Consider the following 57,671-nt stretch of genomic DNA (forward strand, 5'->3'; position numbering starts at 1 on the left):
AGCACAACTTGCACGAGACTGTTCATTTGTATCGGGTCTGCCCAAGGGCAGACTCTTTTTTTGTACAAGAAAAAGTCCATCTTATAATCGTCAGCTTGGTTTTTTTTGTGAAAATATGGTCCAAAGGTCCTTTGTTCTGAACCAATTAATAAAAATATATAAAAAAGATAGAGAATTCCTTATCAAAGATATTGGATTTTGGTACTCAATTTTATTGTTTATCGCACAAATTTTAGTTGACTCGCTAGTACACAACTTTATTGTATATATAGAACCACATAATAAGCTAAAAACGTTGATACGCCAAGGGGTACTGGTACACAACTTTATCGTCCGAAGAGAGGTGTCATATTTAATGAAAAAATTTTCAGATTAAACGAGAAAAATCATCATAATTGACAAAGAAGAAGTTATACAAATTATTGATTGTATAAATACTCATTTTTAGAGTTGTGGATATTCTCATGAAATATGAAAATTAGGGCAGATCTAATAACTTCGAGTCAATGAGTTCTCATTAATTATGAAAATGATCCTCAAATAATGCATGTATTCTGCTGTTGTTTTCTCATTAATTATGACACCACACATGTGAGTAACTATTAGAAGAGGAATTACTGAATAAAAATTATCTGCAATTATAATTAAGATTAATTGTAGTATGCACCGAGTCTAAACGGGAGAAATAGTTTGTTTAATAATTACTAGTTTGTAAGATGTCATACTTGTTGGAAACATGTGATGATATTTTCCTTGAATTTATTGGATCGCTAAAGCAGCCTCCTTTTGTTTCCAAATATTTCATAGCTCTCTATGCTGTAATCAAAACCATGCGCAGTCATTTGCGCGTGGTTTTTTACGTAAAAACATTTACAATATACATTTGATTGTTTTCCCCTGAATGATTAATATAATGGACAATGTCATAAACCTGCCGTATTAAAAATAGAGATGAGGATTGCTATGAATAAAGCAAAGATTCTTATTATTGAAGATGATGCCCCGATTGCCGACTTGCTTTCGTACGGGCTTTCTATGGAGGGGTTCCAGACACGCACAGCGGCCAGCGGAGCAGCGGGAATGCATGAGTTGCAGTCGTTTCAGCCCGATTTGCTGCTGCTGGATTGGATGCTGCCTGACCAGAGCGGTCTAGATATTTGCAAAAAGGTGACTATGGACTATAACATACCGATTTGCATGATTACGGCCAAATCGGATATTACCGATAAGATTCTCGGCCTTGAATTCGGTGCCGATGATTATATTACCAAGCCTTTTGATCTGCGCGAAGTTGTTGCACGCATTCGAACCATTTTGCGCAGAGTGGAGCAGGCGAGCAGCCTGGACAGGGAAGAAGCCGCGAAAGCCGTCATTAGGTTTGAAAATATTGAAGTGATCGAAGAAGAACGGCTTGTCCAAAAAGAGGGCCGTCCCGTTGAATTGACCCCCAAGGAATTTGACCTGCTTATGATGCTGGTTAAACATCCGGGCAGAAACTTTACACGTTCCGAACTGCTTGATCTAGTATGGGGTTATCATTTTGCCGGAGATACCCGTACGGTTGATACGCATATCCAAAGACTCCGCAAAAAGCTGGATGCCACTGGATGCATTACTACCGTCTTCGGAATCGGGTACAAATTTAAAAAAATGGGTGGATAAGCATGATACGTAAAATCAGCATCAAATTTCTGATCGGTTTTTTTCTGATTTTTTCGTTTTCTTTTGTCGTGCTTAATCAGACAGTCAAGGAATTTATCCGGACAAGCAATCAGAATTTGGTTACCTCCGAACTGATCGGACTGAAAAACAATAGCAATGTGTATGTGCGCCAGGCTTTCCTGATTAACCATTTCAGCAGCAATGAGCTGTATTTTGGAGAGATTGCCAGGGAGATAGCAACTGATCTGAACCATACCACGGACAGCAGTGTTGGCGTATATACGGTGAAAGGCAAATTGCTTTATGCCCCGGACAGCTCCTTATTTCAGCAGCAAATGCAAAGCGATCTACAGCAGGCGATTGATGGCAATACAGCGTACAGCATTACTTATGATCGTAATAAGACGACTGTCCTTTTCTCCTATCCGGTTGTTATAGACGGTTCAAAGGTGGGCATACTGCGTTTTTACAAAGATTTCAGCTCACTCTACGAACAAACCGGACAGATTCGGCAGATTACTCTCTATATTGCCTTGGCGATTTTTGCGGCAGCCTTTCTGTTTTCCTATATTCTTTCCAGGCATATTACCATCCCGCTGACCAGACTGACGCAAGCATCCACCGAGGTGAAAAACGGGAATCTGGATATCCGCCTTCATTTTAAACGCAGGGATGAAATTGGCCGATTGGCCGAAAATTTTAATGATATGATTGATCAAATTAGTAGACAGATTCATATTATTGAGAAGGACCGGGACCATTTGAAGCAACTTCACCAGCAGGAAAAGCGCTTTTTTGACAATATCACTCATGAACTGAAAACGCCGTTAACCTCCATTCTGGGATATGCAGAGCTGATCAGGCTGAACGGTGAGAAAGATCGTGCTTTTTTTGATAAAGGAATGAATCATATTATCGAGGAGAGCAGGCGCCTGCATGCGATGGTGCTAAAACTGCTGGAAGTTTCACGCAAAAATATCATGATCAATGAGCTTGATCGGGTGGATATCGGGCTGATCCTGCGGGATGTGTGTGAATCGATGACGATCCGGGCACAGCGCTATAAAAAGACCATCGAATATGAGATTAGTGAGGAATTGATCATGTTGGCCGATGGGGACAGAATCAGACAGCTGTTCATCAATTTGATAGATAATGCGATAAAATACAGTTTGCCGTTTTCGGCAGTATCGGTAAAAGCGGTGCGGTCAGAAGAAAAGATCCGCTTGATCTTCAGCAATCCAAGCGATCCGATTGAGGCAGAACATCTGTCACGCTTGTTACAACCATTTTATCCGGCTTATTCCGACAGCGCGGAAGAAGGCAGTGTAGGCTTGGGTCTCAGTATTGTGAAATCCATCGTTGAAGAATTTGCAGGTTCCATCATGATTACAAACGAGCATAATGAAACAATCGTAACGGTGGAATTTAAAGCTCTGGAAACCGCGGGGAACGGAGAATGAATAATGGGCAATAAATATAAATATTTTGTAATGCTGCTGGTCGTATCTCTTGTGGTATTGCTGCTGTCAGGATGCAGTTCAGAACCAAAAACAGAGACCGTCGTCATCACCGACAGCAATGAAGTTTCCAGTGCTGATCAAAGCTCTCGGCCGTTTCAGGTCCAAAAAATATATCGGCTTCCGGATCGTTTTGCGAATACGGGTCAGCTGCTGGGCTGGTCGTCTGCAGATGCTGTCATCGCTTCGTTCGGAGCCATGACCATACTGAAGCGAGGCACGCTGGAACGTTTAACTTATCCGTATGAGCAGAGTAAGGCCATACCCGGAATCGGCAATGTAACTTCCAATACTATACTTTCTCCCGATGGTAAATATATTTGCGAATTTTCTCGTTCTTCCTCGGAGACAACCTTAAAGCTTATTTCCTTGCAGGATGGCAAAGAAAAGGAAATAGACAGGATCAGTACCAGAAACGATTCTTATGTACAATATGTTTCCTGGTCTGCCAACAGTTCGTATATCGGCTACCTGGTAGAAAACCCGGTTGATAATGGAGCTGATAGCCTGTATATCTACGATATGGGGGCTCAAACTTCCAGCAAATATCAGTTAAAAGGTATCCTAAAGGGAGACACGCTTTTGAGTGTTAACCTTGCAAATGATGGTCGCAGCGTACTGCTGCAGTTATTTCGTGCAAAACAAGGTCAGAAAAAGGTGTTAACCATGGGGAAGGTTTCCGGGAAGAATATTGAGTTTCAATACGAGCGTCAGTTTGGTGGAGATTCAGTAGCCTGGATGAATAACGACCAGTTTGTGTTTCTCGGAACGGATAGTTCATTGTACGAATATGATCAGCGAAACGGAGAGCTCTCCGTCATTCTGGAAAAAGTGCTTGATTTTGAATTCTCGCCTGACAGGAAAAATATCGCATACACCGTGTATGATCAAAATGTCACTTACGTAGGCAAGGTGCAAGGAAGAAATATAATGTACAACGAACCGGTGTATCGCGGAATTTTGCCGACGCATATGTACTGGAATCCGAACAATAAAAGTGTACTGCTTCAAGGACAAAAGCAATTGGATTCCTCGCAGACTGCGCCAACAGATTCTCCTAGCAAGGAGTCATTGATCATTGAATTGAAATAGTGATTAGGATCGCCATATTTGTATATGTCAAAAACCTTATTTCGGTTGTTCAGCCGGAATAAGGTTTTTCTTTTTGCAACCGTTGTGACAATTTGTTTACATGTTGATCAAACTTTAGCGACATCTTTTTTCTATAGTAAATGAAGCAAGATCATTAGCCTATAAGGACAAGGAATGGACCATAGTGAATGGAAACCGGAATTTGCACCTGAATCAACCCATAAAACGTTATATGACCGGTCTGGATGGGCTAAGGGCCATCTCCGTGCTTGCTGTTATTGCTTATCATCTTCATTTCAGATGGGCAGAGGGTGGGCTGCTGGGAGTGGAGATTTTCTTCGTCCTGTCAGGATATCTAATTACGGATCAGATCCTTTTTGAATGGAGGACGCGCAGCGGTTTTTCTATTGTGCAATTCTGGATAAGACGAATGCGCAGACTACTGCCAGCAATGATCTTTATGATGACTGCAGTGGCATTGTGGTTTTTAATTACCGATTTCTCCAGACTGCAGGAATTAAGAGGGAATTTTGTATCCTCGCTTTTTTACGTAAACAACTGGTATCTCATTTTTCATCATGTTTCCTATTTTGAGAGCTTTGGCCCGCCTTCTCCAATCGGGCACCTCTGGTCGCTTTCCATTGAGGAACAGTTTTACGTAATCTGGCCGCTTGTTCTACTGATCGGTCTGTGCCTTGCACCGCGACGAGGCAGACTGATGTTATACATTCTGGGTTGCGCCGCCGTATCCGCCATAGCAATGGCCGTTATATACGAACCCGGAACAGATCCAAGCAGGGTGTATTACGGGACGGACACGCGGGCGTTTGCCATTTTAATCGGAGCGGCTCTGGCGGTAATCTGGCCCAGCTGGAGACTGAGCGACAATGTATCTTCTTCGTCCCGGACCACGCTGGATATGACTGGCGTACTGGGCATTGTAATGCTGTTTATCCTGATCGGTCAGACCAACCAGTTTGATGATTCGCTGTATCGCGGCGGTTTTCTTTATTTATCACTCATTACTGCAGTTGTTATTGCTGTACTTGTTCATCCGGCCAATCGACTGGAACGATTGCTCGGCTGCCGGCCTCTAAGCTGGATCGGTAAGCGATCTTACAGTCTGTATATATGGCATTATCCGGTCATTATTTTATCAAGTCCCGCGGTAAGTACCGAAGATGCCAGCTATATGCGCATTGCTCTGCAGGTAATGGTCAGTTTCATAATGGCGGGTCTTTCCTACAGATACATCGAAGAGCCCATCCGCCGCGGGACCTTTGGGACCAGCCTAAAATCACTCCGCAGATCAGGCGCTAGCAGCCGACTAGGTCTTGTCGTAATTGTTATCGCCATCATTCTGGTCCTGACATCATGGAAGACGGATTCACCAGATCCTGTACCCGATGTGCCAGCAACCGTAAGCCGGGAATCCGTCCAGACAGAAAAGCTGCAATCCGGCTGTTCCGCTGAAAATCATTCCGCTGAAAATACAGGCCATTCCGCAGAAGGAGAGGGGGTCACGGCGATTGGAGATTCTGTCATTCTGGATGCCGCCCCGTTTCTGGAAAAACAGCTTCCCGGTATCATCATAGATGGCAAGGTGGGACGGCAAATGTCACAGGCCGAGGATGTGCTTGATGGCCTGCGGGCACAGGGCAAACTTGGCCATAAAATTATTATTGAACTCGGCACCAACGGCGTTTTTAACCAGAGTCAACTGAAGTCCTTGCTGGCTTCACTGCAGGATTCCCGGCACATTTATCTGATAACGACCAGAGTACCGAGAGGGTGGCAGAATACCGTAAATGACAATCTACGTGAAATTGCTGGTGAATTTCAAAATGTCCGGCTTATCGACTGGTATTCGGCCAGCGAAAACCGCAACGATCTGTTTTATGACGATGGTGTTCATCTGAAACCAGAAGGCGCTCAGTATTATGCCTCGTTTTTGATTGATGCTATCAAACAAGATAAAACCTACTAGCATGTTAAAGGGAAGGATGAACTAGGTATGAACAAAAAAAATGGATGGATGGTAAAAACATTAGGGGGTTTTATGGTTATCCTTATCGCTTTAGGAGCCATCGGCCTCCATATGCACGCAAAGCAAAATTCGGATGATAACGAATCACGCAGCAAGGATTCTTCTCTATACAATCTTGATGCGATGCAGCCCGCTGCACAAAAGCGTGCGGCTTCCAGCACCAGCGGAGAACAAGCTCAACCATCCGCTTCCTTAAACGGCGAGGGCGTCACGATGATTGGAGATTCGGTTACGGTCGGAATTGAGCCTTATTTAAAAGAGCAGCTTCCGAATATGACGGTTGACGGCAAGGTTGGCCGGCAGATGTCTCAAGCTATAAAAGTCATTAATGAATTGTCCGCCCAAGGCAAACTGGGAGACCAGGTCATTATCGAACTCGGCACCAACGGTCCGTTTAGCAAAGACCAACTGCGCGACGTACTGCAATCCCTTTCTGGAGCCAGACAGGTAATCTTGGTTACCACCCGGGTGCCGAAAGGCTGGCAAGACACGGCGAATGACACGATTGCACAGGTCGCTGGTGAATACAGTAACGTCAGCGTGGTGGACTGGTATTCGGCTAGTGTAGGCAAAGATGAATATTTTTATAGAGATGGCGTCCATTTAAAACCAGATGGTAGCCGATACTACACTTCACTTCTCGTAGCAGCCTTGCAAAAATCTTAAATACAGAAAGGGGCAGGGGCGTTCATCATCCAGAAAGGAAGAATGACATGACACAGAGGAAAAAGAGGATATTGACTGTAACATTGTTACTTGTGGTCGCTGCTGTAATCTTTGTCTTTTACTATTTCTTGTCCATTTACAAAGGATTAGAAGGACTTAACAAAACACCGGCAAACTCCTCGTTCATTAAAGTAAGCACCGATAATGCCGAAGCTCTGGAAGCTCCGGAGTGGGAGGGAACCGAGCCTGTCAACATTCTGCTGATGGGTGTGGATGCCCGTGGAAGTGACAAGGGCGAGGTACCCAGATCCGACAGCATGTTGGTCGTTTCATTGAATCCTGCCAATAAGCATATTCATGTATTTTCGATTCTTCGAGACACTTATACGGATATTCCCGGGTACGGCAAAAATCGAATTAATACCGCTGTTACGCATGGGCCAGATACGGCGATGAAAGCAGTCAGCGAATTGCTGGGGGTGCCTGTTCATTTTTATGTATATACGGATTTCCAGGGGTTTATTAAACTCGTGGATGCTGTAGGCGGACTCGATTTTTATGTCGAAAAGGATATGTACTATGAGAGCAAAGCCGATCAGCATGAGTATGATATTAATTTAAAGCAGGGACAGCAGCATTTCGACGGCAAAACGGCGCTTCAATATGTCCGTTTTCGTCATGATGCCATGTCCGATTATTCCAGAACAAAAAGACAGCGGCAATTGATTACGGCATTAGCCGAGAAGGTAAAAACAACGACTTCCATTATGAAGTTTCCTTCCATTCTAGAGGAAATCAGTCCGTATATCGATACCAATTTGTCAGTCTCTGATATGTGGAATTTGGCTTCGGTAGGGTATCAAAGTACATTACAGGGAAATGAACAAATACCGCCAATGAAGCTGTTAAAAGAAACCTATGTTGGCAGAGCGGCTGTTCTGGACGTAAAAAGTCGAACGGATTTGAAGCAATTTGTGCAAAGTATCATAAACTCCGACGCTTCTAACTCGATTACAGACAATCCTTCCGAACAAAAGTAGAAAACAGATTTTGAATAGGATTGGACAATATATAAAATCATCATTTGCCGGACAATAGTCTGTTAAATGCTCTTTGTGAATAAAGAAGAGTACAACATGGTCTTTCGGTTATAAATAGGGGGAAAAAGAATGGGTACAAAACCGATAGTAAAGTTCTGCTTGGCGTTAACCATATCCGCCGCCATGCTTCTGGAGATCACTGCTCCGCACATGGCTATGGCTGATGCTGCACAGCGTGCAAAAAGCACGTTATTGAACGATAAACAGAGTCAACCAACAAAAACAATTTCAACGCAAGGTGAAAATACCCGGACACTGAAATTGGATAACAATGTAGCATCCATGACGAAGAAAAGAACAATTAAAGCTAGATTTAAACTTCCGAAGGGGACCAATATAAAGAAAATACGCTGGACATATGGTGGAAAGCCATTATCGGAATGGAAATCGTACAAGAATGGCGATTATAATGGCGCCCCCTTTATCACAGTTACTCAGATAAAAGCAGAAAACGGAGAAGTCACTGCAAATATCAATTTCGGTCTTACTTACGGTACGGAGAATCTTGCCGAACCGAGTCTGCAGCGTCCGCTATACGCTTCCCTGATGGGGACCTATGAACTGGCTGCAGTAGTCAACGGAAAAACTGTTGCCCGTGCTCCCATGAAACTGGTCCCGTACGACAGCTTCCGCACGTATGACGAACTGAAGCCGGAGATTGATGCGATTACGGCACAGGCAGCTCAAAAAAACAACAGATACATTAAAACGATGTCGATCGGCAAATCCGTGGAAGGCCGCGATATTTATATGACTGTGCTTGCCAAAGATAAAGCAACGATTGACAAATATCAGAATGTAACTCATCCTGACATGCTGAATCATCCTGCAAAGCTGGAGAACGATATTAAATCCGGTGCATTCGGAGATTATCAAGTGCCCATCTGGATCAACAATATTCATCCAAATGAAGCGCCGGGCTTTGATGCGATTATCAATTATTTTAAGACCATGGCCCTCGATAAAAATGTTACGTACAAGACCACCCCGTCCAATGGAAAATCGAGTACGGTAACTCTGAATTTGGATGATGCGCTTGATCATGTATTTTTCCTGTTCCTGTATACGGAGAATCCGGATGGAAGGGTTCATACCGAACGTTCTAATGCTGAATATTTTGACTTGAATCGGGATAATTCATATCAAACTCAGCCTGAAACACGCAGTATAACAGAGCAAATCGCCAGATGGTCGCCGATTTCTTTCCTAGATCTGCATGGGTTTGATAAGAATTTTCTGATTGAGCCTACCACACCGCCTCACAATCCGAATATTGAATACGATTTGCTTATGGATAACATGGTAGAACAGGCAAAAGTGATGGGTGAAGCAGGTATTGCAAACACGAAGTATGATTACTACCATATTCCTTATGAAGAACATCGTAAAACGGCCGAAAATCCTAAATATGTTTCCAAAGGAACTGCTTCGGGATGGGACGATGCGTCTCCAGCCTATACAGCTGTCTTCGCCATGCACCATGGTGCAATGGGACATACGCTGGAAACACCTGAATCGAATGAGGAGTCGACCAAAGCATTGTACTATAGTGTCGCTGCAGCAACCGATTATGTTATGGAAAAGAAAGAAAAGTTATTTTTGAACCAGCTGAAAATATATGAACGTGGAATTAATAATATGGATGATCATGCCGTAGATCGGTATCTAGTCAATGCAAAAAATCAAGTCATTGGCCGCCCGCGTCACGGTAATAAGAATTTTTTCCCTGAATATTACGTTTTGCCGACTGATAAAAGTCTTCAAAAAAATCCGCTGGAAGCCTACCGGATGATTGAATATTTTATCCGCAATGGAGTAAAGGTTGAACGCTCGACAAAAGCTGTAAGTGCTGCTGGCAAGACCTACCCTGCAGGTTCATTTATCATAAATATGCATCAGGCCACACACGGCATTGCAAACATGGTTTTATATGATGGTATTGACGTCTCAGATTATGCTTCCGTAGCTGGCGAGATTGTACAGGACTTTCCAGTCCTACGAGGATTTGAATGTGATGCGATTAGAGAAGCCGGAGTGTTTGCGGGCAAAACTTCTCCGGTGACTTCCGTATCGATTCCGGCAACACAAATGCCGAATCATTCTGCCTATGTTTTAATTCGAAACACCAATAACGATGCCATCAAAACCGTTAATGAATTGCTTAAATCCGGCAAAGCGGTTACGATGCTATCCAAAAGCGGAACAGGATATGAAGCGGGTGACTTTGCAGTGGCCTATGATGATCTGCACCCGCTGGCCTCGAAATACGATCTTGATGTAACGGCATTCGGCAATAACAGACCTGTTGGCAAAGTTCTTAAACCTTCTACGGTAGCCGCTCTCGGCGAACCAGCTTATGTGCTCAAAAATCTCGGTTTTAAAGTGACCGATGATCAGCAGCATGCCGATGTGCTGGTGAATACATTCGATTCCGACAAACTTGTCGAGAAAGGGAAGCCTTACATTGCTTATGGAAATATGGGGATGGTTAATGTGAAAAACTGGATTCCCCAATTTGCGTTTGCTGGACCGACATGGGAAAGATACGAAGGGGTCTTCCTGGCGAATATCAAACAGGATCATGTGATTACAGCTCCTTACGATAGTGAAGAATACTTCTACACCGTTACAGGTTCTTACATTACGAAACTACCTAAAGCAGCAAAAGTTCTTGCAACCATAAGTAATAAAGAAAACTTCTTCAAAGCGGGCTGGTGGCCAGGTCACGATGCCGCAAGAGGAAAGATCATGGCCTTCACCTATAAGGAAAACAAAAAGAATCTTACTGTTTTCTCCAATGATCTAACCAATGGCGCTCATTCACAGCAGCAATTCCGACTACTGGCCAATTCAATTTTTAATGCCGTCGCCGAAAAATACTGAGTGACTTTTAATAATATTGCAAACAACCTTATTCCAGTGATCAACTGCGAATAAGGTTGTTTTTGCGATAAAACGGTTTCGCCTACTGTGACATTTTGTTTACAACTTGATCAAACTTTAGCGACATCTGCAGGATATATTGGACTATAGCGTGACATCAATCCTCTGCATAACCAGGTTGATAAAAATGTGAATTCAGTATTTTCAGGGAGGAATGCAAGTTGCTAAGCAGTATAAAGCTGATGAGCAGATTCGTCAGAGAGTATGTGGAGGAGACAAGAATTAAGGATACTGTTTATTCCAAAAGCGTTCGACCCGCACAATGGTTACAACAGCAGCAGTTTTGCTCGTGACGGCCCCGCCGCTAATGGTTCTTGGATCAAGCATTTTCTCGAGCGCCTATCTTCTTAGTGATATCGCGGGAGGTTCGATGTCTGCTCTCGCCTGGGCTCCTGCATTTGTTACTGGTATGGCCATTGGTCGCTTTGCTCTCACCAGGATGCGAACTGCTCTCTTACTCACAGGCAGCGGTATCGTTATGCTTGTTATTCGTACAACACTGGCTGCTTATGTACTTCCGAATTGGAGTCTGCACCTTGAATAATGGCTGGTAAGTGTGCACGGAGCTGCTCCTGCACAGCCGGATGAATACGCAATTTGGCCTCTTATAACGTTAAAAATATTTAGTATCATTCCATCTTATACTTTTAATATTGAGGAAAATATAAGATTCGTATAACAACGTATTTATATAAAGATATAAAAATTGGAAAGAAGGCGGTTCTATGAAAAAACACATGTTGATTTTATTGCTATTGGCCTTATCGGCCAGTTCTTTATCAGCGTCCTTTGTTCAAGCAGAAGAGGCGCAGCAGCAGTCTTCCAATACAAGTGTGAAATTAACACTGAGTCAAGCCCAGCAATGGGCGCGATCAAATAGCTTTAGCTTGAAGGAAGCCCAGCAAACGATAGATCGTAACCGGATTAACCTAAAAAATGCAGGTAAGAATTTGGATTTTATTCCGGCAGGTACAGGCAACGGTGAGGAAGATGCGGCTAGTAGCTCAGCTTGGAAGGGGTATGCCTCATCGACGGTTTCTTATTTGGAATCTAAGAAGCAAATTGAACTTGCCCAAGATCAGACAGACTACGCTACAATGAAAAACTATTACGATGTACTTCTGGCTGATAACAAAGTGAAGAGCAGTGAGGATGCACTTACGCTTGCGTTATTGGAGGAAAAAGCTGCTGAGGCGAAAGCCAACCGTGGGAAAATTTCTCCAGGTGATCAAAGCACCATTACTCAGAATCGACTAGAAGCACAAAAGAATGTAGAGATTGCAAAAGCTGCGCTTCGAAAAGCGATGGATTCACTAAATACGCAAATGGGGCAACCTCAAGGTACGGTGTATGAACTGGTTGATCGACCTGTTTACCGGAAGATGGATAACACGAATTTAGATACGCTGGTGACGCGTGCAATCTCGGCGAGTCCTTCGGTATGGAGGCAGGAGGAGGCTGTCAAGCTGGCAAAGATGGAAGTTAAATATTACACGTGGAACTCAGGAAATGATGATTATGAAATTAAACAGATTGAAGTAGATTCAGCAGAAGGCGGATTGGAAAATACCAAGGACCAATTAGCAGAAACACTGAAGAGTATGTACTTTAACTTACAGCAGAGTTATGAACAATACGAACAAATGCAAAGTAATCTGCAGAACACTAATAAAGTATTAGATATATCTCGTAAAAAAAAGGAACGAGGATTTGCTACAGGTACAGAGGTCGCCACGAATCAGTTAAAAGTGAAGCAAATTGAACGGAATAAGGATGAACTAATTGTTCAAATGACAATGCTACAACATGCTTTAAACAAGCCGTGGAGCGTATAGGTTTTAGAAAAAATACATTTTAAGGGGATATAACATTGTCGGAAACAGAAAAGAAAGATGCTTTGCAAGTGTTAAGAAGGAAAAAAAGATTGAAAGGGATCATAGGTATTCTTGTCTTGGTTATTATAGCGGGAATTGGAAGTTTTGTTTATATGAAAAAGGGGCAGGAAAAGCCCGTGGAGAGTCCTGTGAACCAGATCGTACAGGTACAGAAAACAAACATGACCGAGTCGCTTAAAGTGACTGGGACCGTTCAGGCATCTAAGGAAGTGAATATTAATTTTACAAATGTAGAGGGTGCCAAGCTCATTGCTGTCAATGTCAAAGCAGGAGATAGTGTCAAGGCTGGTCAGGTGCTGGCTCGTTTGGATGATTCCGATTCCAGGTTACAAATTAAAAATGCTGAGTCCAATGTAGCGATAGCCCGAGCCAAGCTGGAGGAAACCAAGCGTGGACCGAAGTCCAGTGATATTGAGCTCCAGAAGGCAAATGTCTTAAAGGCACAGATGGCGATTAAAACAGCCAAGGACGGGATGGATTTAGAGGAAGCCACTGCACAAAAAGAGGCGGCCAAGGTGACTTTGGATAAAGCACAAAAGGATTATGATGACCAGGTTTATCTAGTTCAGAATGATGCAGCTGCAGAAAGTGACCTGGCGACGGCCAAGCAAAACCTGGATAAGGAAAAATTGGATATGAATAATGTTGAACTTCAATATAAAAAGGCAAAGAACCGCCAAGCTCAGGCGATTGAGGAGGCGGAAATGGGCTATAAAACAGCTTTAATACAATTAAGAGCTGCACAGTCCCCGCCTGATGCTTCCAACATTCAATCCGCACAGGCTTCTTTACAACAGGCGGAAACGGAATTGGAACAGAAGAAAAGTGTCCTGAACAAATTACAGGCTACAGCGCCATGGGATGGAATAATCATGAAGGTCAACGGCGATGTGGGTACCAGTCCTACAGCACCTTTTATTGTTATGAACAACTCTAATACAGGCATTATGAAGGTTAGTGCCAAGGTTAACGAAAGTGACATTGCTAAAATGAGGACTGGGCTTCAGGCTACGATGCACACAAGTTCATTCCCGGACAAACAATTTAAAGGCAAAGTCCTCTTTGTATCTCCAGAGCCGGTTACTGAATCCAATGTGACTACATACAAAATTGAATTATCTTTAGATAGCCAAAAAATAAAGCTACAGTCAGGGATGAATATAGATGTATCGCTCCAGTTGGCTGAGCACAAAGATACGCTTACAGTGCCACTGTTCGCATTGAGATCCGAAGGTGGAGTGGATGGAGTATATGTAGCGAAGAACCCGGCTAACCCTGCAGATTATGAATTCAGGCCAGTGAAGCTGGGTGTCTATACAGCGGATCAGGCCGAAATCAAGTCCGGTGTCAAGGAAGGCGAGACCATTGTTATTCCACCTCAGAGTGGTAGTGCTGGTTCCAATGGCAGTCAAGAGGGTCAAGACCCTGATGGGGGTCAGGCACAATGAGAGAAAATCAATCCCATAAAGTTGTTATCGAAATTAAAGAACTGAAAAAAATGTATGAGGTAGGCGGTCAGAAGATTCAGGCTCTGCGCAGTGTTAATTTATCTATTAGCGAAGGTGAATTTGTTGCCATTATGGGACCTTCTGGTTCGGGCAAGTCTACCATGATGAATGTCATTGGTTGTCTTGATCATCCCGATACCGGAGAGTACTACCTGGATGGGTACTCCATATTGGATGCTCGTGAGAACGAGCTTTCGGAGATTCGAAATCAGAAACTGGGTTTTGTGTTTCAGAAATTCTATCTACTTCCCCGAACTACAGCATTAGCAAATGTAGAGCTACCTATGATGTATGCAGGTATACCTGCCAAGGAACGCCGGGAACGAGCCGTGGAGGCACTACGTAGCGTTGGTCTTGCAGAACGAATGTATAACAAGCCTAATGAGCTTTCTGGTGGTCAGCAGCAACGTGTCTCCATTGCCCGAGCATTGGTGAATAATCCTGTTATTCTGCTGGCGGATGAGCCTACGGGAGCACTGGATACGAAGACGAGCGTCGAGATTATGGAGCTGTTCCAAGGCTTGAATGAGCTGGGAAAAACTATCGTCTTGGTCACGCATGAGCTGGAAATTGCTGAATATGCCAAACGATTGATTAGTTTTCGGGATGGTAATATTGAACGAGATGAGCGTATTACGAATAGACGAATTTCATCAAGGATGGTAAGCCTATGAATTTGATGGAAACAATCCGTGTATCTATGAATAGCTTAACCACCAACAAGATGCGCTCATTTTTAACGATACTCGGTATTATTATTGGGGTAGCGGCGGTTATTGCCATTATGGCAATCGGAAATGGCTCTAAGGCCAGTATTAAGGAGGAAATCGACAAATTAGGAAATAACGTGCTTATGGTTGCTCCAGCCATGCCAATGACTGAAGAAGAAGTCATTGTGAGCAACTTGGCCTCATTTACGTGGGCTGATATCGAGGCGTTGGAACAAAAGAAGTCTATAGATGCATTAATGCCAAATATAACGAGCAATTCAAAAGCTACGTGGGGGCGATATAACTATAACGCCACTATTGTAGGGACTTCCGCTTCATTCTATAAGGTCAAAAAGGTTTCCTTTGCCGAGGGTAGAACATTTACCAACGATGAGATGGATAAACGCATGAATGTCGCCGTCCTTGAAAGCCAAGCGGTTCAACGTCTTTTTGGTGGAGATACCCAAAATGTATTAGGACGAACGTTTCAAGTTAAACAGATCCCTTTCAAAGTGATCGGAGTATTGGATACTCAGCCAGTTACGAACTTAAGCTACGGTAGTGATGATCAAATTTATATCCCTGCTACCACTATGATGAACCGTTTGGGTGAGAAGAATATTGTCACTCTGGATGTGTCCGCCAAGTCACCAGCTTTGATGGATCAGGCTCATTCAGACATATTGGAAAGCTTGCGTGTGACGCACCAGCTAAAACCTTCAGAACCGGATCAATTTCAAGTTACGAGTCTGTCCGAAGCAGTAGGTGCAGCTTTAGGTGTAGATAAAATCATGAGCAACTTGCTGGGAGGTGTAGCCGCGATATCGCTCGTGGTAGGGGGAATCGGAATTATGAATATTATGATGGTTTCAGTTATAGAGCGTACGAGAGAAATCGGGATTCGAAAAGCTATCGGTGCCAAGCCAAGAGATATTATGATTCAATTTCTGTCAGAAGCAGTTATCTTCGGTCTAATGGGTGGTATCCTCGGGGTTGTTACTGGTATAGCAGCATCCAAAATAATTGAAGCAACTTCTCATATGGCCATTCAATTTACGGTCTCGCCTATCATATATTCGTTTCTCAGCTCCGCAGGTACAGGCATTCTATTCGGGGTATATCCAGCTTATAAAGCAGCAAGCTTGAAGCCTATAGATGCATTGAGATACGAATAATTTTATTGGCACATGGTCGCAAAATAAAACGTAAACTGCTTCTAGATTTTGGAGAAACATATACTATGGAAAAAAGCTATACGCATAATAGAACCAGAGCTCATCGGATTAAGAGAAGAAGACTACTGTTTATTATTATCATTTGTATTGTTCTAAATATTTTAAAACTCTCTGACATCTTCAGTAGTAAACCACAGCCAGTAAAAACGATTGAATTTGCAGAAAAAATAAAAACAGTATCAACCGACAAATTAAATAACGAATCCAAAGGGAGCGAATCCTCTCTAAAAAATGTTACTGATATTGAAGATGCAGCCATTTGTTGAAAAGTACTTGAATCAGCAAATGCTCGTCCAAAAGCCTGAGGAGACAGATGATAAAAATTTCTATGCTATTTATGTCAAGAGAACACTGTAACCAAACAGAACGGAAGGAATAAGCAAAATATGGACATTAAAGGTTTAGAGGATCTATATTTATCTTATAAATCAGAACTCTTTGGAAATCCTTGAGAATAGTGCATAACAAACAGGATGCCGAAGATTTGTTGCACGAATGCTTTAATTCGGTTTATAAGTGCTTCCCTTGACTGGCCCAAAGATCGTATCCGTTTTATCTTTTGAGAATTGCCAAAAATCTTGCTATAGATTTATTAAGAAATGAAAAAAGATGGGAGGATACTCTTCACATAGAGAACTAATTGATTATCACTGGGATACCCTGGATTTGAAAATTCGAGAGGAAGTCGATCGGATTTTTTTGATGGTAAGTAATGACTAGCAAAGGACTGTACTTAATTGCGCCTAGTCCAAGGATACTCCATAAAAGAAATGGCTAATAATTTTAAACAAGAGTGAAGCTTCTGTGAAGTCGTTGCTGCACAGAGCTTCTTTTCAAGCACTAATCCTTAAATTTCTTTTTATTGTTGGGACTTTTTGGATCTGTCTGATTTCAATGCGCAGGTCAGGTGTCGGGCACCCAGGTAGGCCTTTCCGTAATCGTTATTGCCTTTGTTTTGATTCTGGCTTCATGGAAGACGGATACGTCAAAGCCCGACCTTTGCCTGATGCGCCGGCCGCTGTAAGCCAGGAACCGGTCCAGACGGAAAAGCTATGCTTCCGTAGTAGGTGAGATTGTGCAGGATTTCCTGGATCTGCACGGTTTTGAACGTGATGCGGTTAAAGAAGCTGGCGTATTTGCGGACAAAACCTCTCCGGTAACAGAGATGCTGTATCATTCCATCTATGTGTTAATCCGAAATACAAATAACGAAGCCATCTAAGTGGTCAATGAACTGCTAAAAAAAAGAATAAACGTCACCATGCTTATGAAGAGCGGAGCCGGTTATGAAGCCGGTGACTTCGCAGTGGCTTATGACGATCTGCATCCGCTGGCAGCCAAATACTATCTTGATATAACGGCATTCGGCAATAACAGACCCGTTGGCAAAGTTCTTAAACCTTCTAATGTGAAAAACCGGGTTCCTCAATTTGCGTTTGCTGAACCGACGTGGGAAAGATGCTAAGGGGTCTTCCTGGCAAATGTCAAACAGGATCATGTGATTACAGCCCCTTACGATAATGAAGAATACTTCTACACCATTACAGGTTCTTACATTACGAAACTACCTAAAGCCGCAAAAGTTCTTGCAACCATTAGTAATAAAGAAAACTTCTTCAAAGCGGGCTGGTGGCCAGGTCACGATGCTGCAAGAGGAAAGATCATGGCCTTCACCTATAAGGAAAACAAAAAGAATCTTACTGTTTTCTCCAATGATCTAACCAATGGCGCTCATTCACAGCAGCAATTCCGACTACTGGCCAATTCAATTTTTAATGCCGTCGCCGAAAAATACTGAGTGACTTTTAATAATATTGCAAACAACCTTATTCCAGTGATCAACTGCGAATAAGGTTGTTTTTGCGATAAAACGGTTTCGCCTACTGTGACATTTTGTTTACAACTTGATCAAACTTTAGCGACATCTGCAGGATATATTGGACTATAGCGTGACATCAATCCTCTGCATAACCAGGTTGATAAAAATGTGAATTCAGTATTTCAGGGAGGAATGCAAGTTGCTAAGCAGTATAAAGCTGATGAGCAGATTCGTCAGAGAGTATGAGGGAGAGGAAAATATTAAAAAACGAGCTTCTTCCGTAAACAGCCAGTTGAATGAAAATCAAGTAGATGAAAAGACGGTTGCTAATAAATTGGATGAAAAAGCAGTAGATACAGCAGGTATATCCAATACATCCTACGACGGTACACAAAGCGATATTCCTTCTCGAAGCTCTGTAGAAGAGTCGAGGAGAAGGCGGGGCACCGGGCGTCTTGTAGCACTTGATGCAGTACGAGGACTGGCGGTGCTGGGAATGTACTTGCAGCACTTCGGATCGAACCCAAACGTTTCTGCGATTGTTTCCGGAAACACGACACTATTATTCGTATTGTGCGGGGGTATATCTTATTCCATTATGGCACAGCGCATGATGGATCGGGGAGCGGATACGGCCGCTTTCCGTGCGCGAATGCTGGCACGCGCCGTATTTGTTGATATTATCGGGTATTTGCTTATTATGCTGAACACTCCATATGGTGTCATTTTGCCTGCCTATGCAGCTATGTTTGTGTTGGCACTAATGTTATTTCGCCGTTCGACCCGCACAATTGTTACAACAGCAGCAGTTTTGCTCGTGACGGCCCCGCCACTAATGATTCTTGGATCAAGCATTTTCTCGAAAGCTTATCTTCTTAGTGATATCGCGGGAGGTCCGATGTCAGCTCTCGCCTTGACTCCTGCATTTGTTGCCGGCATGGCCATTGGCCGCTTTGACCTCACCAGGATACGCACAGCTCTCATACTCGCAGGCAGCGGTATTGTTATGCTTGTGATAGGCAAAACGCTGGCCACTTTTGTGCTTCCAGGTTGGAGCCTTCGTTTTGAACAATGGCTGATCAGCGCACAGGGAATTGCTCCTATGCAGCCGGATGAATACGCAATTTGGCCGCTTAACACGGAACCACCGATGTGGCATATGCTTTTGCAGTCGGCTCCGCACACCGCTTCGTCATTCCAGACGATTATAGGCCTGGGAATCTCGTTTCTGGTATTGGGACTAGCATGCTTCGTGGCGAAGAAATTTTCCGCTGTATTAATGCCTTTTGCGGCAGTCGGGCGCGTGGCGCTGACCATGTATGCCATTCAGTTTGTGGTGGTCTGGATTCTTGATCTGATAGGAATCGGGCATAGTCTCGAAGGCGTTCCGTTCGGCGACCTGATTATCGGAGTGGCGGCACTACTGCTGGGCTGGCTGATTGCGCGGCTTCCTGTCGGCCCGCTTGAAGGACTGATGCGCCGTTTTGACCGAGTATTCAGTCCTACCCAACCAGTCTCACAAACAGTAAAGTAGATAGCCTTCTTGATACTCTATATTTATAGTCATAGAAAGTGCCGGGTTATAATTAAAACGGACTGATCAAACAGGATACCAGATAAAGAGAATACAGTCCGATTTTCGGTATTCATCGGCTCTGATCATGGTGCCTAAATAAACTGAGCTATAAGATAATCAATGAACAGAATTGAAAAAGAGAAACTAATCATGAAAATAATAGAAAATATTAATATTTAATTTCTCGGAAGGGGTGGGTTCAATTGTGAACCCACCCCTTTTTCATTGAGTACAGTTATGGGTCTTTCTGTAAACAAAATCACTAATTACTGGCTAGAGGAAAAAAAGCCCTACGACTACATACATGAAGTTTTCCGCAAGATCGATGGGTCTCAAGGAAATTATGAGAGAATACGTCTGCAATATGCCGATTTGAGTGAAAGTTCTTTTATCAATAGTGTTTTTACAGGAGGAAATTTGATTGGCTCCTGTTGGAATAAAGCATGTTTAATAGAAGCTGACTTTAGCGATTGTTTGATTCAAGAAGCACGTTTTGAAAAAGCCAACTTAAGAGGAACGTCTTTTCGAGATGCAGTAGCTGTACCTGGAATATACCAGTCTGAACGATGGGAAAGACCTGGTTTTCAACCCGTAAGTTTTGCAGGAGCAGATCTTACAGGAGCCAAATTTCAGGGCGCTTACTTACAGAATGCTGATTTCACCGGGGCTATATTGCAGGGGGCCGACTTCATTGGTGCAGCTATAGAGGGGGCCTGTTTCAAAGGGGCGGTGCTGGATGGAACCCGATTTAGTTTAGGGATGCATCCAGTTGCCCGGGATCTAACTTCATTTGGATGAAACCATGTGGGACAGACGCAATGGAAGGGACGTGGCATAGTGGAGTATTTTCTTTGTCAACATGATGATCGGATGTTGTATTCTGCTGTTCCCGTATGGGACGAAGAAGCCAATGCAGAGATGGTAAGTATTAATGATTGGACGGAATGGCCCCCTTCTTATGCCGCACAGTTTAAGGTGAAAGGTCACGATTATACGGTTTATCCTGATATTCTGATGGGTTCGAGGATGATGGTATCTGATTCTGTACATGAGTTGTTACAGGTCTATACGCCGAGCCTCTTCAGTCGTATGGCTTTGTTTCGGGATATGGAACGTTCTCAGCAAAAGTTGTACTGGATGATTCAGCCCCCTTTAGTGAATTGTGTAGGTGAGCTAAGTACATTTCATCCCGGAGGAACATTGATGAAGTTGGTAGTAGATCGAGAGCGCACCGAGGGAAGGCCCTTATTGCAAGTTCAAGGTTTGCGTGAAACCTGTACATTAGTAAATTTGGCATTAGCAGAAAGTCTGTTGCGGAGGGGAACGAGTGGTATCTCCTTTCAGGAAGTCGATATGCAGTAACGAAATGGGAGGAGATATTTGTGGAACATCTGGATAAGAAAATTGTTTCTTTGCTACATACGGTAACATCAGAAAATGCCGAAAATAATCCATCCTTAACTGAGGATGGAGCTTTAAGTCACGCACACGATAAGGAGCCGTTTGGGCAAACATTACAAACATTCATGCAGCTTGAAGGGGAAAGTCTGGTTTTTGCTCAGCGGTATTTAGTGGATGAACGCATCAGTATAACAATGCCAAAGAGCTTTCGGGATATGCCAATTGATGAGCAGCTATTAAAATATCCTTCTCACCATCGCCCAGATTTTATTTTCACTAATGAGGCAGGCACGATTAACTTAACCTTCAAGCATACCGAAAGCCCGTTGCAAATAGAAGAGTTGGAGGACTTTACGGATGAGATGGCTCAGGTGGTAAAACAAACCCAGAAGTTGACCGAATGGTTTGGCCATGAAGTGTTGGAGGTAGGAGAGAATCGAATAGGATACTGCGAATTCATGATGCCAGTATGGAATGCTCGTATGTATAATTTATCTTTTTTTACAGTATTGGAAGGACGGGCGCTAATGTGTGCGTTTAACTGTACGGAAGAAGAAATAGTGAGCTGGAAGCCCGTTGCCCGCAGTATGCTGCTAACATTGAAAATCGAACCCGAGCGAAAGGAAAGTAACTCTTATGACATTAACTAACATTACATATGATCGGCTGCAAATTACACCATTTGAATTGGTGAGTATTCAGGAATTGCGTATGACCAAGCGGTTGAATGAGCATACCCGGCTCTCTTTTACAGCTATTTTACCTGAAGAATTACAGGACAGTTATGTTCAATTGATCGAAGCCGATTCCCCGGTTTGTGTATCACAATTGGATGAGGCAGGAACACCAACACCGCTATTTAACGGAACGGTACTTCATATGGAAGTCAGAGCTGTCCGAGATGTGTATTACCTGGAGGTCGAAGCTATATCACACACGTATAAACTGGATATTCGCAAAAAAGACAGGTCCTTTCAAGATAAAAATATGAAGGTAGAGGAATTGCTGCGGGCTGTAGGTGGGAATTATCCCGGTTTTGACATTATTGATTCGGCTACAGGGGGAGCAGCTTTAGGTCGCATAGCGGTCCAATATCGTGAAACAGATTGGGAGTTCCTAAAGCGGATCGCTTCGCGTTATCATACTTCACTCACGCCTGCCTCTGTGTTTGATGTGCCGAAGTGTTATTTTGGTGTTGAGGAGACCCCGTCAGGACTTGATTTAACGAATTATCATTATACCGTCAGTAAACGAGTTGCGGATTATCGTTATTTTAACGGCAATGATACAGCACATGTAAACGAGCATGATTTTATTGATTATCTGGTTGAGGCGGAGCAAGTTTTGGAGTTAGGCAGCACCGTTACTTTTAAAGGTAAAAGCTTGTACGTGTACAAGGTAGATACTCACATGCAAAAGGGTGTACTGCAGCACGTGTATACCTTAACTTCTCACAAGGGGTTGAGGCACAAGGAAGTCTTTAACGAACAGCTTATCGGTCTGTCTTTACCGGGTAAAGTCATTCAGGTAGAGCGAGATCGTATCAAATTACATTTGAATATAGATGCCGTTCAAGACCCTACGAAGGCCCACTGGTTCACGTATGTTTCTCCTTATACTGCGGAAGGACATAGCGGATGGTACGTGATGCCTGAGTTGGGAGATACCGTGCTACTCTATTTCCCTGCCCATCGGGAAGAAGAAGGCATGGCAAGTACATCTTTGCGCCAAAAGAATCAGAGTGTAGAGCAGCATGCTCTTGCAAATCCCGACATCAAATTGTTTCGGACCGCCCACGGCAAGGAAATCAAATTAACTCCCGATGAAATTGTAATCACCAGTAAGGAGGGGGCTGTGTATATTCAGTTAAATGAGAAAGATGGTATTCATATTGTAAGCGACAAACAGATTCATTTCTCCGCAGGAGGAAATATCTCCATTCATTCTGGTAGTAAAGTGAAAATCACGGCAGGGAATGAAATTCAAATGACTAGCAAAGGCAGCACCGTATCGCTGGGCGGAATGACAAATGTTCTTGGCAGTGAAGTGAAGACGAACTAGGAAAGGAATGAAAGGGGGAATAGAAGAATGGCAAATAAGCCTCATTCCGATAAGGAACCTATTCAAGCTGGACGGGGAAGTAAACAAGGATATGTTGTTGCTGGAGCGATCTTAAGCTGCAGCTTTGGTACGCAACCGACACGTCTCAAACGTCCGTTCAGTCACGGAGTATATGTAAAAGATAAAGCGCAAATGAACGTTAGAGATTACTTGCCAGGAACCAATATCAGCAATTTCGGTCGTTGCTCCTGTCCAGCTAATCCAGCGGTCAAAAGTAGTGACATGGTGGATATCTACGGGGTGAAAAAAGCGAACTGTGTTCCGGTCATCACCGGACCCTGGATCGGCGGCAAAAGTGATGTGCTTGTGGAGGGAGAACCAGCCTTGCTGGATCAATGCTCGAATGGGGGAATGATTCGGATTACAGACGATGGCCAGACGCTGGAGTAAGGAGGTACAAGTTGAATCACACACAAACGATGTTAACGTATACGGAGTTGGAATGTACAGGTCCATATCCTCTTCAAACAATAAGCGAACTGCGTATTGAACGAAAATTAAATGACCATGCCCGGTTAAAGATCAGTGGATGGTTAGATGAAGAGCAGAGAGATCATTACATAGAACAGGATCAGGATAACGAACCGGTCATTATCCGTACCAAAACAGAGAATGGTCAGCCTGAACGCATTTTGTTCCATGGTTTACTGGTCCATGCAGAAACACGGATGGTGCGTGGCATCTATTATGTGGAGCTTGAAGCCGTTTCTCATACGATTCAGTTGGATATTACACCTGTAACGCGTTCTTATCAGGATACCTTAATGCCCTACGGAAATTTAATCAAGCAAATCATTCAGAAGTACAATCAGGCCGATGTTATTGATAACATAACAGATAGTACTATCTTGCATGAATTTACTTTACAATATCGAGAGACGGATTGGGCCTTTCTCAAACGGATGGCTTCCCGGTTTGGAACGGTGTTGATCCCAGAGATCTCATTGAATGGACCTAAATTCTGGTTTGGTATGCCTGAGGGGCAGTACGTTGAGATGAAGCATCCGGTTTACCGTACTCGACGTAGTTTTGATCCGAAAAGGACAGCGGAATTCAGCTACATGATGGAGAGTGAAACGTTTGCCAGGCCCGGAGACCTCACGAATTGGAATGGTGAGCAATGGATGGTGGCAGAAGTCACTTCTGAATTGCGGAAAGGGTTGCTATTACACGAATATGAACTGGTTCACGAACAGGGAATTCAGCAAACAGAGATTTTGTGCCTTCACCTCACAGGAGCTTCATTCGAAGGACGTGTAATAGAAGCCAAATCAGGCCGAATCCGTGTTCATCTTACAGTGGATGAAAAACAAGATCGGGATAAGGCGTGGTGGTTTCCGTATGCCAGTAGTTATACCGCCGAAGGACATAGCGGTTGGTACGTCATGCCGGAACGAGGAGATACAGTATCTGTCCGCTTCCCTACAGAGCAGGAGGCGGATGGATATGCGGCAAGTTCCATACGACAAGGGCGAAGCTCGTCCCCCAAGCTCACTGATCCAGCCACCAAGTATTGGGGGACTCCTCATGGCAAGGACATCAAGCTGAGTGCCAGTGAATTGAAGGTGACGGCTAAATCGGAACAGGTTCACATTTCAATGAATGGTTCGGGTATTCAGGTCGTCAGTGAACATGAATTGTCATTGTCGGCAGGTAAGACGCTCTCCTTGCATGCAGACGGGGAGCTGAATATTCAAGCTGCCGAGGCTATTTATTTCAAAGCGGGCAGCAGTAGCTTGGTGTTGGATGGGGAAACAGATATACGGTCCGCTAAAGTACAGCTTGAAGGCACGGTTAAAGGATCGGTTTTTGTTGCTGATTTAGCACCGATTTGGGAACCACCACTAATGTCTATGAAAGCTTATGCGGAGGCGCAGGCGGCAAAAAGTGCAGCAAACAGCAGTACAGGGGGAAGCTCCAATTCAAGCGTTACATCGAAAGATGGGGGAGCCGTTAAGTCAGCCGTAAACACTCCAAATTCACCGAAGGCTAGTCTACTCGATGGCGTATTGGGATTAGCCCAGAAAGTATGTGATGTGGCTGCGTCTATTCCTGTATTGGGTGCCATACCGAAAGCAGCAAGTCAAAAAATAGCTTCGATTCGTTCCGAAGTGGCTTCCTCTGGACCGTCATCCATAGTTAAATATGCGGCAGCAGGATTGTCCATGATTGCCAGCGTCCCTTCCCATGGTTGGGGAGTGGTGTTGGGGAAGACGGCCAAGGTTGCTGCTCAAACCTTACATGCACACGCGGAGGAACAGAGGGCCCGTGAACGGCATGCGACGATGGATTTTCTCGGCAAGGTATGGACGAGTGCCAGAGGGTATGGAGAAGTACAATCCATACATGACTTCATCAACTATGTAAAGGGAGTCAATCAAGCTTCAGTACAAGCCTATAGCGATATTCCTTCTGATATACGGGAACGATGGTATCAAAGAAATATGGATCAACAGTTTGAAAATGCGCTGGATGCTTATTATAATAATCAAGATCTCTCCACAGATATAGTCGCATTAATGGAACATCAGCGGCAGACGGACAACCATTTTCGATATAGTGACAGAGCTTTGATGAGCTCCAAGTATCGGGATGATATGAAAGGATATACGACGGAACAGAAGAAATATCTAATTGATTTTCTGAATTCAATTGACGAATATAGAAAAGAGTATGGGCCGTATAGGGAAAGTCCTTTTATGAAAGACCTGGATGAGACTGAGCGGATTGTGCTGAATGAAATCAAAAACTCTGCTTATGAGAGTGTAGAAGCGACATGGGAACGAATACGTAATTTTCCTAATCTAGATATCCGTCAAATGGTGGCCGATAACTTCCAAGCAAAGCAAGACGTAGCAGATAACATCGTTAATGTCATAACGGATCCAGATGCTGCTTATGAAAAAACGATAAACAGATCCAAACAAGAAAATGCCCATTTGTTAGTAGATACAGCATTTGCTTTTATTGTTGGAATGAAAGGAAAGAAGCATTCTAAAGATGACGGTGCTTCACCAGGAGGATCGCATAAGAAGGATGATCATTCTTCTGAGGGGACGGGTAAAGATAATCCAAGAATTCCACATTCTAAAGAAGTTGAAATTGCTGATAAAGCGGGAAACCCTTTAGGAGAGTTTGATGAAATAGATTTAGTGAATAAAGTATTTCATGAAGATAAAAGTGCTGAGGGGTTATCTGTTATAAACCCTAAAACAGGTAAACCGTTCCAAACTGCAGAGAAATGGGCAAACAAACAACTTTATGCAAAAACAAAGGAAAGAATACTAAATCTTCAAAAGGTAGATCATACTAGACCGACAAAGAATGGAAGCAGTGAGATACCTACACTGGATGAGATTAAAGATGTCAGAAGCTTTAACTTTAGAATGAATGCAGATACACCAGAATTAAGAGCCGCTGTTCAGAAAACTATTGAAAAACTCAAAGAAGAATTCCCAGATTATAATTTTACTGCTGAATTTGGTAAAGGAGGAAGTTGATTGTGGCTGTTTCAGCAATAATTCTCGAACCACAGAACGAGTTTGAACAACATTTTAGTATTCCAGTAGCTACACATAATTTTTTTGAAAAATATTGGATACCCGCAATAGAATCAATTAATACAGAGTGGCTTGTGGGTATTAGATACGGGATTGATGTCACAAAAGAAGATTCTATTCACTTGATACGTGAACTAGGCTTTCTTAAAGATTGGGCACAAAGAAACTTACAGGATGATGTTCAAGAACAAATATTATTAAGAATTGACCTTCTTGAAACTAAGCTTCCTACTGCATTTCAACGAGAAGATTCTGTGGTTTTTATTGGTTGATTAGAATTTTACAGGGCGGTTGCTCTAAAAGACCCTACTCAGTGTCGAATAAACCCATTATTCAACCGATAACACATATACCCCCTGTAATACCTATATAAAGATTTCGTCATTTCATTGTACGTATATTAATGCTTTAATTTTATAACCTAAATAACGCTATTCCGTCACATTAAACAGGTTGATTATGGTCAGATACCACCATTATTGACCTGTTTTTTGTTATCTTCGTTTTCTTGCGGTTTTACCAAAATCCATCGCAACCGTACAATACGTTCCCCCGATATGGCAGATGAGAAGGTATCATCTAGGATAAATCGACCGACAATGAATAGTGGGGGCGGCTAAAACGAATATATTTTTGATTTTGTCAGCAACAGAACGGTACAATTATTGCAATTGTTACTCCGAAGAAGGAAATATGGTGACGACCAGTTTACATAAAGAGTAGGTCATGTGGTAAGGCTAGCCGCTAACTCCCACCTTTCTATAAACGAGCGGAAAATCCATCAAAAGTTTTGCCTGTGGGGGAACGCATGAATGACGTACAAATTTCATTAGACAAATTTGCTATTGAATATCGTGGAGTGGCAGTGAACTTCTACAATCAACTAGCCCTGTCCTTTCGGGATTGGTTTGATATTAAGGTCGTTATTCGCCATTAAGAGTATGTTTACCACTGGAATTAGGGATGACGAGGCTCACCTGTACTTGTGTTATCAACCGTGGCGGCAAAAAAAATCAAGAAGGTACACATTTTAAATCGAAACCCATCCTGATTTTTTGGTGAAGTTATGCATGCTGCTTGATGTACTATGCGTGCATTCTTAAGAGGCTTATTTCAATCGATGCGAGTTGGCAAATGATATTTCAGCGCAAGCTCGGGGTGACGGAAGTGCTAGAACGCGTTTAGAGACATTAAAACGATCATGTTCTTGATAATAGGCGCAATGGGCAGAATTACGCAGGATGGAATTCTGTATATATACGAGATGAATATGGAAACAATGGTGTAATGCGAATTATTTATAAGCAAACTCCCAAAGGAATTAAGTGGCATGTAGTACAATGGCACTAGCTTTTCTATTGTAGAATTGCTTTTTTATTGCCAGTAATCTAAAGTCGTGTAAAAAGTTGAATTAAGTAACACTAACAATAAAAGGGGAGAAAGTCTGGTGGACGAGAAAGTTAAATATATTAATGAACTGTTCAAATATCTAACACAAAATAATGATACAAAAGAATATCAAACGTTTTTTGCTCTATTAAAAAATATAAAATATAATCCTAGCTTGCTAGAGTATTATGGAAAAGAATTTGTTGAACATATGATAGACCTTCTCCCGCATATAGAAGATAAGTATGATCAAGCTTCACTAATAGAAACGATCATTGAATGTTTGGATATTTACACATTGGTGAAAAATACCTCAAGGAAACTTTTGATAAATATATGTTATGTATAGCTGAAAAAGCTGTTAATGTGAAAGGGATGTCAGCTTGTTTAATAGGGTTTATAAAAGCGGGAATTAGTGAAAAAGAAATAATTAAGAAGTTGGAGGAGAATTTAGAGAAAGAACACTTAATAAGTGTTCTTTCAAGAATGTACATCAATTATCTTGCTGATTCTGTAGAAGACAAATCTTACTTAATGAAGGAAGTACAAGAAGCCTATTATATAAGCCAGCGTTCTGGAATCGTCGCTCAATTTTTATTATTAGTGCATCCACACGTTCGGAAATATGCGGGAATAAGTCAGATCACTTTCTTATATGATTCATACAGAGGTGTGTATGAAGATTGCTGGCCAAGAGGGTTACTTCCTAATATGAAAGACACGCTTATTAAGTCAAAGGTGTTGTCATCAAAGGAAGTAAGTATTTTAGAACAGTTGGATAGGTTAATCAACATGCAAGAAGAAGAATTAGATTCGATGGCAGTCAGAAAATTGTATGAAGATTTTTTCGAAGGTAAAGATCCACTTGAAGTAATCTTTACTTTGCCAATGTAGAAAATTAGGTAAAATGATTTCACCTAACCACTTGATAATATGTTCCTGTGGTTAAGCGGATTTAGCCCACCTTATTTAGAAGATGCTGGTTTTGTGGTAAATACCAATTTCGAATGAACCCAACCATACGACCAATAACACTTATGTAATATCCGTGGACGATAGTTAGGATGGATTACTGTCAATAAGTGGACGCTCTGAAACGAGAATCATTATGCTGCATTTGCATACTGGTTCGGTGATGACGGGTTGTAATATTTAAAATATTGTAGGAGTTTTGACCATTCCATTTAAGCTTGATACAATAGGATAAACTTAGTGGAGATACTTTAACATAGAATGGTGTGGTCTAAACTTGCAACATGAAAACGAACTTTTGGATGTATGGTTGTCTTTGTCTCACATCCATTCCACTTTAAATGATAAGTTAGAACAAGCTCTGCTACAAAATTATGATTTATCCTTGAAGGAGTTTTATGTGTTGGGTTTTATATCCAATTCCGAGGAAAAAAAATTACGACTGCAGCAACTTCAAGAATTGGTGGGGTTAAGTCAAAGTGCGACATCGAGACTCGTAGTGAGAATGGAAGCCAAAAACTGCGGGGCTTTACAAAGATATACATGCGAGGATGATCGACGAGGTGTGTATACTCGGATTACGGAATTAGGTGAAAATAAATTCCAGCGTGCACTTCAAACCTTTAATCAGGTGTTACAATCAGAACTTCAGAAAGATGGAGTGAAGTCACAATTTCAAAATCTTACGCAAAAGCTATTTTAGACTTTGCAACCTGTGTATATCGTTCTTAGTTTCCTTAGGGTAATATGTGGCTTGAACGTTGTGCCACGAAAGGCTCTTTACAGGGGCTTAGTTTATTACCCTAGACGATTCAATAGAAATGTTATGATTGGAAAGTGAACATTTACATGATTGTGCATGCATGTTTTAATTAAGCTCCCAACCATGTGCGCATAGAAACGCCCTTCCGAAACTCCTCCTCATAAGGAGGAGTTTATCTTCTGGAACCGCCGCCAGCCCCCTTTGCTTAAGAAACTGAGGCCGTATTGCGCTTTTCCTTGGCGTTGCCGCGGTCGCGACGACTTAGCAGAAATCCGACCAGAGATGCCGTGGATTGCTGGAAAATCATCCCGAGTACAACAGGCAGTGCTACCGGGGCCGGGAAATAGGTGATGGCCAGCACAGCTCCCGCGCTAATATTACGCATGCCGCCGTTAAAGACAAGCGCCGTACGGTCTGCATTATTCCACCGCATCAGCCCTGATATCAGATAACCGATCGCATATCCAGTGGAAGCAAGGACGACTATGGATAGGCATACTCCAACAAGCTTGAGATTAAAATCGACCAGATAAGGCGCGATGACAGATCCGTTAATCATGACGACAAGAGCCATAGCCAGCTTGGAGAACGGGCCTAGCCGAGGTCCCCATACCTGCTTGATCTTCCCTTTAGTCCATTCGTTCAATACCATGCCGATTAGCGAAGGAACGACAATCATCCAGAACAGACTCTGCATCATCGCCCAGGTATCGAGATGCACATCCGCTCCGATCAGCAGGGACATGATGCCCGGCACGGCGAATGGGGCCAAAATCGTATCAATTAGAATGATCGCCAATGTCAGCGCCGTGTTGCCTTTATAGATGTTGACCCACACGAAGCTGGAAATACCTGTAGGGATAGCTGCACCAAGAATAAGTCCAGTGATCGTATAAGGATCATTACTGAAAGCCAGATGCCCCAGCATCATGGCGAGAAGCGGCATGGCCAGGTGAAGAATAAACAGACAGGCGATCAGCGGACCAGGATGCTTTATCACATGGACAAAATCCTTAAACCCCATACTGATACTGCCCGCGAAGGTCATGAATGCAAACAGCCAGGGAGAGAGTTCGGTATATTGTGACAACGGCGTACCGATCAGGACGCCAATTAGAATACTGATTGGTGTAATTAGCGGCATAGCTGCATTTAGTCTACGATTCAACGTGAGGAGCATACAAAACTTCCTTTTTTAACCTTAAGTATAGACCTTGCACCCCCGATTCGTAAATGATCTGTGACCTTGCGGCAGCCCGATAGAAGCAAATTTGAACGCTCCTGATGAACATAGATCAACCCTTCAAATTATTTCGATATTCCAAAGGAGAGCAGCCCATTATTTTTTTGAATAGCCTGGAGAAGTAGTAAGGGTCCCTAAAACCGAGTTGTATGCTAATTTCTTTAATAGAAGCATTCGTCAAATCCAAAAGCTGACTGGCCCTCTGTATCTTCATTCTTAAATAGTAATCGACAGGAGAGTAGCCGGTGGATTGCTTGAATATCAAGTTCAGATGCTGCTTGGATACCTGAACATGCCGACTAAGCTCCTCAAGCGAAAGGGTGGATTCCAATTGTTCACTCATATAGCGTGTTGCCTTATCCACATGACTCTGGTACGTACTGTCTTCCTTGCGAAATGCAACCGATACAACAAAGCTCAGCAGATAACGGACCGTTTGCGATACTTGAACTAAATGTATGATGGAGTATGATTTGTTCAGTAAAAGGTCGTAACACTGATGAAATAGCTCCAGTAGTTTGACTTCATCACTGGCGGCCATTGAAATATACGTTTTAAAAGGCTCAAATAATGCCATAAAATCATCAGCTTGGTCCCCTTTAAGATGAAACCAGTAAATCGTCCAAGGATCTCCATCGTCAGCCCCATAAGCATGCGGCATGTCCCTGGGAATGTACGCAAAGCTTCGCTCCGTCATGTCAATCGTTAGGCCATCCTTTGTTCGTATCCAACCTTTTCCGCTGGCACAGTAGATGAATATATGAGAGTCACATCCGTGCATTCTTTCACGAAAATGATGGCGGGCATGGCTGAAGCAGCCTATATCCGTAATATATAGATTTTTTGTAAGCGGATTCATATTTAATTTATCCAGCATATAGGGTGGAAGGACATATAACTTTTCACCCTCAAATCCATCAGCTTTCTTATTCATAATCTATCCATCTCCTAGCCTTAGGCGGCTCTAATGATGAAATACGTATATAGTCCATCATAAACAGTGGATTGTCAATTGTCTGTACTGTCACTTACTTGTAAGCTCTGAATATAAGAGCGACTATGAGGGAGTGATGGAATTGAGCATCTTCGACGCTAAGGCACGCGTGTGGGAGGAAACCGTGCAGATCCCCACGTATGGAATTGGCAAACCCGACAAAAATCCAATGTTTCTGGAGAAACGTGTCTACCAGGGAAGTTCCGGTCGAGTGTACCCGCATCCGGTAATTGATAAAATTGAGGATGAGAAGAAACTTGAAAATTACCAAATTGTTTTTCTGGAAAATAAATACTTGCGCATTGAGATCATGCCAGAGCTGGGAGGCCGCATTTATCGTGCGGTCGACAAGACCAACGGTTACGATTTTGTTTATTATAACAGGGTCATCAAACCAGCGCTTGTGGGCTTATTGGGGCCGTGGATATCTGGAGGCATTGAGTTCAACTGGCCTCAGCATCACCGTCCCAACACTTACGGACCCGTTGAATACAAGTTGGAAGAACATGAGGACGGAAGCGCAACGGTATGGGTGAGCGAAATTGATCGTATATTCGGCACGAAAGTAACAGCTGGATTTACACTCCAACCGGACAAAGCATACCTTAAAGTTGGGGCCCAGCTATACAACCGGACTGCCGAGCCTCAAACGTTTCTATGGTGGGCCAATCCAGCCGTAGCGGTACATGAGCACACACAATCTGTTTTTCCTCCAGACGTATCAGCCGTGTTCGACCATGGAAAGCGAGATGTATCCCGTTTCCCGATCGCTACAGGCACTTATTATAAAATGGATTATTCTGAAGGCGTAGATATCTCCCGATACAAAAATATTCCTGTCCCCACTTCATATATGGCCTATAAATCGGATTACAATTTCATAGGTGGTTACGACCATATGAAACAAGCCGGGCTTTTGCATGTGGCTAACCATCACATCTCTCCCGGAAAAAAGCAATGGACATGGGGAAATGGCGAATTCGGCCAAGCATGGGACCGGAATCTAACAGACGAAGACGGCCCCTACATCGAGTTGATGACGGGGGTATATACCGATAACCAACCAGATTTCACTTGGCTTCAGCCGTATGAAGAAAAATCGTTCTCGCAGTATTTTATGCCTTACAAACATATTGGTATTGTCAAAAACGCTTCAATTGACGCAGCCGTTAATTTGGAATTAAATCGCAGCGAAGGGACAGCACAGATTGGAGTCTATGTAACTTCGTCATTTCGTGACGCTGTTGTGGAATTAAGTAGTCAGCGGAAAGTTTATATCCAAGAAACCTTAGATCTGACACCTAATAAGGCCTTTATGCAGAAGACAGTTATTTTGGCTGAGGATGAGGATTATGAACTATGCTTAACCGTCAAAGACGCGACCGGAAGGGAGTTGATTAGCTATCAGCCGAAGAAAAAGGAAGTTGAACAGATGCCGGCTGCTGCCGCCCCCCTGCCAGAACCGGAGGAATTAAGAACGAACGAAGAATTATATTTAGCAGGACAACACTTGGAGCAATACCGTCATGCTACCTTTGAACCCGAGGCGTATTATCTTGAGGGCCTGAAAAGAGATAAAAATGACAGCCGCATAAATGTGGCATATGGTACGTTGCTTCTTCGTAGAGGGTTGTATTCAGAAAGTGAAGAGTGCTTTCGTAAAGCTATCTCGCGGGTAACCTGGCGTAACTCTAATCCCTATGACGGTGAGGCCTACTACCAGCTTGGCTTGTCGCTAAAATACCAAGAGCGGATGGATGAGGCGTTCGCTGCATTTTATAAATCAGTATGGAGTGCAGCATGGCAAGACAGCGGGTATTTCTCACTGGCACAGATTGCGACAGAAAAAGGGAACTATGAAGAAGCGTTGGAGCTGGTGGAGCGTTCGATAATCCGAAATGCTCGCAACTACAAAGCACGCAACCTGAAGTCGGCTATTCTTCGTAAGCTTGGCAGCTACGAAGCGGCAATAGCCTATTCCAAGGAAACAATTAAGCTCGATATCGCCGATTTTGGAGCTTACCGTGAGCAAGCATTATCATTAGAGGCTCTCGGGTTACGAGATGATGCTAAAACGGTCTTCGAAGAGCTGGAAAAATGGATGCGTGGAGATGTGCATAATTATATAGCAGTAGCATCGGACTATGCAGCGGCGGGACTCTATGAGGATGCAGTATGTGTGTTGGAAGAAGCTCCAGAGCAGGCGAAAACATACCCTATGCTGTATTACGTTCAGGCCTTCTGCTATGCTAAAATCGGCAAGTATGAGCAGGCGAATAATGCTCTCGCGCAGGCCGCAGTTGCAGTTCCCGACTACTGCTTTCCTAACAGTCTGTTGGAGTTGGATGTGTTACAATTTGCAATTCGAACGAGACCGGGGGATGGAAAGGCGCATTATTACTTAGGTAATTTACTCTATGACAAGAAACGGCATCGGGATGCCATTTCCAGCTGGGAAACGTCTCGTTCCATTGACGATACTTACCCCGTTGTTCACCGTAATCTTGCTCTTGGATATTTTAACAAACAAGGCCAAGTAAAGAAGGCTCGCCATTCGTTAGAGCAGGCCTTTGCGTGCAATACTTCAGACGCGCGTGTTCTTTATGAGCTTGACCAGCTGTATAAGAAGCTGAACATCAAGCCCAACGACAGATTGAACCTAATGGAGAGTTATCCGGGAATCATAAAGCTTCGCGATGATCTGTTTTTGGAATATGTAACCGTTCACAATACGATGAAGCAGCATAAAATAGCGTTGTCCTTGCTGACAGGGAGAATATTTCATCCATGGGAAGGCGGAGAGGGGAAGGTAACTGGACAGTATAGGCTTGCCAAGGTAGAGCTTGCGAAGTCCGACCTGAGGTCTGGGCAGATTGAGCAGGCTGTAAAAGGGCTGCGGGAGGCTTTAGTGTATCCAGAGAATCTTGGCGAAGGTAAGCTAGAGGGTTCCCGAGATAACGATATCTACTATTATTTGGGCTGCGCGTATGAGCTATTGAAATTAACAGATGAGGCAAGGCAGGCTTTTTCCACGGCCTCTCAAGGACAGGGGGAACCCATTAACGCCATGTATTATAACGATCAACAGCCGGATATGATATTTTACCAAGGATTGGCCTGGCAGAAACTTGGTTATGCGAAGGAAGGCAATCGTCGATTCAACAAGCTCATTGATTACGCCGAAAGGCACTTGTTTGAACCCGTGAAAATGGATTATTTTGCGGTTTCGTTACCCGACTTTCTCATCTTTGAAGATGACCTGAATAATCGTAATCAGGTTCATTGTACTTATATGAAAGCACTTGGTTTGCTTGGATTAGGACGACAGGACGAAGCTATCTTGCATTTTGAATCGGTGCTTAAGCTGGAAGCTAACCATCAAGGAGCATTGAACCATATGGACTGGAGCTGGGAGGGGAAATCAAATGAGTAATCTCATGAGAAATGTACCGCGCAAATTGACGATCACCATGTGGGACTTTTCTTGGTATACAATGACGCAAGAAGGTGAGCCCTACAGCGATCTTGAAGCCCGTTTTAAAGAAGCGGTCGAAAGAGGGTACAATACGATCCGAATATGTGCTATGCCATTCATGTTGTTTACAGCGGATGGCAAACGTCCTGGACCCTTGGAGTTTGCTAACCTTGGGGAAGTAGGTCAGCGTACGCGTTGGTATAACTGTCGTGGCGGCGCAGTGCTGGACGGGCATGCTCATTTACTTGAACTGTTTAAACAAGCAAAGGCTCATAACTGTTACATTATGTTATCCTCTTGGGAATATCAGCAGAGTCCCAGCTTTCTGGCTCATGCTGAGCTTAGAGATGAATTAGCTGCAATACCTCCTAAGGAGAGATTCATGGCCATTGCAAAATCAATGGATCAGTTGATCCGTTTCGTCACAGCAGAAGGCTATAGGAACCAGATCATCTATACAGAGTTGCATAACGAAGTGGAATTTGGGCAGTTAAACGCTGTTGGGACGTCTGAAGGCATAGCCGAAACGAATGTACCAGCGCTTATTGAAGCCATGCAGCCCTATGTAGAAGAAGCGATTGAATATCTTCGCCAATGTCATCCCGATATTATGATGACGGCAAGCTATACGTTAAATGAAGCCTACCCTAAAGCTTACGTCGCGCGCAATATGCAGGTTGCCCATTTTCATCTTTATATTAAAGGGGTGCTCAATGAGCTTATGGAAGCGGCAGGGCTTTATGATGAGTTGGCGCCGTTCCCCAATCCATTCGTACAATCCCTATTAAGAGAAGATGCTCCTCCATTTGCAAAGTGGACCCTGCCTCCGGAGCAGAATTGGCGGATGGAAGGCAATCCAGTCGGCATGAGGCTTATTTATTTACACGACTGGGTAGATCCCGACCAATGGGATTTATTTTTGTACGATCGGTATGGAGACCATAAAATTGCCATGTTGCAGAAGGCCGACACCCGTTTGGAAGAGATTTATGAATGGACTCGTCATTCCGGAATTCCAATAGTCATAGGAGAAGGTTATGTAGGCTACACGCCGCTGTATGCCCAATTTGAAGAAGGCCCAGTCGGCAAATTTATCGCTGAATATGTGTTGCGAAAAGGAATGGCACTTGGATTCTGGGGAATGACCCTCTGTTCTAACTGTGCTCCCCATCATCCATTCTGGGATGATATCGCTTGGCAGCGCAAATGGAATCAATTTATCCTGAATTCAGATTAACGAGTGAGGGGAGTGAACTCCATGAGAAACTATCGAGTTACAGTCAAAGACGATCAAAAGCATATTGTTAAAGGACATATCAAACTTGGCGGCACCAATCCCAAAGGAGAGGAAATCGGATTCACCAACTATTTTATGGAGAAGGACGGAGAGCCCTTTTTCGGTATTTGTGGTGAATTCCATTATGCCCGTTATGATGAACGCTATTGGGAAGACGAAATTATTAAAATAAAAATGGGCGGCGTAAACATCATTGCCACTTATATTTTTTGGAACCTACATGAAGAAGTTGAAGGTATTTTTGATTGGAGTGGGAACAAAAATCTTCGTCGTTTCATCGAGTTGTGCGGCAAGCATCAGGTATACTCCATGATTCGGATCGGACCCTTTGATCATGGGGAAATTCGAAACGGCGGTATGCCGGATTGGTTATTCGGTCGACCATTTGAGGTTCGTTCTAATGATGAGGGGTATCTGTTCTATACAAGAAGAATGTATAACGAAATCGGTACCCAGGTTAAAGGGTTGTTATATAAGGAGGGGGGGCCAATTATCGGCACCCAAATCGAAAATGAACATAATCATTCATCTGCCCAGTGGGCCTTGACTGTAGGAATTAATGATATGTGGTTAAACAGTGGAAGTGACGGCAACTCGCATATGTTAAAACTTAAAGAAATAGCTCTGGAAGCAGGGATTGATACTCCGATCTATACGTGCACAGGATGGGGAGGAGCGACAACTCCTGTACCTGATATGCTGCCATTATGGGGCGGGTATGCCTATTGGCCATGGATATACTACGAAGAGGGACGGTTGGAGGGGATGAACGAGCATCCTGCGACACCGGAATACATTTTCCGAGACAAGCATAATAACAAGATTCCAAAGAGCTACAATTTTGAGCCTCAATACGCGCCTGAAGACTATCCGTACGCTTGCTGTGAAATGGGTGGCGGCATGGTTCAGTTTTATAAATATCGATTCGCATTTCCCTACCGCAGTGTTCCAGCGATGACTGTCATGAAGGTTGCAGAAGGCTGTAACCTGATCGGATACTACATGTATCATGGGGGTTCCAATCCTCGAGGTAAGGTTAACCCGTTCACAAATGATCTAGCCACTCCTAAAATATCCTATGATTTCAACGCTATGATCGGCGAATTCGGCCAAGTAAGGGAATCATACCAAAGAACAAAGCTGCAGCATTACTTTTTTTCAACGTTCCAAAAGCAATTCTCACTAACAAAGACAATTCTGCCAGGGGATACGTCCCAGATGGACCCTTATGATGTGGATACGTTACGATATGCAGTGCGATCTAGTGCCGGATCGGGTTACCTGTTTCTAAATAATTTTCAAGACCATGTCGAAAATTACGACCTGTGCGATTTTAATGTGAGTATTGAGCTACCCGAGGAAACAATTGTAATCCCTAGCCAAGGTGAACTGACGTTAGGACGTGATAGTTTTGCCATATTGCCATTTAACTTCAATTTAGATGGAATGAAGCTCAAATATGCTACGGCACAGCTGATAACAAGGATAGAAGAGGATGGAGAAGCATATTATTTTTTCTTTGTACCAGAGGGTATGAAAGGAACGTATGTAATGGAGTCAAAAGATATAATCAGTGCCACAATCGACAAAGGTTCGATAGAGCAATTGGATGGGAACACGATCATTAAGGTTGCTGAAGAGGAGGATAGTCTCATCCATCTGGTATCTGAAAGTGGTCAAAAAGTTGCCATCTATACGATGACTGATGAGCAAAGTCTTACATTTTGGAAGGTAAACATGCAAGGCCGGGACAGAGTCATTTTGACAAATGCCAATGTACTTGTATCTGAGGGCGATCTAAGGCTGGAATCAACGGACCAAGAAATGGTAACCCTGAGTGTATTCCCGGATTTTGACGCCTCATTCACATCGATTTCCGGTGGAGAACTGCTTGAAATAACAGAAAACAATGTATTCAAAACATATCGTTTAAAGGCTCCTAAGAAAGAAATTCATTTCAATTTGAAAAGGATAAATAACGATAAATTTACCCTTGATTTCGAATTAGATGCCTTTCACGGAATCAAGGAAGCTCTGCTGCGTATCCATTATACTGGAGATATCGGTTATGCTTTTATTGATGGCGAACTGATCAACGATAATTTCTGCAACCATACGACCTGGGAAATAGGTTTGAAAGCATTTGAGCATCGGCTCATCGAGCAAGGGTTGTACGTATATGTTTCTTCCATTCGAAAAGGTAAGGTTCTCAATAGCAATACGACCATGGCTGGCTGGAAAGAGACGACAAAGGAAAGTATTGTAGATATCGGTTCGGTTAGCCTTGTGCCTGTATATGAAATCAAAATCACCATATAACCCAGAAGGTTACATGGTGATTCCTTTCCAGACTAATTTCACATAAAGTAAGGGGCCAGTGAATACATGAGTATTTTTTATTTTCTTAATGTGTTTTTAGTAGATACCGGCTTTTTTCGATGTTTGTTTGATCCCGTTGCTTCCGTTAACTACAGTTTTTCCCCAATCCGTCAGATTGCCATTAGGTCCTGTTACAAGATCAAGATAGGAAAGGTTGGAACTATTACCATACCAGGACCAAGCTAACCATCCTATCCCTTTGGATTGGCCATATCTCATGATTTCTGTCTCGTCGACGTCTGCTCCCTGGTGGTAACCGCCAAATTCACCAATAATCAGAGGAAGTCCTTGATTCAGAACGTTATCAATATTGGTTCGAACAGTTTGAACATCTTTACCCGCGAACTCATACATATGGATGGAGAATACCGTATTCTTCAAAGAATCAGCTGCAAATACAGATTTACCAAAGTCATTGATAGACTGAGGATATTGTCCCCATCCGGCACAATCGACGATGAGCGTATTTTTGATACCTGCGTTTCTCAACTTGGGAATCGCTTGCTTGTATCCATCAGCCCAACCACTTCCATTCCAAGAACCATACCATTCGTTCGCAATGTTTACGATAACCCGGTCTTCCTTGCCGATCAGAGCATCCTTTATGCTAATCCAGTAGTTCACAGCTGCATCCAAAGACGCATAGTCGTCTTTGCCTGTAGCGTCATGAACTTCAAGCACAGCAATCATTTTGTAACTCGTGACTAGAGAGATAATATTTTTCACGGAATTAATGTCATCCTTGGTGTACTGGTTTCCGTTAGAAAGGACAATTCGGACGGTATTAGCACCTGTCTGGGCAATTGCCGGGATAGCTGTATAAAGATCATTTTTGTACCATGTGTGAGCATGATTGACGCCTCTCATAACAAATGGCTTGCCTGTAGAATCATACAATTTGGTACCGCTTACATAAAAACCTGAAGCAGCTTCTACCTTGGAGAAAACTCCTCCTAAACCAATCATGATGAGCAAGCCGACCAGTCCAGACAATAATGCTTTTCTTAACAATACCTTCATTTTTGTTCCTCCCTAAATATATTATTCAACTTCCTGCTATACAGAGATGAGGTAGGTATGTAAGTGTGTAAATAGCAGTAAGCTAAACACAAATTAATCGTTTTCAATTTGGAGAAAAGTTATTTTTTGTTATTCTATCATTTGAGTTTTTGTTATTCAATTGATTTTTTTAGTTATTTTTTGTGTTTTCTAATCATAAACACATAGATTTATTATTTAAGTGAGATTTTCTATGGTATCATTGTATTTATTGCTTATATTTGTTTGAAATTTAGTTTATTTCAATAAAACTAACCTAACTTTTTTGCTTTAATATATCTGATTTATGTAGATAAACCTAACGTTGTACTTGGCTAATTATCTTGAACAAAGGCGAGATCTAATCGGACAGCAATACCTAAGCTTCACCGCGATATTAAATTATAGTATGATATTCTTGTGAAAAATTTTACCAGAGTGAATAGGGGCAAGCTGATGAGAAAACCAATCATTGCAGTCGATATGGACGATACCATCTGTCATCTCGTCAAACGAGCCATATACCATAACAATAGTGAATTTCCCACTCATCCGCTTCGGTATGAAGAAATGTTAGATTGGAACACCGATCATCTACGTCATCCCAAAAGCACGCATGATGTATTTTATGGGCGACCGGGTTTGTTTGAGGAACTTGAACTGTATGACGAGTATGTTGTAGAAGAGATGGAGAAGCTTTGCAATGCTTTTGATGTCATTATTGTGACAGCGGCAGAACCCAAGACCGTCGTAGAGAAATGGAACTGGCTTCAAAGACATATGCCATTCATTCCGATTGAGAACTTTTTCCCATGTAAACGAAAGAACCTGATTAACTATGATCTCCTGATTGATGATGGTCCTCATAATTTAGTGCCTGCGCTAGAGGAGGGGAAAAAGGTGCTTTGCATTCCTCATCCATGGAATCTGAGAGTAAGAGAGCAATATGAGTTCCCCGTCATGACATCCTGGCAAGGAGCAAAAGAACGAATCGACTCCATTTTAGGAGTTCTGTATAAATAATAGAACCATTCGTAAAACAGCTGGCTCCTTTGGAACTGGCTATTTTGCTAGAAAGAATAGCACTTATGATTGAAATAAAATGGTACAATTGATATGCATTATCCATGAGGAGGGAACGTGTATGACCATGACTATGGGTCAGATTGTGAATCATCTGACCAAGGGAATAAGCATACCCAACACCACCGTAGATCTGCTGGACCCAGGATATATAGATACTGAGGTGCAAGGAATTGTAACCGCTTTCTCAGCTTCGCAGTATGTGATAGAACAAGCTATTTCTCTAGGTGCAAATTTTATCATTACGCATGAAGGCATCTTTTATAGTCATCAGAGAATGCATGAATGTTTACTATATGATCCTGTTTTTTTGCAAAAATCTCGCCTCATTGCCGATGCAGGTATAGGCATTTATCGGTTTCATGACGCCATACATCGTTATCAACCGGATGGAGTGATGGTTGGGCTTCTTCAGGCGCTTAGCTGGCACAACTACATTGTGAAACAGCAGCCGACGGCCGCCATTTTGACTATTCCGGCTATGGAGGTTAAGGAGATCGCTGAATATATCAAAGCCAAACTACATATTCGTTATGTACGGGTGGCTGGCGAGGTTTCCATGCCATGTGAACGAGTGGGAATCTCAGTAGGATACAGGGGAGGTGGTGAACTAGCCATTCCATTATTTCTAAATGAAAATGTGGATTTAGTCATTGCCGGTGAGGGCCCAGAATGGGAAACACCAGAATATGTTAAAGATGCTGTCTATCAAGGGCAAAGTAAAGCACTTATCATGCTGGGACATGCTGAAAGTGAAGCACCTGGGATGAAGTATCTCGCAGATGTACTTTCCGCCCAATTTCCAATGCTCCCCGTACACTTTATAGAAGATCGCCCGGTGTATCAAATATTGTAATGAGAACACGTCTTTTGTGATGGTCATCCCGCACTGTTGTTATATCCGTTCATCCACTTTATGAAATGGAGGCAAGATGATGGGAAGCAGAGTGATTATGCCATTCAAAATAGATTGGAAATTTATAGAAGGTAATTATGCAGGTGCTGAGAAAATGGACTATAACGATGAGCATTGGCGGCTCCTTCAAGTCCCTCATGATTGGAGCATTGAAAAGTCCTTTGATCCGCATATGCTGTATGGTGGCAATCAAGCTTATTTGCCGAGATGGTCTGTCGGGTGGTACAGAAAGCATTTTAATGTGAAGCCCTCCTCTCCAAAACAGCGCGTATACATACAATTTGATGGCATTCACAGTAACAGTGAGGTTTGGATCAATGGGCATTTTGTGGGCAAGCGACCCTATGGATATGTTAGCTTTCAATATGATTTGACTCCATATATTCGGTGGGATGAGGAGAATGTGATTGCCGTCAAAGTGGACAATACGATTCTTTCACCTGATAGATGGTATTCGGGGGCCGGTATTTATCGTAATGTTTGGCTGATTTGTACGGATTATATTCATATAACCGAATGGGGGACTTACATTACCACACCTGAAATTTCGCCAGATGAAGCCAAGGTGACTGCCAGAATCCAGGTCACTAATCATCACGCGCATGCCGTAGAGTGTACGATTATGACTGAAATGCTGGACCCACAGGGACAGATCAAAGGAAAAGTGGAAAACCGAGTAACTCTTTCGGGCTGTGAAACGGGGGAAATAGAGCAAAAAGCGCGAGTTTTAGAGCCAGAACTATGGTCACCGGACAACCCACTGCTCTACGAAGCTCAGACGACGATCTATTGCGACAATACAGAGGTGGATCGTTATTGTACTCCTTTTGGTATAAGAGAAGTGAAGCTGGACACTCAAAAAGGTTTATTTCTGAATGGGCACAGCTTAAAGCTAAAGGGAGTGTGCATTCACCATGATTTAGGTTGTCTGGGGGCTGCTTACCATGATACAGCCATGAAGAGAAGGCTGCAGAGGCTGAAAGAAATGGGCTGTAACTCGATTCGTTTTGCTCATAACCCGATGGCGCCCGAATTATTAGATTTATGTGATCAGATGGGGTTCTTGGTGGTTGATGAAGCTTTTGACAAATGGAAGTCTCTTTTCTATGAGCATTTGTATGATGAGTGGTGGGAAAAAGATCTGGAAGCAATGTTGCTCAGGGACAGGAACCATCCCAGTGTTTTCATGTGGAGCGTTGGGAATGAAGTGGAAAACCAAGGTCAGCCATCCATGCTCAAAATGTTGGAGCAGCTCGTGGGTTTCTGCCATGAAAAAGACCCAACCCGACCGGTTACATGTGCGCTTGAGCCTCATAATACACCGATCAGCTTGCGTGAGGGTTCGATTGAGGCCAAAGTGGAGCATACCAAACAGCTGGCACAACGAGTGGATGTTCTGGGGGTAAACTATCAGGAGCAGTGGTATGAGCACTATAGAGCGGCCATGCCGGATACGCTTATCCTTGGAACAGAAACATTCCCATACTATCGGGGTAAGGATAACCGGGTTAAAGGTTATTTGCCTATGAATCCCTGGTTTGATGTCGCTAATCATGATTATGTGATCGGTCAATTTGTTTGGAGTGGAATTGACTATTTGGGAGAAACGAGCTATCCCTCCAAAGGGTGGTCTTCGGGTCTGATTGATACTTGCGGATTCCGCAAACCAGTATCTTATCTCCAACAAAGTTTATGGTCTGATCAGCCTATTGTGCACATAGCCGCATTTAACGAACACATGAAATCGGAATTTAATCCGACATGGACGATGCACTGGAAATCTCCGGCCATGGAAGATCACTGGACATTTCCTGAATACGGTGGAAAATTGATACGGTTGGTTACCTTCACCAATTGTGAGAGCGTGGAATTGATCGTGAATGATGAATCATATGGTAAGAGGAAGCTAGTGGATTACCCTAATCATTTAATCCTATGGGAGCTTCCCTATACACCGGGCAAAATCCGGGCTGTGGGTCGCAATGGAAACGAGAAGGTTTGTGAGCATGAACTGACCACTGCCGGGGCTCCTTATGCTCTAAAGTTGGAGGCCGATCGGACGGTTCTACCTGCTGATGGGCATGAGATATCTCATGTGGAAGTAACGGTCATAGACCCAAACGGGATCATCGTACCTAACCAGGATTTTGATGTAATCTTTAAACTGCAGGGAGATGGTCGTATCCTTGGAATAGACAATGGTAATCTCACCAGCGATGAATCCTTCAAGGGGAATGAGAGACGAACACACAGGGGAAGGTGTCTCGTTGTTATACAATCCGGTTATGTGGCTGGTGAGTTGTTGCTTCAGGCGTCAGCAGATGGAGGGTTGCTGGGAGAAACCAGACTGAAAATAGAAGAAGAATCCAAAAGACAATTCAAGGCTGATTCAGTATAGAGCTTGTATAGTTTAATTAAAAGGTCTGAATAGGTGACGAGTGCTCATGCTCTACCTGCTCAGGCCCTTTTTAATATGTTTACAACTGACAGTCAATAGCCATCTATGACTATAATTCTCTTTTTGACAAATAGTTTGGATACGAATAGAATGACTAATTATAATATAACTTATTAAAAGATTAATAAAAAGTGGTGATAAGGAGATAAGTAAATGCCAGTAGAACCCTCCATGAATCCCAGGGTAATTCGTAACATTTTATTTTTGTTATTCGCTTTACCGGGTGTAGCTTTTGCTTCCTGGGTGTCTCGAACGCCTATTATCCGGGATATTTTACATGTCTCGACTGCCGAAATGGGAATTATAATTTTTGGCTTAGCCGCAGGTTCTTTAGTGGGACTACTTAGTGCAGGCAATATGATTTCTCGTATAGGTGGACGGGCGGTCATTTTGGTAAGTGCGATTTTGATTGTGATCGGTTTTGTCATTGTAGGGTTGGGAACTGCATTTTCGCTCACGAGCATCGTGTTTGCTGGTTTAGTCATCTTTGGAGGTGGCTATGGGACAGCAGAAGTAGCTCTTAATGTCGAAGGTTCTGCGGTAGAAAATCAATTGCAAAAAACGCTTTTGCCCGCTTTTCACGGTTCATTTAGTATGGGTACACTTGTAGGTGCGATCATTGGCTCTGGAGCAGCGGCGCTACATATACCTGTTGTGGTCCATTTTGGAGCTATGGCTATCATGATTGCAGCGGTAACCTTCTATTTTTATCGTTTTCTGCCCCACGATACAGGTATAGAGAAAGAAGTTTCTACTCAAAAGGTCGGATCTAATCTCAAGGCGCAGCTTGCTGTATGGAAAGAAAGACGGATTTTATTAATCGGTATCATCGTGTTAGGTATGGCGTTTGCAGAAGGGTCTGCGAATGACTGGCTGCCGCTAACGATGGTAGATGGTTATGGCGTGGATTCTTTAACAGGTTCCTATATGTATGGACTATTTGTGGCAGCGATGACCATTGGACGTTTTACTGGCGGATTCATACTGGATAAATACGGCCGTGTCCCTGTGTTGAAAGGGAGTGCTGTCCTGGCTGCTATCGGTATCATTCTAGTGATCTGGGGACAGCATTACCTCATGGCCGGACTGGGCGTCGTATTATGGGGGGTTGGAGCCTCACTTGGTTTTCCTGTGGGCTTATCTGCTGCCGGAGACGATCCTCGTGGTGCAGCTATCCGGGTTGGAGCCGTAGCCACGATCGGTTACATTGCCTTTTTAGTAGGCCCTCCAAGCTTAGGGTTTTTAGGTGAACATGTTGGACTTCTACATGCCTTGATTGTAGTGCTTGTTGGCGTTATTGTTGCTGGCTTGATATCGGGCGCAGCCCAACCTATTGGGATGAAAGAAAAAAATCAGATTAAAATATAAAGGGGATTGTCCCATGACTATGAAAACGGAAAAACAAAAGATGATGAATGGAGAACTTTATGTAGCTGCTGATCCTCAATTAACAAATGAAAGAGAGTATGCGAGAAGATGTGTACGTCTCTTTAATCAGACGGCAGAGACGGATCATGAGTACCGTGAAAAGTTACTTAAGGAGCTTTTCGGATCAACTGGTGAAAATATAGGTATGGAACCCAACATACGCTGTGACTACGGATACAATATCCATGTTGGGGAAAATTTCTACGCCAACTTTGACTGTACCATTTTGGATGTTTGCGAAGTGCGCATTGGAGATAATTGTTTCATGGCTCCAGGAGTCCATATTTACACAGCGACTCATCCCATAGATCCGTTTGAACGAATCGCTGGCCCAGAGTATGGGAAACCTGTAACGATTGGCAACAATGTATGGATCGGCGGTAGAGCAGTTATTAATCCCGGTGTTACGATAGGTAATAATGTCGTAGTAGCATCAGGAGCAGTAGTAACCAAGGATGTTCCAGATCATGTGGTTGTAGCTGGAAATCCAGCACGAGTGATAAAGCAAATTAAAATCTCCTAAACAGCATACAGGCAAATCATTTAATATTTGTACCGATGATCCTATTAAAAGCGCTCCTTATTTTAATAGGATCATTTAATTTAAAGACTTGTATACTTATGGTCTTCAAGATTGAACTATACAGAGTAATAAATAATCATATTCACCCGAACCAGGGTTTCTCCTAGATTATAGTAAATGTGTGGGCGGTCTGCTTTAAAGCGGATCGAATCTCCAGCTTTAACCGTGTATATTTCCTCACTGACTTTTACCACCATCTCACCCTCAAATACCGTAATAAATTCTTCTGTACCTTCACGATGCGGCGCTGAACTCAGTTCTCCGCCTGCTTCAATCTCTACGGTGTAGACCTCAAAATTTCTACTGCCTTCATAGGGGAAAAACGGATACAACCGATATTGATTATTTTCTTCAAGCACTTGTACTTTGCTTTTAGGAACGACTACTGCATCTGAAGGTGGTTCATTAATCAGAGCAGTGAAAGAGATTTTCAAGCCGTTCGCAATTTTCCATACGGTTGTAATCGAGGGATTAGATTCTCCGCGCTCAATCTGACCGAGCATCGTTTTACTGATCCCCGTCAGATCAGCTAATTTATCTAAACTTAATTTTCTTTCATTTCTTAGATGTTTCAAATTTTTACTTAAAATCAGATTAATATTCTCCATAATTCTTCGCTCCTATTGTGCTTTATAAAGAACATATTGTACAATCATAAAGTACAAATGTACGTCTCAACGTACATTTCATTCAATTATAACATACGGGAGTTGATTGTTGCATGCCGTTTATTCCGTTCCTTTCTTATGCACTTGTTAGCAGCTTTACGCCAGGTCCCAACAATATTATGTCTTTAGACAGTGCCAGGCGGTTGGGTTTGAAAAAAGCATTCCCATTCTTGCTGGGAGTAACAGCAGGTTGTTTCGCCATTATGCTGTTAGCCTGCTATTTTAATCTTGCTTTGTATCATTTTTTGCCACGGGTTAAGATCTGGATGAATGTTCTCGGCAGTCTGTATATGCTTTATCTGGCGGTGAAAATTGCAAAGAGCAAATCCTCTACGGAGGATAATGATCACAATGAGGGATATTCCTTCAAATCAGGACTGTTGCTACAATTTATCAATTTAAAAATCATTTTGTATGGTATTACGGTCATTTCAACGTTTGTAATGCCTTATGATGTATCGTATATAGAGCTTATTACGATTTCATTACTCCTGACTTGTATTGGTTTTGTAGCTGTAGTGAGCTGGGCGATTTTTGGCGCAGTGTTTCAACGTTTCTTGAATAAGCATGAGCGTTCCTTCAATATCATAATGTCCTTATTGCTCCTTTATAGTGCACTATCGATATGGATGTAAATGAGTACCTTATTCATCATAGAAAAGAAAGGTTCCTGACTATAGGCAGGAGCCTTTTTTCGTGTGAATTGAGCTTATTCTACGAGTCATAACATACAATCGGACAGAATGGATGAGTCTCCTGATCATTTAGCTGCAAAACGGGTATTCCTTAATAGATAAAGCTGTTGACAACTTGTATATACATGACTTAATCTTGTATATACAAGATGTTGAAAGCGTTATATTATTTTTTACGCTACTTCATTTCGCAAGAAAGGAATGAGCATGAATGGAAGCAATGAACAAGACTTTAATTCCTCAAGATAAGGACTGGTGGCGCAAATCAGTGGTCTATCAGGTTTATCCCAAAAGTTTTAACGATACAACGGGCAAAGGAACCGGTGATATAAGAGGACTGACGCAAAAGCTGGATTATTTGAAAAAACTGGGTGTCGATATTGTCTGGTTGCAGCCTGTATATGTCTCACCACAACGTGATAACGGGTATGATGTAGCCGATTATTGCCAGATTAATCCCGATTATGGAACAATGCAGGATTTTGAAGAATTAAGCGAGGGAATCCGGGCACGTGGGATGTACTTAATGATCGACATCGTGGTTAACCATTCTTCCACAGAACATGCCTGGTTTCAGGAGGCACGGCTTTCTAAGGATAGTGAGTATAGGGACTATTATATCTGGCGTGATCCAGCACCCGATGGTGGACCTCCAAACAATTGGGTTTCCAAATTTGGTGGACCAGCTTGGCAATATGACGAGGCAACAGGCCAATATTTCCTGACACTATTTGATAAGACTCAGGCGGATCTAAACTGGGAAAATCCCAAAGTCCGTCAAGAAGTTGTCAATCTGCTGGAATTTTGGGCTGAGAAGGGAGTTAGTGGTTTCCGACTGGATGTCATTAATTTGATTTCCAAGGATCAGCAATTCTCGGACGATGATAGAAGCACGGCTCCTGGCGACGGACGTAAGTATTATACGGACGGTCCACATGTGCATGAATACATCCATGAGTTACATGAGAAAGTATTTGCCAAACAGAATAGCGTCACTGTGGGTGAGATGTCCTCCACCTCACTGGATCACTGTATCCGTTATTCCAATCCAGAGAGAAAAGAATTGTCCATGACCTTTAATTTTCATCATTTGAAGGTGGATTATCCAAATGGACAAAAGTGGGAATTGATGCCATATGATTTTGAAATGCTGAAAAAGCTATTCTCGGATTGGCAAACGGGCATGCAACAGGGTGGTGGCTGGAGTGCATTGTTTTTTAATAATCATGATCAGCCAAGGGCAATCTCTCGCTTTTTGGATGATGGCGAATACCAAGCGGAAAGCGCCAAGCTGCTGGCAACCACGCTACATGGTCTTCAAGGAACGCCTTATATATTTCAGGGTGAAGAGATTGGGATGGCCAACCCGCAGTGGGCAGACATTGAAGAGTTTCGGGATGTTGAATCTCTGAATATGTATCGTATCTTACAGGAGCAAGGCAAAAGTGCAGAAGAAGCATTGAATATCATTCGAGAGCGGTCTCGTGATAATTCGAGAACACCGATGCAGTGGGATGGCACTCGCAATGCGGGCTTCACTTCAGGTACTCCCTGGATTAAGGTAGATGAACGATATCCACAGATTAATGTTCAGGCTCAGTTAGAGGACCCGAACTCTATCTATCACCATTACCGTAAGCTAATTCATCTGCGTAAGACGGTGCAAGTCATTACCGATGGGAATTATCTACGCCTGGACGAAGCTCATCCTCAGGTCTATGCCTATCAACGCAGCAATGAAGAGGAGACTTTGATCGTCATCTCCAATTTTAGCGGACAGGATACGCAATTCCGTATACCGGATTCATTTTATTCATGTTTAGAAAATCAAGCGTTGGATGCGGCTGAGTTCTTAATTGGTAATACTCAGCACGCCCCGGAGCTAAAACAAGTGATCTCTTTGACCCCATATGCTTCATATATGTGGATTGTTTGTAGACTTAGTGAATAGTATGGAGACATCTAGTAGCACCCCGGGCACGGGCACGTTATCTTTGATAACCGGGGTTGCTGCTTTAAAATGAGCGAACGTTAAGGGAGTGGGCTAAATGGCGATTGAAAGATCACAGGTAGAAGACATTATAAAAGCCGTTGGTGGCAAAGACAACATAGAGGCCTCTACGCATTGCGTAACTCGTCTGCGATTTGCCCTTTATGATGATAAGCTGGTAGACAAAGATGCACTCGAACAAAATGATCTGGTCAAAGGCCAATTTTCTTCACAAGGACAGTATCAGGTCGTAATTGGCCCAGGTCTGGTGGATAAGGTATATGACGAAATGATCTCCATTACAGGAGGTAGTCGGGCTTCTAAAGACGATGTCAAAAATGCGGCAAGCAAAAAACAAAATCCAATTCAGCGTGCCATCAAGACGCTGGCAGATATTTTTATCCCTATCTTGCCCGCAATCGTGACTGCAGGCTTATTGCTTGGAATAAATAATATTTTGACTGGTAAGGGAATCTTCTTCGAAGGAATGGCTTTGGTTCAGGTCTATCCTCAATGGACCGACTTTGCTGCTATCATTAACACCATTGCCAGCACCGCATTTACATTTCTACCTGCCTTAATTGGATGGTCGGCCGTTGTCAGGTTTGGCGGCAGTCCTTTACTCGGGATCGTACTGGGTCTGATTCTGGTTCATCCGGATCTGCTAAGTGCATACGGTTATGCGGATGCGGTTACAAAGGGCACCGTTCCGGTTTGGAATTTGTTTGGGTGGGAAGTGAACAAGATTGGTTATCAAGGACAGGTTTTACCCGTTTTAGTATCCGCTTACGTGCTCGCCCACATTGAGAAATTCCTAAATAAGAAGATAGCGGATTCATTTAAGCTGTTACTCGTAGCACCGATTACATTATTAATAACGGGATTTCTGGCTTTTACAGTGATCGGTCCGGTTACTTTTATGATTGGTAATGCCATTACGTCTGGTCTTGTATACGTTTTCGATTTGGCTCCTGCGCTGGGAGGCCTGATTTATGGAGGCTTGTACTCCTTGCTCGTGATTACGGGAATGCACCATACTTTCCTGGCGGTGGACGTGCAATTAATTGGTACGCAGGGTGGAACATTCCTTTGGCCGATGCTGGCGCTGTCCAATATCGCTCAGGGTGCCGGAGCACTGGCAATGATGCTGGTATTGAAGGAGCAAAAGGGAAAAGGATTGGCTCTTACCTCTTCAGTGTCTGCATTTCTGGGTGTAACCGAGCCTGCCATATTCGGAGTGAATATCCGATATAAATATCCGTTTGTATTCGCAATGATCGGTTCCGGTATTGCAGGTATATTGCTCACCGTAAATCATGTGATGGCTTCTTCCATTGGTGTGGGCGGGATTCCAGGCTTCTTGTCTATTTTCCCAAACAACTGGGGTGTATTCTTCATCGGGATGGCGATCGTGTTAATTGTGCCGTTTGCTTTAACTTTAATGTATGGCAAGTTGTTAACTAAGCGCCGTCAGGCTGCACCAGCCAATGATTCCGTAAGGAAAGACTCGCTTCCGCAAAATACCGCACTAGATGTGCTTGAAGTGAGGACTCCCGTACGAGGACGTGTTGTACCGTTAGAACAAGTTCCTGACCCGGCTTTTGCCGAACGGCAGATGGGTCAAGGTATAGCAGTGGAACCGAAGGATGGCAAAATTCTTGCCCCTTTCAGTGGGCAAGTCATTCACATCATGGTGAAAAGCAAGCATGCCTTGATTTTAGAGCATCCGACAGGTGTACAGATTCTGGTACATGTGGGAATTAACACGGTGTCCCTGAAGGGGGAAGGATTCACCATGCATGTGGAGACAGGTCAAACCGTAAAGCAAGGACAACTATTGATGGAATTTGACCGTGAGCTGATTCAGAAATCGGGATACCCCATTATTACACCAGTCATTGTCCCGGATGGTCAGAGCATGATTGAATCGGTTGAGGAACTGCCAGGTGAGGCAGAAGATTTGCAGTATACCTTAATGAGAATTCATTTGAATTCTTCATCAGACAATACGAATTAAGTCAGATTCATCGTACAGCCTATTTTAGTGAACAGGAAGTGAAAGGATGCTACAATGAACGTGGTGATGAAAATTGACAAAGAATATATTTTTGCAAATTTATCAGGAGTACTCGGGACGAATCCAGACAGGCGAATTGGCTCCAGGCACGAAAATGCCATCTGAAAATGAACTGGCCCGAGAGTATAACACTTCTCGCGAAACCGTACGTAAGGCACTTCACTTGCTTGCACAAAATGGGTATATCCATAAAATAAAAGCTAAAGGATCTTTTGTTCTGGATATGGGACGGATGGATTTCCCTATAGGAGGCTTGGTCAGTTTCAAGGAAATGTCTGAACGGATTGGGCGTACATCACGAACAATTGTACATGAAAATCATTTAATTCCAGTTCCAGATGACATAGCCAATCATCTTGAGATTAAGAAAGACAAGTATTTGGTCTGGAAAGTTATTCGTGCGCGTGAGATTGAGGGTGAATGCGTCATACTGGATAAAGATTACTTTCGATCAGACATTGTACCTGTGCTTACCGAGGAAATTAGTCGTGGGTCCATCTACGAATATTTGGAGGGAGAGCTCCATCTTCAAATCAGTTATGCCAAAAAAGTGGTTTCCGTAGAAAATGCAGATGAAGAAGATCATAGGCTGATGGACCTTCAGAACTACACTCATGTGGTCGTAGTACGTAACTATGTTTATCTGGAGGACACCACCTTGTTCCAGTATACCGAGTCAAGGCATCGGTTGGACAAATTCCAATTTGTCGACTTTGCCAGACGTTCCCACGGTGAAGAGAAAAGAACTGATTTTTTTAATAACGATCAATAAAACAGTTAAGAAACCCCGTCTTTTGAAGACGAGGGTTTCTTTTTTACCTTGGATGCAACTGCTGAGCAGCTTGTATACTGGCATTTGAGGGATTTGAATTTGCGTTTTATCCAAAAGCTGTTTATAGAATATTAAAAGGTTATATACTGTTTAGAATACAATTCCATGATCAATGCAATGGGAATGAGGTGTATGTTATTTATGTATAGAGTGGCTATCTGCGATGATGAGCACAAGCACAGAGAACTTGTTAAAAATATGCTGATTACTTTGTCGTTAAAGACCAATATAGAATTTAAAGTTGAATTATTCGACTCAGGAGAACAGCTGGTATCTCATTATCAAAACCATGAATCTCCATTCCATATCTTAATATTGGATGTTGAAATGAATGGCATAAACGGAATTCAAACCGCCCAAAAAATAAGGAATTTAAATCATCTGGATGAACAGATTGTTTTTTTAACGAGCTACCCTGAATATATGGTGGAAAGTTTTGACGTAGTTACATTTCAATATTTAATAAAACCGATTGCTCCCCATATCTTTGAGGAAAAAATGATAAAGCTGTGTCAATATTTTCAATCTCTCGATAAAAAATTCGTTATCATCAAGTCAGCTTATGAGGAAGTGCTTTTAAAATATGATGATATCATTAGTATTGAAGTGGCCAAAAGCTTAACCATAAAAAACAAGCTGCATTTTGTAACCTCTACTCAAACCTATGATAGCAAAGGGATTCTTTCGGACTATGCTTCAGCATTAAAAGAACATAATTTTCTACAAATTCATCGTTCGATTATTATAAACTTAATTCATGTGAAAAAATTTGCTGGCGGTGATGTTTTGATGTCAAATGATGTGAAGTTACCTATTGGGCGTTCTAAAATAAAAGAAGTTAAAGATCTATATACCAAATTTATGATCATGAAGATGCATTAATATGATGGAATATAGCTACCTGCTTCTTAACCTATGTGTTGTACTGGTGATGTGCTTTCAAGTGAATTTTTACTTTAACTCCGTTTTTGATAAGTCCAATCGAAAGCCAAATAGATTCATATATTTCATTATTTTCGGGTTGCTGAACATCTTATATTTAAGTGTTTATCTGTCTCCTACGCTATCCTCGATTTTGGCATTACTTGTCATATTTAGTTTAGCGCACTCGTATACAGTGGAAATAAAGACAAAGATCATTTTTTCTATCCTTTATGCTGTATTGATAACCATCGTTAATTTTATATCTCTTTATATTTTATATGCTGTAGGCTCCGTTAAAATTAGCAACTTTAGCCATTTGGGTGGGCAAGATCACTTGATATCCTCTAAGGTTATGTTACTCAGCTGCATTATCATGTTTGCTGTCATTCAGATTATACGGCTATTTGCCAAACGCAGAACCTTCCCTTTGCAGCATCGTTACTATATTTTATTTTTAATCGTTCCCATCATAAGTTTATACCAGGTCAATGTTTTATCTGTTTATAGTGAAAAGAATATGTATTATTTTGGTTCTATTATTAGCTTTATTTTTTTAAATGTTTTTATCATATATATTTTCGATAATATCATTGAAAAATTTCAATTAATGCATGAAAATGCTCAATTACAACATCAGATGGACTACCAAGATGCTAACTACGAAAAAACGGTTTACAGCTTCAAAAATATGAAAAGAATCATTCATGATACACACCAACAGTTTTTGTATATTGAAGAATGTATCAAGAGAAATGAATTGGCTGAGGCGAGTGAACATATTAAGGTTACATTAAATAAAATCGAAGGAGCCTATCAAAGGGTTAATACCGGTAATCTGGTTATAGATGCTCTTGTCACAAATAGTCTTAATATTGCTCAGGCCAATGGCATCAAGGTAGATACTCAGCTTAACTTGTATTCACAAAAAGTAAATATTGAACGTTATGACTTGTGTGTCGCTCTGGGCAATATGCTGGATAATGCCATAGAAGCATCTAAAAAGGTCAAGATTGCGGATGATAGGTACATTCTTATTAAAATACATTCCAATGAGTCCGCGCTTTTCATTCACATCCTGAATCATGTGGAGAATGAAGTGGCTCATTTGCATAGTCAAAAATCAAACCCGGATGTACATGGCATTGGCTTGACCAATATATCCAGAATATGTGACAAATACGGTGGGAATATGACCATTGAAACAAAAAATAAAGTATTCGATAATATGGTTTTATTGCCATTTTATAAGGACAATTCTTAGACATCTTGCTGTTTAGGGATTGTTTTTTTCGTTTCAGGGTGACTTTTCTATATAGAATCCTCGTTCATAGTATGATCAGTCCAGTAATAATTGGGGAACCCATAAGAGGAGGAAATATGGAATGAAGAAAATAATAGCTGTGTTCATTTCGGCTATGCTTTTTGTACTGCCGATGACGAATGCTTTTGCTCAAGACAATCCTGAACCCATTAAGGAAAAGGCTCGCAATCTGGCCTCGGAGCTGGTATCCAAATACGGTGCTAGCGGTGTGCAGTATGCCATTAGGGACCATGGAAACATCGTATTATCGGATAGCGTGGGTGTAAAGAATAAAGCAACCAACGAGCCAATCACCAAGGATACGATGTTCGGTATAGGCTCTACAAGCAAAATGTATGTATCTGCTGCAACGATGATGCTGGTGGATGCCCATAAGGTAGATATTGATCAGCCGCTAACAACATACATTAAGGACTTTACAATGGCTGATGAAAGGTACAAACAAATTACACCACGTATGCTGTTAAATCATTCGTCGGGTCTTTACGGTGCCCACTATAAAAATAGTATGTTATTTAATGACAATGATACAGAAAATCATGATGAGCTATTGCTGAGATTACGATCAGAAACTTTAAAATCCAACCCCGGCGAATATTCTGTATATAGTAATGATAGTTTTCAATTGCTTGAAATATTGGTTGAACGGGTGAGTGGTCTAAGTTATACCGAATTTCTGGCAAAGCATATTAGTGCCCCTTTGGGTTTGAACTCTACGAAAACACCACTCGATCAGTTTGACAGACAAAAGCTGTCCAAAACTTATTTTCCTGCGATTGAGGGGGCCTTACCCGTTGAAAATGCCAATGTCATCGGGACAGGGGGCTTATACTCTACCGCAGAAGAGGTGGCTATGTTTTCAGAAGTATTAATGGGGAACAGACCCGATATTTTATCTGCACAATCGGCGAAGTCCATGCAAAGTCATGAATATCGAAAAGGAATATGGGTACCTGAAGAGACAAACAGCTTTAATTATGGGCTTGGCTGGGATGCGGTTCAGTTGGCACCGTTTAGTGATTACGGAATAACTGCGCTATCCAAGGGTGGGGATACTGTTTTGTATCACTCTACTTTGATCACCATACCAGAGCATCAAATTTCTATGGCTGTGCTTTCATCTGGAGGGTCTTCCATCTTAGATAGTATTTTTGCTTCTAACGTTTTATTGGAAGTTTTAAAAGATAAGGGCATCATTAAAGACATCATACCGGATAAAACATTTGAGGCTCCTGTAAAAGTGGAAATGCCATCTGATTTACTTTCTTATTCGGGATTATACGGTTCTGTGGGTACAACCATCAATGTAGAGATTAAAAACGGTGAGTTTGATTTACCTGCTTTTTTGGATGGATTCGTCCCGGCGCAAAAATATGTGTATACAGGTGATGGACAATTCAAAAGCAGTGATGGCAGTGTAGCCGTAAGCTTTGACAAACAAAAAAACGGGAAAACGTATATTAAGGCTAACATTTATTTAAACTTTCCGGGATTAGGCCAAATGGTTATGGTGATTTATGAATATCAAAAGCTTGATGCCAATCCTCTAAATACTACAGTTAAAAAGGCATGGGAAAATAGAAACGGGAAAAATTATTATGCTTTGGATGAAAAGATATCTTCCATATTTTATCTGGCCCCCTCATTTATAACAAAAAAAATATCCGTTGATCATGATGGATACGCAAGTGGTACTAAAATTGTGGATGAGAATAAAGCAGTAAATGCCGTTGAGATTCCTGTTATGAGTGGAAGAGATGCATTTGATCTGAATTTTTATACCAAGGATGGTTCGGAGTATTTAACCATAGATGGACAATCCTATATCAGTGAAGATGCTGTTAAACCTATCTTGGGAGGAAAATCAGTGTACACCATACCATCTAATGGCCAAGCCACATGGTATAAAATAGATAAAAACTCAGCCAATAAAACGATGACCGTTGATTTTCCAAAAAGCGGAGGCTTCGCTGTCTATGATGAAAACGGAGCGGTTGTACAATTTTCAACTGCTAGCAATAACAATTCGGTTGTACTGCCCAAAGGTGGCTTGATCGTTTTAGGTGGCCATGCAGGGGATGTATTTAAAATCAATTTGAATTAAGCGTGTAGCCGCTTCTGGAAATTCAGGAGCGACCGTTGCAGTGTTGGATGGTTATGAAGACAACCGCGAATCTTAAGTCGAATTGGCTTTTATATAAGGCCAATTCGACTCTTTCATTCGGCAGATGAGCCTAAATCCGTAATAGATAATTTTATATCGAAGGTTACGGGTATTTTGCTGAATTTGT

Annotated in this window: 48 protein-coding genes (2 of these 48 cut by a window edge); 43 read left to right on the forward strand and 5 right to left on the reverse strand. The window is 42.5% G+C overall.

The window, feature by feature from the left end:
* The 28 genes from MKX59_RS23955 to MKX59_RS24090 form a co-directional block, all read left to right on the forward strand.
* On the forward strand, position 1 holds a 1-nt sliver of the coding sequence (locus MKX59_RS23955) for an ATP-grasp domain-containing protein (protein ID WP_340859403.1). Its footprint begins 599 nt before the window's first position; only 1 of the gene's 600 nt is visible here; its start codon lies off the left edge, out of view; only part of the stop codon is in view: it crosses the left edge, with 1 base visible at position 1.
* Positions 2-963: 962 nt separating this feature from the next.
* The gene (locus MKX59_RS23960) at positions 964-1,662 is read left to right on the forward strand and encodes a response regulator transcription factor (RefSeq protein WP_340859086.1); all 699 of its coding nucleotides are present in this window, start codon (positions 964-966) and stop codon (positions 1,660-1,662) included.
* A 2-nt stretch (positions 1,663-1,664) separates the two neighbouring features.
* Positions 1,665-3,125 (forward strand): sensor histidine kinase, encoded by a 1,461-nt coding sequence (locus MKX59_RS23965; RefSeq protein WP_340859088.1) that lies wholly within the window; start codon positions 1,665-1,667, stop codon positions 3,123-3,125.
* Positions 3,126-3,128: 3 nt separating this feature from the next.
* On the forward strand, positions 3,129-4,274 hold the full coding sequence (locus MKX59_RS23970; RefSeq protein WP_071559361.1) for a hypothetical protein: 1,146 nt from the start codon (positions 3,129-3,131) through the stop codon (positions 4,272-4,274).
* 184 nt (positions 4,275-4,458) lie between these two features.
* On the forward strand, positions 4,459-6,261 hold the full coding sequence (locus MKX59_RS23975; RefSeq protein ID WP_340859090.1) for an acyltransferase family protein: 1,803 nt from the start codon (positions 4,459-4,461) through the stop codon (positions 6,259-6,261).
* Positions 6,262-6,288: 27 nt separating this feature from the next.
* On the forward strand, positions 6,289-6,987 hold the full coding sequence (locus tag MKX59_RS23980) for an SGNH/GDSL hydrolase family protein (RefSeq protein WP_028541104.1): 699 nt from the start codon (positions 6,289-6,291) through the stop codon (positions 6,985-6,987).
* A 47-nt stretch (positions 6,988-7,034) separates the two neighbouring features.
* Positions 7,035-8,027 carry an LCP family protein gene (locus MKX59_RS23985; RefSeq protein WP_028541103.1) on the forward strand — a complete coding sequence of 331 codons (993 nt, stop codon included), beginning with the start codon at positions 7,035-7,037 and terminating at the stop codon, positions 8,025-8,027.
* Between the two features lie 129 nt (positions 8,028-8,156).
* Positions 8,157-10,970 carry a M14 family metallopeptidase gene (locus MKX59_RS23990; RefSeq protein ID WP_076265434.1) on the forward strand — a complete coding sequence of 938 codons (2,814 nt, stop codon included), beginning with the start codon at positions 8,157-8,159 and terminating at the stop codon, positions 10,968-10,970.
* Positions 10,971-11,292: 322 nt separating this feature from the next.
* On the forward strand, positions 11,293-11,574 hold the full coding sequence (locus MKX59_RS23995; RefSeq protein ID WP_256703711.1) for a hypothetical protein: 282 nt from the start codon (positions 11,293-11,295) through the stop codon (positions 11,572-11,574).
* Between the two features lie 181 nt (positions 11,575-11,755).
* The gene (locus MKX59_RS24000; RefSeq protein ID WP_068941295.1) at positions 11,756-12,865 is read left to right on the forward strand and encodes a TolC family protein; all 1,110 of its coding nucleotides are present in this window, start codon (positions 11,756-11,758) and stop codon (positions 12,863-12,865) included.
* A gap of 35 nt (positions 12,866-12,900) precedes the next feature.
* Positions 12,901-14,373: an efflux RND transporter periplasmic adaptor subunit gene (locus MKX59_RS24005; RefSeq protein ID WP_076265437.1), complete on the forward strand. Its 1,473-nt coding sequence runs from the start codon at positions 12,901-12,903 to the stop codon at positions 14,371-14,373.
* Positions 14,370-15,107 (forward strand): ABC transporter ATP-binding protein, encoded by a 738-nt coding sequence (locus MKX59_RS24010; RefSeq protein WP_053324566.1) that lies wholly within the window; start codon positions 14,370-14,372, stop codon positions 15,105-15,107. Before MKX59_RS24005 ends, MKX59_RS24010 begins: the two co-directional genes overlap by 4 nt.
* Complete coding sequence (locus tag MKX59_RS24015; protein WP_264454218.1) at positions 15,104-16,318, forward strand: ABC transporter permease; 1,215 nt, start codon at positions 15,104-15,106, stop codon at positions 16,316-16,318. Before MKX59_RS24010 ends, MKX59_RS24015 begins: the two co-directional genes overlap by 4 nt.
* Before the next feature lie 65 nt (positions 16,319-16,383).
* Entirely contained in the window at positions 16,384-16,644 is a 261-nt protein-coding gene (locus tag MKX59_RS24020) for a hypothetical protein (RefSeq protein ID WP_069079683.1), read from the forward strand.
* Positions 16,645-17,453: 809 nt separating this feature from the next.
* Entirely contained in the window at positions 17,454-17,600 is a 147-nt protein-coding gene (locus MKX59_RS24025; RefSeq protein ID WP_155613644.1) for a hypothetical protein, read from the forward strand.
* 39 nt (positions 17,601-17,639) lie between these two features.
* Positions 17,640-17,843 carry a hypothetical protein gene (locus MKX59_RS24030; RefSeq protein ID WP_076265439.1) on the forward strand — a complete coding sequence of 68 codons (204 nt, stop codon included), beginning with the start codon at positions 17,640-17,642 and terminating at the stop codon, positions 17,841-17,843.
* Positions 17,844-17,876: 33 nt separating this feature from the next.
* Positions 17,877-18,176: a hypothetical protein gene (locus MKX59_RS24035; RefSeq protein ID WP_340859092.1), complete on the forward strand. Its 300-nt coding sequence runs from the start codon at positions 17,877-17,879 to the stop codon at positions 18,174-18,176.
* A 220-nt stretch (positions 18,177-18,396) separates the two neighbouring features.
* Positions 18,397-19,731 carry a DUF418 domain-containing protein gene (locus MKX59_RS24040; RefSeq protein WP_264454216.1) on the forward strand — a complete coding sequence of 445 codons (1,335 nt, stop codon included), beginning with the start codon at positions 18,397-18,399 and terminating at the stop codon, positions 19,729-19,731.
* A 279-nt stretch (positions 19,732-20,010) separates the two neighbouring features.
* A complete protein-coding gene (locus MKX59_RS24045; RefSeq protein WP_340859093.1) occupies positions 20,011-20,571 on the forward strand; it encodes a pentapeptide repeat-containing protein in 561 nt (186 codons plus the stop codon).
* A gap of 6 nt (positions 20,572-20,577) precedes the next feature.
* Positions 20,578-21,135 (forward strand): hypothetical protein, encoded by a 558-nt coding sequence (locus MKX59_RS24050; protein ID WP_338533197.1) that lies wholly within the window; start codon positions 20,578-20,580, stop codon positions 21,133-21,135.
* A gap of 20 nt (positions 21,136-21,155) precedes the next feature.
* Positions 21,156-21,824, forward strand: a complete 669-nt coding sequence (locus tag MKX59_RS24055) for a hypothetical protein (RefSeq protein WP_340859095.1) — start codon at positions 21,156-21,158, stop codon at positions 21,822-21,824.
* Entirely contained in the window at positions 21,811-23,235 is a 1,425-nt protein-coding gene (locus MKX59_RS24060; RefSeq protein ID WP_028541097.1) for a phage baseplate assembly protein V, read from the forward strand. The genes MKX59_RS24055 and MKX59_RS24060 overlap by 14 nt, the downstream gene beginning before the upstream one ends.
* Before the next feature lie 27 nt (positions 23,236-23,262).
* Positions 23,263-23,685: a DUF4280 domain-containing protein gene (locus MKX59_RS24065; protein WP_340859097.1), complete on the forward strand. Its 423-nt coding sequence runs from the start codon at positions 23,263-23,265 to the stop codon at positions 23,683-23,685.
* Between the two features lie 11 nt (positions 23,686-23,696).
* Positions 23,697-26,795, forward strand: coding sequence for a phage baseplate assembly protein V (locus MKX59_RS24070; protein WP_340859098.1), 3,099 nt, complete (start codon positions 23,697-23,699; stop codon positions 26,793-26,795).
* Positions 26,796-26,797: 2 nt separating this feature from the next.
* A complete protein-coding gene (locus MKX59_RS24075; RefSeq protein ID WP_076295396.1) occupies positions 26,798-27,127 on the forward strand; it encodes a hypothetical protein in 330 nt (109 codons plus the stop codon).
* Between the two features lie 536 nt (positions 27,128-27,663).
* Positions 27,664-27,792, forward strand: coding sequence for a hypothetical protein (locus tag MKX59_RS24080; protein ID WP_256703683.1), 129 nt, complete (start codon positions 27,664-27,666; stop codon positions 27,790-27,792).
* Between the two features lie 731 nt (positions 27,793-28,523).
* Positions 28,524-29,138 (forward strand): hypothetical protein, encoded by a 615-nt coding sequence (locus tag MKX59_RS24085; protein WP_340859099.1) that lies wholly within the window; start codon positions 28,524-28,526, stop codon positions 29,136-29,138.
* Positions 29,139-29,493: 355 nt separating this feature from the next.
* The gene (locus MKX59_RS24090; protein WP_023986869.1) at positions 29,494-29,919 is read left to right on the forward strand and encodes a MarR family winged helix-turn-helix transcriptional regulator; all 426 of its coding nucleotides are present in this window, start codon (positions 29,494-29,496) and stop codon (positions 29,917-29,919) included.
* A 265-nt stretch (positions 29,920-30,184) separates the two neighbouring features.
* Here the strand turns inward: MKX59_RS24090 and MKX59_RS24095 are convergent, their stop codons facing one another.
* Together MKX59_RS24095 and MKX59_RS24100 are read right to left on the reverse strand one after the other, a co-directional pair.
* A complete protein-coding gene (locus MKX59_RS24095; protein ID WP_023986870.1) occupies positions 30,185-31,159 on the reverse strand; it encodes a bile acid:sodium symporter family protein in 975 nt (324 codons plus the stop codon).
* Between the two features lie 115 nt (positions 31,160-31,274).
* A complete protein-coding gene (locus tag MKX59_RS24100; protein WP_053324575.1) occupies positions 31,275-32,156 on the reverse strand; it encodes an AraC family transcriptional regulator in 882 nt (293 codons plus the stop codon).
* 136 nt (positions 32,157-32,292) lie between these two features.
* Between MKX59_RS24100 and MKX59_RS24105 the strand changes: the two genes are divergently transcribed.
* The 3 genes from MKX59_RS24105 to MKX59_RS24115 are packed head-to-tail and all read left to right on the forward strand — an operon-like array spanning position 32,293 to position 39,307.
* Positions 32,293-35,649, forward strand: a complete 3,357-nt coding sequence (locus MKX59_RS24105) for a DUF5107 domain-containing protein (protein ID WP_340859100.1) — start codon at positions 32,293-32,295, stop codon at positions 35,647-35,649.
* Complete coding sequence (locus MKX59_RS24110) at positions 35,642-36,928, forward strand: cellulase-like family protein (RefSeq protein ID WP_076265239.1); 1,287 nt, start codon at positions 35,642-35,644, stop codon at positions 36,926-36,928. The genes MKX59_RS24105 and MKX59_RS24110 overlap by 8 nt, the downstream gene beginning before the upstream one ends.
* Before the next feature lie 21 nt (positions 36,929-36,949).
* On the forward strand, positions 36,950-39,307 hold the full coding sequence (locus tag MKX59_RS24115; protein ID WP_023986874.1) for a beta-galactosidase: 2,358 nt from the start codon (positions 36,950-36,952) through the stop codon (positions 39,305-39,307).
* Positions 39,308-39,403: 96 nt separating this feature from the next.
* Here MKX59_RS24115 and MKX59_RS24120 read toward each other — a convergent pair whose 3' ends face one another.
* Positions 39,404-40,387: a glycoside hydrolase family 5 protein gene (locus tag MKX59_RS24120; RefSeq protein ID WP_071559348.1), complete on the reverse strand. Its 984-nt coding sequence runs from the start codon at positions 40,385-40,387 to the stop codon at positions 39,404-39,406.
* 474 nt (positions 40,388-40,861) lie between these two features.
* Between MKX59_RS24120 and MKX59_RS24125 the strand changes: the two genes are divergently transcribed.
* The 5 genes from MKX59_RS24125 (at position 40,862) to MKX59_RS24145 (ending at position 46,813) form a co-directional block, all read left to right on the forward strand.
* Complete coding sequence (locus MKX59_RS24125; protein WP_069079794.1) at positions 40,862-41,428, forward strand: 5' nucleotidase, NT5C type; 567 nt, start codon at positions 40,862-40,864, stop codon at positions 41,426-41,428.
* A 121-nt stretch (positions 41,429-41,549) separates the two neighbouring features.
* Positions 41,550-42,344, forward strand: coding sequence for a Nif3-like dinuclear metal center hexameric protein (locus tag MKX59_RS24130; protein ID WP_069079793.1), 795 nt, complete (start codon positions 41,550-41,552; stop codon positions 42,342-42,344).
* Between the two features lie 79 nt (positions 42,345-42,423).
* Complete coding sequence (locus MKX59_RS24135; protein WP_076265240.1) at positions 42,424-44,802, forward strand: glycoside hydrolase family 2; 2,379 nt, start codon at positions 42,424-42,426, stop codon at positions 44,800-44,802.
* A gap of 213 nt (positions 44,803-45,015) precedes the next feature.
* Positions 45,016-46,230: an MFS transporter gene (locus tag MKX59_RS24140; RefSeq protein WP_069079791.1), complete on the forward strand. Its 1,215-nt coding sequence runs from the start codon at positions 45,016-45,018 to the stop codon at positions 46,228-46,230.
* Positions 46,231-46,243: 13 nt separating this feature from the next.
* Positions 46,244-46,813: a sugar O-acetyltransferase gene (locus MKX59_RS24145; RefSeq protein ID WP_069079790.1), complete on the forward strand. Its 570-nt coding sequence runs from the start codon at positions 46,244-46,246 to the stop codon at positions 46,811-46,813.
* 116 nt (positions 46,814-46,929) lie between these two features.
* Here the strand turns inward: MKX59_RS24145 and MKX59_RS24150 are convergent, their stop codons facing one another.
* Positions 46,930-47,481, reverse strand: a complete 552-nt coding sequence (locus MKX59_RS24150; RefSeq protein ID WP_023986881.1) for a helix-turn-helix domain-containing protein — start codon at positions 47,479-47,481, stop codon at positions 46,930-46,932.
* Between the two features lie 113 nt (positions 47,482-47,594).
* On the opposite strand from MKX59_RS24150, the gene MKX59_RS24155 reads away from it, so the two are divergent.
* The 7 genes from MKX59_RS24155 (at position 47,595) to MKX59_RS24185 (ending at position 57,484) form a co-directional block, all read left to right on the forward strand.
* The gene (locus MKX59_RS24155) at positions 47,595-48,176 is read left to right on the forward strand and encodes a LysE family transporter (RefSeq protein ID WP_023986882.1); all 582 of its coding nucleotides are present in this window, start codon (positions 47,595-47,597) and stop codon (positions 48,174-48,176) included.
* 271 nt (positions 48,177-48,447) lie between these two features.
* Positions 48,448-50,187, forward strand: coding sequence for an alpha,alpha-phosphotrehalase (gene treC, locus MKX59_RS24160; RefSeq protein ID WP_076265241.1), 1,740 nt, complete (start codon positions 48,448-48,450; stop codon positions 50,185-50,187).
* 97 nt (positions 50,188-50,284) lie between these two features.
* Positions 50,285-52,243 carry a PTS system trehalose-specific EIIBC component gene (gene treP / locus MKX59_RS24165; protein WP_069079788.1) on the forward strand — a complete coding sequence of 653 codons (1,959 nt, stop codon included), beginning with the start codon at positions 50,285-50,287 and terminating at the stop codon, positions 52,241-52,243.
* A 73-nt stretch (positions 52,244-52,316) separates the two neighbouring features.
* Entirely contained in the window at positions 52,317-53,075 is a 759-nt protein-coding gene (gene treR, locus MKX59_RS24170) for a trehalose operon repressor (RefSeq protein ID WP_076265242.1), read from the forward strand.
* 201 nt (positions 53,076-53,276) lie between these two features.
* On the forward strand, positions 53,277-54,017 hold the full coding sequence (locus tag MKX59_RS24175; protein ID WP_023986886.1) for a LytR/AlgR family response regulator transcription factor: 741 nt from the start codon (positions 53,277-53,279) through the stop codon (positions 54,015-54,017).
* A gap of 1 nt (position 54,018) precedes the next feature.
* Entirely contained in the window at positions 54,019-55,320 is a 1,302-nt protein-coding gene (locus tag MKX59_RS24180) for an ATP-binding protein (protein WP_023986887.1), read from the forward strand.
* 121 nt (positions 55,321-55,441) lie between these two features.
* The gene (locus MKX59_RS24185; protein ID WP_340859109.1) at positions 55,442-57,484 is read left to right on the forward strand and encodes a serine hydrolase domain-containing protein; all 2,043 of its coding nucleotides are present in this window, start codon (positions 55,442-55,444) and stop codon (positions 57,482-57,484) included.
* A 113-nt stretch (positions 57,485-57,597) separates the two neighbouring features.
* Here the strand turns inward: MKX59_RS24185 and MKX59_RS24190 are convergent, their stop codons facing one another.
* A protein-coding gene (locus tag MKX59_RS24190) for a Ger(x)C family spore germination protein (RefSeq protein WP_023986889.1) crosses the window boundary here: on the reverse strand, positions 57,598-57,671 show its 3' end. The gene runs 1,120 nt beyond the window's last position; 74 of the gene's 1,194 nt are visible here — the last part of the coding sequence; its start codon lies beyond the right edge, outside the window; it ends in the stop codon at positions 57,598-57,600.

Origin of the sequence: Paenibacillus sp. FSL R7-0340 (assembly GCF_038002205.1) — a bacterium.
Classification (GTDB): Bacteria; Bacillota; Bacilli; order Paenibacillales; family Paenibacillaceae; genus Paenibacillus; species Paenibacillus polymyxa_B.

Bases quoted from the DNA above. Each gene is read 5' to 3' on its own strand.
- MKX59_RS24125 (WP_069079794.1), top strand. From the start codon at position 40,862: ATGAGAAAACCAATCATTGCAGTCGATATGGACGATACCATCTGTCAT.
- MKX59_RS24060 (WP_028541097.1), top strand. From the start codon at position 21,811: ATGACATTAACTAACATTACATATGATCGGCTGCAAATTACACCATTT.
- MKX59_RS24085 (WP_340859099.1), top strand. From the start codon at position 28,524: ATGTTTGGATATTTACACATTGGTGAAAAATACCTCAAGGAAACTTTT.
- MKX59_RS24175 (WP_023986886.1), top strand. From the start codon at position 53,277: ATGTATAGAGTGGCTATCTGCGATGATGAGCACAAGCACAGAGAACTT.
- MKX59_RS24105 (WP_340859100.1), top strand. From the start codon at position 32,293: ATGGAATTGAGCATCTTCGACGCTAAGGCACGCGTGTGGGAGGAAACC.
- MKX59_RS24020 (WP_069079683.1), top strand. From the start codon at position 16,384: ATGGAAAAAAGCTATACGCATAATAGAACCAGAGCTCATCGGATTAAG.
- MKX59_RS24045 (WP_340859093.1), top strand. From the start codon at position 20,011: ATGGGTCTTTCTGTAAACAAAATCACTAATTACTGGCTAGAGGAAAAA.
- MKX59_RS24130 (WP_069079793.1), top strand. From the start codon at position 41,550: ATGACCATGACTATGGGTCAGATTGTGAATCATCTGACCAAGGGAATA.
- MKX59_RS23960 (WP_340859086.1), top strand. From the start codon at position 964: ATGAATAAAGCAAAGATTCTTATTATTGAAGATGATGCCCCGATTGCC.
- MKX59_RS24140 (WP_069079791.1), top strand. From the start codon at position 45,016: ATGCCAGTAGAACCCTCCATGAATCCCAGGGTAATTCGTAACATTTTA.
- MKX59_RS23990 (WP_076265434.1), top strand. From the start codon at position 8,157: ATGGGTACAAAACCGATAGTAAAGTTCTGCTTGGCGTTAACCATATCC.
- MKX59_RS24000 (WP_068941295.1), top strand. From the start codon at position 11,756: ATGAAAAAACACATGTTGATTTTATTGCTATTGGCCTTATCGGCCAGT.
- MKX59_RS23970 (WP_071559361.1), top strand. From the start codon at position 3,129: ATGGGCAATAAATATAAATATTTTGTAATGCTGCTGGTCGTATCTCTT.
- MKX59_RS24180 (WP_023986887.1), top strand. From the start codon at position 54,019: ATGATGGAATATAGCTACCTGCTTCTTAACCTATGTGTTGTACTGGTG.
- MKX59_RS24115 (WP_023986874.1), top strand. From the start codon at position 36,950: ATGAGAAACTATCGAGTTACAGTCAAAGACGATCAAAAGCATATTGTT.
- MKX59_RS23980 (WP_028541104.1), top strand. From the start codon at position 6,289: ATGAACAAAAAAAATGGATGGATGGTAAAAACATTAGGGGGTTTTATG.
- MKX59_RS23995 (WP_256703711.1), top strand. From the start codon at position 11,293: ATGGTTACAACAGCAGCAGTTTTGCTCGTGACGGCCCCGCCGCTAATG.
- MKX59_RS24150 (WP_023986881.1), bottom strand. From the start codon at position 47,481: ATGGAGAATATTAATCTGATTTTAAGTAAAAATTTGAAACATCTAAGA.
- MKX59_RS24155 (WP_023986882.1), top strand. From the start codon at position 47,595: ATGCCGTTTATTCCGTTCCTTTCTTATGCACTTGTTAGCAGCTTTACG.
- MKX59_RS23965 (WP_340859088.1), top strand. From the start codon at position 1,665: ATGATACGTAAAATCAGCATCAAATTTCTGATCGGTTTTTTTCTGATT.
- MKX59_RS24185 (WP_340859109.1), top strand. From the start codon at position 55,442: ATGAAGAAAATAATAGCTGTGTTCATTTCGGCTATGCTTTTTGTACTG.
- MKX59_RS24100 (WP_053324575.1), bottom strand. From the start codon at position 32,156: ATGAATAAGAAAGCTGATGGATTTGAGGGTGAAAAGTTATATGTCCTT.
- MKX59_RS24120 (WP_071559348.1), bottom strand. From the start codon at position 40,387: ATGAAGGTATTGTTAAGAAAAGCATTATTGTCTGGACTGGTCGGCTTG.
- MKX59_RS24030 (WP_076265439.1), top strand. From the start codon at position 17,640: ATGCTTATGAAGAGCGGAGCCGGTTATGAAGCCGGTGACTTCGCAGTG.
- MKX59_RS24065 (WP_340859097.1), top strand. From the start codon at position 23,263: ATGGCAAATAAGCCTCATTCCGATAAGGAACCTATTCAAGCTGGACGG.
- MKX59_RS24145 (WP_069079790.1), top strand. From the start codon at position 46,244: ATGACTATGAAAACGGAAAAACAAAAGATGATGAATGGAGAACTTTAT.
- treC (WP_076265241.1), top strand. From the start codon at position 48,448: ATGGAAGCAATGAACAAGACTTTAATTCCTCAAGATAAGGACTGGTGG.
- MKX59_RS24010 (WP_053324566.1), top strand. From the start codon at position 14,370: ATGAGAGAAAATCAATCCCATAAAGTTGTTATCGAAATTAAAGAACTG.
- treP (WP_069079788.1), top strand. From the start codon at position 50,285: ATGGCGATTGAAAGATCACAGGTAGAAGACATTATAAAAGCCGTTGGT.
- MKX59_RS24015 (WP_264454218.1), top strand. From the start codon at position 15,104: ATGAATTTGATGGAAACAATCCGTGTATCTATGAATAGCTTAACCACC.
- MKX59_RS24135 (WP_076265240.1), top strand. From the start codon at position 42,424: ATGGGAAGCAGAGTGATTATGCCATTCAAAATAGATTGGAAATTTATA.
- MKX59_RS24110 (WP_076265239.1), top strand. From the start codon at position 35,642: ATGAGTAATCTCATGAGAAATGTACCGCGCAAATTGACGATCACCATG.
- MKX59_RS24095 (WP_023986870.1), bottom strand. From the start codon at position 31,159: ATGCTCCTCACGTTGAATCGTAGACTAAATGCAGCTATGCCGCTAATT.
- MKX59_RS24080 (WP_256703683.1), top strand. From the start codon at position 27,664: ATGAATGACGTACAAATTTCATTAGACAAATTTGCTATTGAATATCGT.
- MKX59_RS23985 (WP_028541103.1), top strand. From the start codon at position 7,035: ATGACACAGAGGAAAAAGAGGATATTGACTGTAACATTGTTACTTGTG.